Here is a 57,671-nt window from a genome sequence, read left to right as displayed (position 1 = left end):
GTGGTGCCGACAGACTATTTGGGGATGCAGGCGAGGACTCACTATTTGGTGAAGCTGGCAATGACACCCTTTATGGTGGCACGAACGCTGATGACATCTTAGATGGCAAAGACTTCATCGATGGTGGTGCTGGTGCTGACTGGGTCTATGGTGGTTTTGAGGATACTGCACAGGGCGGTGCGGGTAATGACACCGTAATTGGTAGCTTCTCTAATGACGCGCTGTATGGCGATGACACAGAAGGTACTATTCCGGGTGGTGCTGACTACATTGATGGTGCAGAGGGTAATGACACTCTTTATGGTGAAGGTGACAGTTTGGCTTCCGGCGGTGCTGATACCCTCATTGGTGGCGCTGGTGATGACAGCCTTTACGGCTATGCCGGTAATGACTCCCTCGTGGGTGGAGACGGTATTGACTACCTTGATGGAGGCAATGGCAATGACATTCTTGATGGTGGAGAAGGTTCTAGCACCCTTTTGGGCGGTGCTGGCTTAGAAACCATCAGAGGTGGCGTTGATGGTGACTACATCGATGGTGGTGAGGGAGCTGACAACCTTAATGGTTTGGGTGGCAATGACACCATCTATGGCGATCTCGGTGTCGATGAAACCCTGGCTGGTAATGATGTGATTAATGGCGGTGCTGGCGATGACTTCATCGATGGCGGCGCAGGTGTTGACCGCGTGATTGGTGGTGCTGGCGTTGACCTTCTCTTTGGCGGAGAAGACTCAGAAACCCAAACCGCACGCGATACGCTAACCGGCGGGGCTGATACTGATTTCTTCCAATTGCTATTCACAGACTTTGTACCAGAGCCACCCCAGCCAGGAGAGCCAATCATATCTCCTCCTGCTGGCGACTGGATCACCGACTTCCAAAATGGTACTGACTTCTTCTTCGTTGAGGGTGTTGAATTTGAGGATTTAGGATTCCAGAACGCCACTATTAATGGAGTGAGTGGTACTCGAATCTACGTTCTGACAGAAGGCGTGAGTCCTGCTCTATCGGAAAACTTAGCCTTTGTAGAAGGGGTGAACCGTGGAGTCTTCGATGTCTCAGATTTCGTTGTTGAGCCTATCTAAGAAATGGGCAACCAGGTGGTGTATTTGGAAAACAGCCAAATAGCACACACCTGAGCCTAAGGAGATTTCCTAGCTTAAGAGATGGGTAACTACAGGATTTTACTTGGTAACAACCTAGCACGCGCCTGATAAATTGCCCTTAGACCGGAGAGTAGCAGCGTCGTCAGAATTCGCTTTTGCTACTCTTCGGAACCACATTCAGTAGGTGGACAGAAATATTTACAGCCATTCAGCGTAAAGCCTTCGGCATAGGTTCTCTTGCCTGGAGCGTCTTTGCAATCTCAAAGTGCAAGGGAATTGCGTCATTCCGCTTCATTAGCTGCGGACTTTGTGTAATTAATTCTGTCCGACTAGTTATTTTAATCTCCAGTTTTTCCTAAATGGAAGAATTCGAGAAGAAACTTTGCAATATTCCACCTCGCATCTATCTATCATGCAAATATTATTTTTACATCCTAATTTTCCGGCTCAATTTCGTCATGTAGCCGCAGCTTTAGCCAAAGACAGTAGTAACCAGGTTTTTTTTGGTAGTACTCGTCATGAAGGAAGTTTACCTGGTGTTAACAAGGTTTTTTATAAGCCGAAACGGGAAGCTCGACCGGAAACCCATCACTATGTTAGACCTTTGGAAAATGCTGTTCTTCAGGGTCAGGCTGTTTTTCGGATGGCAGAACAGCTAAAGGCTAAGGGATTTGTACCTGATGTAGTTTATGGTCATTCGGGTTGGGGACCAACGTTATTTATTAAAGATATTTTCCCCGAAGCTAAATTTTTATGTTATTTCGAGTGGTTTTATCACGCTCATGGTTCCGATGCTGATTTTGACCCCAATGATCCCCTGAGTTATGACGATGAAGCTCGGATTCGCATCAAAAATGCCCCAATTTTGCAAGACTTATATAGTTGCGATCGCGGTCTTTCTCCAACTTATTGGCAGCGTCAGCAGTTCCCTTCTGAATATCAACGTAAAATTAGTGTTCTGCATGACGGCATTGATACTGAGTTTTTCCGTCCCAAATCAGGAGCAAAGTTAGTCATAGCGAGCAAAAATATCGACCTTTCTCATGTAGACGAAATAGTTACTTATGCTACTAGAGGAATGGAGCCTTATCGGGGCTTTCCGCAGTTTATAGAAGCAGTGTCTTTACTCCAGCAGCGACGACCAAATTGTCATGTGGTGGTTGTGGGAGAAAACCGGGTAGCTTACGGCAAAAAACTAGCTGATGGTAAAACCTATAAAGATGTGATGCTGGATAAATTCCCCATCGACCAAAGTCGAATCCATTTTACAGGTTGGCTACCTTACGAAGAATATCTGCAAGTTCTCCAAGCTTCCTCAGTTCATGTTTATTTAACTCGTCCCTTTGTTTTATCTTGGTCTTTACTCGAATCCCTTTGTACAGGTTGTTTGGTAGTGGGTTCGAGAACCCCTCCTGTCATGGAAGTCATTCAAGATGGGGTAAATGGCTTGTTAGCAGACTTTTTCTCACCGCAGGAAATATGCGATCGCATCGAGGAAGCACTAAATCACCCCGATAAAATGGCACAAATTCGCGCAAAAGCCAGAGAAACTGTGGAAAAATCCTATAATTTATCAGTTTTATTACCCAAACACCTCCAATGGTTACAACAGCAGCAAGAGAATACTACATTAGTCTTCCCAAGTAGTGCAGTTCAAATCGAGTCTAAAGTATCCTCAATTACAGAAAACAGTTTAGGCAGTAAGTACCAGCACATAGAAATAATAAAAAGTCCATCGACTGAAGTATTGCAGGTAAATAATCGCAAGGTGACTGCCCAAGAAATAGTCCCCTTGTTGATTCAATATCAAATGCTACCTAAACTCAAACAAGAACTAGTAATAGAGGAGGCGATCGCATCCTTTACCTGTACTCCTGAAGAGGAAGCCAAATGTCACGAGGAATTTTGCCAACAACATCAATTAACATCCGAAATAAAACGTCAAAGTTGGTTGCAAGAACAAGGATTAACGGAAGCACAATTTATCGAATTAACAACTCGCAAATTTAGAGTTGAGAAGTTCCAAAAAGCGACTTGGGGTAGTTGTTTAGAATCATACTTCCGTCAACGCAAACAACAACTTGACCAAGTTATCTACTCCCTGATTCGTCTTAAAGATGCAGATTTGGCACGAGAAATTTATTTTCGTCTTTTAGAAGACGAACAACCTTTTGCAGAACTAGCAAGACAATATTCTCAAGGTACAGAAGTTTCTACTGGTGGTTTAATTGGTCCAGTTCCGTTTTCATCACCCCATCCAAAATTAGCTCAAATTCTTACCATCAGTCAACTCGGTCAGTTATCACCCCCAACCCGTATCGGTGAATGGTGGATAATTGTCCGCTTAGAAAAACTTTTACCAGCCAAATTAGACGAAGCAATGAAAGAGAAATTGCTCAATGAACTATTTACAACTTGGTTACAAGAACAACTTGAACCTGTAACAGCTAAACAACAGCCATTAGAAATCAAACAATCAGCCTAGCTAGTGCAACAAGGCAAACTTATCCCTAGTATCGATGGGCAAAAGTCAAGAGTTAAAAAGCTTATAATTCCGGCTTTTCAACGATTTAAAATCGATACTAGGACTTACGCCGTGTAGCCCTATTTTCTAGTTGGGATAAAGCCCTACAAAAGTGTTGAAATAAGAGGTTGTTTGAAAAGTTGTTAGCTGTGATTTTAGGCACTTATTGAACCGAACAAAATACATACCTTGTCGAATGAAACAGCCCTGCCTTAAAAAGGGGGGAACCGGAATCAAAGTCCCCCTTTTCAAGGGGGATTTAGGGGGATCTAGAAGGTTTTGATACTGACAAGAGGACTTTTCAAACATCCTCTAAGAACGCTATGCCTAGCGCAACCACAAACATCTCTACGATTTCAACCAATATCCCACGCCAAAAGTTTCCCACTTATTCAATCAATCTAAGGAACTCTATACTATGTCATCTCAAGACTTTAGCAATCAAAACCTGGTTGGAAATAATTTTAACGGTCAAAACCTGAATGGCTCAACTTTTTTCAAAGCCAGCCTTACAAATGTCCAATTAGTTGGTACGCAACTCAGAAGCACTAACTTCTCAGAAGCAGTTCTAATCAATGTTAATGCATCAAATGCGATCTTTGCTCCTAATGCCACCTTTGCCACACCAGCTAATTTTTCTCTAGCAACATTGCAGAATGTCAATCTCAGAGGTGCAAATTTAAGAGGGGCAAATCTATTTAAAATCAACACATCAGATATTAACCTGTCAAATGCCAACCTAACGGATGCTATTTTGCGGGAAGCTAATCTGAGTGGTGAACAATCTGAGCGTCCCAATCTTACTGGTGCTAACTTTACTCGCGCTGACCTGTCTTTAGCGAATTTTAAAGCAGCTGACTTTACAGGTGCTAATTTTACAAATGCGAACTTCCAAGGAGCAGCTCTAGAAGCAACTCTCTTCGTCAACGTCAATGCAACAGGTGCAGACTTCCGGGAAACAAATTTCACAGATATAACCCTGCAAAACGCGATTTTTGACCTAGCTAATTTTAGTGGTGTCTCTTTGAGTGATGCTCCACTCGAACCAGGTCAAACGGCTAATGTCAAGTTTCGTGGGGCTAATTTAAGTGGTTTCCTTGTAGATGATGCTGTTCTAACTGGTGCTGATTTTAGCCCCTCTGGTAGCACAGTTACTAACCTGACTAATGCCAAGTTTGAGAATACCAATTTGAGTGGAGCAAATTTCAGCCAAGCCAATGCCCAAGGTGTCTTGATTAATGGACTTGCGGTTGAGGCAAATTTCACCAATGCTAATTTGACTAACGCTGACTTGTCAAAAGGTGACTTTACAAATGCTACCTTTTTTGGAGCTAATCTCACAGGTGCGATCGCCGTTGATGCGATCGGTTTAATCGTTGGAAATGCTGAAAATAACATCCTCAACGGTACAGGTAGCAAGGATAACATCTTTGGTAATGCTGGCAATGATGATATCAATGGTGATGCTGGAAATGATTATCTCGATGGTGGTGGTGGTGCTGACACCCTGATTGGTGGTGGTGGTGCTGACACCCTAATTGGTGGTGGTGGTGCTGACACCCTGAATGGGGGAGGTGGTAACGATATCCTGATTGGTGGTGCTGGTAACGATATCATGAATGGTGATGCTGGTAATGACACCTTTATTTTTGCATCGGGCTTTGGTAGCGATCGCATTAACAATTTCGCTAATGATGCAGACAAAATTGACCTCAAGGCATTCGCAACCAGTTTTGGAGCTTTGACCGTTACTCAAAATGCTGCAAACACCCTGATTTCTGGTTCGATTTTCGGTACAAATACCATTACCCTGGCAAACTTCACTTCTACCAATCTTGATGCTAGCGACTTTATCTTCTAACTTTGTCAACTAGTGGATGACCACATTAATTTCGATAGGCTAACATATCCCCAACATTTTGAAAAGGTTTAGGAGGTACATACGTAAAACCCAAAACCCTATAGAGACGTAGCAATGCTACGTCTCTACATGTATTTCATAACAACGCAATCTGCTGTATAACGCTGCGGGGAGTATAAAAACTGCACATAATTTATAATCTTGTAAGGTAAGAAAATGCGGATACTTTTTACCATAGCTCATTTTTTTCGACCCGATAGCCAAGGAAAACACGCTTCCCAAAGGAAAGATCACCAAGCCCGCATACATGCTTTAACTCAAAGCATTAGTAACTTACATCAGCTATTTGGCAAGTCTCAAAGTATTATTAATATCGGTCAAAGATTAGCTTTTCCGGCAAACCAATCTCAAGGTAGTAAACTCGATATTATGATTTGTACTACTCAAGATTGTCATCTTGTTACTGAACTACCTTTATCATCCCATTTTTATCAACATTATCCAACTGAAGCCGAACCAATCTTGTTAGGTTTTCAATGTCAAGCGTTGCTAAGAGACAATTTAGGCAAGTATGATTATTACTGTTTTTTGGAAGATGATTTAATTATTCACGATCCTTTGTTTTTTGTGAAATTAAATTGGTTTACTCAACAAGCTGGTGATTTAAGTCTACTGCAACCCAACCGCTACGAAGTTTCCATTAATAATTTTACCGATAAAGCCTATGTTGATGGCGATCTGCTTCCACGAGTAACCGCACCCTTTCAAAATATACAAGAAAAGCCGGAACTCCAAGGAAAAATAATGGGGATACCAATCACGTTTAAGCGAGCTTTAAATCCCCATTCTGGTTGTTATTTTTTGAATGCTAATCAAATGGCTTATTGGGCAAAGCAAGCGCATTTTCTTGACCAAGATACACGCTTTATTAGTCCTTTAGAAAGTGCTGCTACTTTGGGTATTATGAAGACATTTAGAATTTACAAAACAGCACCAGAACAGGCTAATTTTATAGAAATTCAACATTTTGGTACAGCATTTTTAAGGCTAATTGGCAAGCAGATTATGATAAATTCACAACGCTGATGGTTTGCAAACCTAGTGATAAGTGGTTGTGCAAAATTATATATATATTGTCCCAAGCGTTCGCGCAACGCGTCTCGTAGAGAGGAACGTTCGCGGAGCGTTTCGTAGAGAAGCAATTGGCTTGCAGTTTGGGGTTGTCGCAATGTATAACCATTTTTATTTAGGGAGATCCAAAAAATAAAATATCCATCTCCGAAAATGAACTATGCGTTGTCTACAACCCTTGTAGAGACGCGAAATTGAACTTCGTCCCGCTTCGCTAACGCGTCTCTACATTGTTTTCTGGAGATGTCTAATATCCAGCCGTGTATTGAAATAATTGGTTGGGTATCGTGGATCTAGGTTATGCCGGGATGATATTTTATTACTTGTAAGTGCCTTATACCAATTTAATATGAAGACGCATAGAAAGAACCCCACCCTAACCCTCCCCGCAAGCGGGGAGGGAACCGGATTTTCCCCTAAGAGCTTGCGAGGTGGGGTCTAATTCTATGCAGCTTCACAAATAATTGGTATTACCCGCTTATTATGTTCGCTTAATTACTTATTAAACCCGGAGAACCCCACCCCGCCCTGTGCTTTGACATATGCGAAAATGATGCAGAGTGGTAGGATTGTTTTACAGTCAATCCGTCCTTTTAGGACGGGGTTTTTATCCAAAAATTTCGATGAAAAAACCAGTTATCGAAAGCGATACCCCAGAAGAGGCAAAGCTGGAGAAAACAGCAGCTAACAGATTTCGCGACTTATTCAAATTCTTTGGTGAAGCTCGCACCCAAATTTTGCTGTGGTATTTGCTCCTGATGGTTTTTTTTATAACGATCGCAATTCCGACCATTCGTGACCGTTTGTATGCACGAGTAGAAGCGCGAGTGGTGGAAGCTTTATTGGATGAAATCGCCGATTTTCAGCAAGTGATCGATAAAGGTTTTAAGGGTGAGGATGAGCGAGATATCGAACAACTACGAAGCTTAGGAAATCATCACATATTTTGGGACTCACCCACAAACCACGAAGAATTGAAAAAGATATTTGATATTTACTTCGCGCATGAATTACCAGAAGATGATGTTTTTTTTATTGCAGTGATTAATGGTGAGTTTTACAAATCGAGTCCGGAAGCATTACCTAATATTATCAACCGCAATTCTGTTTTAATGCAAGGTTGGCAAAAGCTGACAAAGCGATCGCAAGCAGAAATCGAAGTCAAAGACCCAAAAATCGACAGTATTCTTTATATTGCCCAACCTGTACAAATTAACAAGCAGCTTACCGGAGTGTTTGTGGTTGCTCACACCACCGCAGGGGAACGTAATGAAGCGTTAGAAGCTTTAGAAGTCGTCATTGAAGTTAAAGCTATAAGTCTCTTCATTGCTTTATTGTTTGCTTGGTTAGCTGCTGGTAAGGTATTAGCACCATTACACAAATTAATGCAGACAACGCAACTAATCAGCGAATCAGATTTATCTCAACGTATTCCCGTAGAAAGAGAAAGTGGGGAAATCGCTGAACTTGCCAAAACTTTCAATACCATGATGGATAGATTAGAGTCATCTTTTAGAATTCAGCGCAACTTGATTAACGACGCAGGACACGAACTCCGGACTCCGATCACAATTATTCGCGGACATTTGGAATTAATGGGGGATGATCCGGAGGAACAACGGGAAACCATCGCTTTAGTGATGGATGAACTTGATCGCATGAATCGGTTTGTCGAAGATTTGCTGTTGTTGGCTAATGCAGAACGTCCAGATTTTTTATTATTCCAGATGGTCGAACTTAGGGGATTTACAGAAGAATTATTTACCAAGGCTACAGCGCTAGCTGATCGAAAATGGAAACTAGGTGAGGTTGGTAAAGGTAATGTGATTATTGACCGTCAAAGAGTGACGCAGGCAGTTATGAATCTGGCACAAAATGCTACACAACACACTCGTGAAAGCGATACTATTATCATCGGTTCGAGCATTTGCAAAGAAAAAGTCCGATTTTGGGTTAGCGACACCGGAGAAGGAATTGCCACCAGTGACCAAAAGTGGATTTTTGAACGTTTTGCCCGTGCTGGTGCCAGTCGTCGTCGTTCGGATGGTGCTGGATTAGGTTTATCAATTGTCCAGGTAATTACTGAGGCACACCAAGGTCAAATTTACCTGAAAAGTAAATTGGGAACTGGTTCCACCTTCACCATTGTTTTACCAGTAGAACCATCGTCAGAGGTTAGATTAAATGAATCGAATTCTCATTGCCGAAGATGAACTCCGTATTGCCGCTTTTATCAAAAAAGGATTGCGATCGCACGGTTTTATGCCGACTGTAGCCAATGATGGTACCACTGTTAGTAATATAGCTGTGAGTAATCAATTTGACTTACTAATTTTAGATTTGGGGTTGCCTGGTAAACACGGGATAGAGATTTTAGAGGAAATACGCGGTCAAGGTGCAGATATACCAATAATTATTTTGACTGCCCGTCATGATATTCAAGATAAAATTGCGGGGTTTGAAGCTGGTGCAGATGATTATTTAACTAAGCCATTTCGGTTTGAAGAATTATTAATGCGGGTCAAAGCCAGATTACGCAATAATATCAGTACCCAGCTAAAAGAAGAAACAGTGCTAAAGGCTGGAGAAGTACTTTTATATTTGCGATCGCGTAAAGTCAAAGTCAACGGAGAAAGCATCGAATTACCCGCACGGGAATTTACCCTCGCAGAAACTTTTTTTCGTCATCCCGGACAAGTACTCAGTCGAGAGCAGCTATTAGATCGAGTTTGGGGTTATGATTATGACCCAGGTTCCAATATTGTTGATGTTTATGTTGGCTATTTGCGGAAAAAAATAGGTAACAATTTAATTGAAGCAGTGCGGGGAATCGGTTATCGTCTGCGAACATGACTTCTTTGACCGAAACAGGGTTTGGGGTCCCTTGCTCCTTGCTTCAGCAACGATTGCAGAGATTAAAAAACTCATTTTAGAACTAACTCTTTAACGGAATTTGAATCACAAATTCTGTCCCATTCCCCACAGATGAAATACATTGTAATGTTCCGCCGTGCTTCTCGGTGATAATTTGGTTGCTAATAGAAAGTCCTAATCCACTACCTTTACCTTCTGGTTTAGTTGTGAAGAAAGGTTGAAAAATCTGGCTTTGCACTGACTCTGATATCCCCATTCCGTTGTCGGAAATTTGAATTGTTACTTGCTTTTTATCGATAGTGGTACAAATGCGAATTAGTCCAATGCGAGAAGCCGTAGAAAACGTGTCTACGTCTTTTATAGATTCCTCAATCGCATCAATCGCATTCGAGAGTAAATTCATAAACACCTGATTAATTTGTACTGGGTAGCATTTGATTTTGGGCAAATTGCCATATTCTTTGATGACATTAATAGCGGGACGTTTGGGTAAAGCTTTCAAACGGTGCTGCAAAATCATTAAACTAGTTTCTAGTCCTTCATGAATATCAACAGCCTTTTTCTCTTCTCCATCCAGTCGGGAAAAATTTCGCAGCGATTGCATAATTCCTTGAATGCGTTCAGTACCAAGTTTCATTGAAGATAGGACTTTAGGCAAATCTTCCAGTACATGCTCTAAATCCATCGCCTTAATGTTATCTTCAATTTGGTACCCAGGTGTGGGAAACTCTTTTTGGTAGAGCTTCACTAAGTTAATTAAATCTTGGATGTAGTTGGAAGCGTAATATAAGTTAGTAGAAATAAAGCCTACGGGATTGCTAACTTCATGAGCCACACCAGTAACTAGTTGCCCTAAAAAGGAAATCTTTTCACTTTGGACTAACTGTAATTGAGTTTTTTTGAGTTCTTCTAAAGCTTGAGAAAGTTCAGCAGTACGTTCTTTAACTCTTTGCTCTAATTGCTGTTTTTGTTCGTCTAACTCTAAGTTGAGTTGTCGCATTTTTAAGTGTAATTTAATTCTGGCTATAACTTCTTTTTGATTAAATGGCTTCGTAATGTAATCTACTGCTCCTAAACTTAGTCCTTTAACTTTTTCTACGGAATCAGAAAGAGCAGTAATAAAAATGATGGGAATTTCTTTAGTAGATGGATTTGCCTGCAATTTTCGACAAGTTTCAAAACCATCTATTCCAGGCATCATTACATCTAACAATATCAAATCAGGCGGATTATTTTTTACTTGCTCAATTCCACTGTTTCCGTCCATTTCAACTATAACTTCATAGCCAGCATTCTCTAAAGTAGCGTGAAGAACTTGTAAATTAGTTGGGCTGTCATCAATAACTAATATTGTCTCCAAGTTGTTGATAGTGTTATTTGTGCTTTCAGTTAATAAATCGTTTTTTTGATTGTCTAAATTAATCATTGTAGTTTTTAATTTAATTGTTTATTTTGATATTAATTTATATGATTTTCTAGAAACTGACGTATTTTCTTGATGTTCAAGCTTTTCACAAGCTGATTTAAGTGGTTAACAAAAGGTTTATAGTCTTCATTCATTTTGTAAATTTTTTCCAATTCTTTTTGAATTCCTTTGATTTGTCCTTTCTTTGCATATTCTATGAGCTTTGCCAAATCGTCAACTGGTGGGACAACAATTTCACCTGTTGTTATTTCTGGTTTAAGCGATACCCCCGGAGAAAGTGGCTGATGCACTTTTTCTTTTTGCGATTCTGCGTAAATCCAATTCAATTTTAAGTGCTTTGACAAAAGGCGATATATTTCCGCTGCTTGCACCGGTTTTGCCAAAAAATCATCACTTCCTGCTAGTTTATTTTGTTGTCGGTTTCTATCAAAAATACTAGCGTAATAAGCAATAAATATTGTATATTGAAAATTTTTGTTTGTTCGCAACTGCCGAAGCATTTCCCACCCATCGATTAGAGGCATTTCTAAATCAGAGATAATCAAATCTGGATAATAAAGACTTGCTTTTTCTAAGCCTTCTTCACCGTTAGCAGCTTCAATTATAGTAAAACCCAAGGGTTTTAAAAGATTGACAATTACTGAGCGATTTTCCCAATTGTCATCGACAATCATAATTTTTCTTCTGCAACCAGAGTAACCAGTGATTCTCCCGCCATTTGTGATAGTATTACTCTCTGTCCAATTATCAGGTATTAAAAATTCTATTTCAAACTCAAATATACTACCTACACCAAACTTACTTTTTACTTGAATGGAACTACCCATAATTTCGACAATTTTCTGGCTAATAGCTAGTCCTAATCCTGTGCCTTCTGTTTGATGTGTGTTATCTCCTAGCTGCTCAAAGGGTAAGAAAATCTTCTCTATTTGTGTAGGACTCATGCCAACCCCTGTATCTTGAATTTTAAATCTTATTTTTTTCATTTCTTGTTTGTTAGCAATTCTAGAATTTGTCATTAAATCTACTTTAAAAATTACTCTTCCATTGTCGGTAAATTTTATGGCATTACCAATCAAATTAATTAATATTTGTCGCAGTCGCTTATCGTCACCAGTGACACCTGTTGGTAAATTGGCAGCAGGTTGGTAAATAAAATCGATGTTTTTTTCTTCAGCTTTAAAGCGACAAATTTCTACAACACCTTGTAAAAAAGAGGGTAGATAAAAATCTGTTGGTCGCAGTTCCATTTTGTGAGCTTCTATTTTGGAAATGTCTAGAATATCATTTATTAATGTTAATAAATTTAAGCCACATGAGTGAATAATGCTGACGCCATGTTTTTCTTCTTCTGTTAGAGTTTTGGAGTTTTCTAGGATTTGAGCGTAGCCTAAAATCCCGTTAAGTGGGGTTCTCAGCTCATGGCTCATGTTTGCTAAAAATTCACTCTTGGCATTATTGGCAATATCAACTGCTATTTGGGCTTCTTTTTGCTTAGTTAAAAGGGTTGTTACTTGGTGGATCAGTTGATTGAGAGAAGCTGTTAATAATCCTACTTCGTCAGTTTTGCTAATAGGTGCTTCCACATTTAATTCTGGGGTTGCTTTTTGAGCAACATCAGTTAATACTTTTATCGGATAAGCGATCGCCTTACTTATATACATAATAAAATAAGTCGCGATCGCTATCGATATCATAATACTTGTAAAAATAATTACTCTTTGTATAATTTCTGCTTGAGCAAAAATAATTTCAGCTTCCTCCTCTTTTTTATCGGCAGTTTTTATGATAATTGCTACTTCATGCAAAATTTTAGTTTGTTTTACATATGTATTGCTATCTGTCAACTCTACTAGCAATTTATTTGCTTTCCAACCATCTTCATACTCTATATTTTTGGGATCAATTTTATCTAACGTAGCTTGTAAATCTTGGGCAAATTTTTCAAATGTGCCGTTATACTTCACAAGCAGCTGTTTTAGGGATGTTATCGAAGAAGTTGACGCCGAGGAATTGAGAGAAAATAGCAATATTTTAACTTGAGCAATACGCTGAATCGCTGTTGTTTTTGCTTTCTGAAACTCTTTTGGTTTTCGCAAATAAGGAGCAAACTCTTTAACTGGTTCAAATTCTAAACCAGCGGAGTGCAAATTATACAAAAGCTTACGCTCTTTGCGAATACTCATCCTCTGCTTGTTAGCTGCCTGCTGGTAATAATTGCCGATAGTTAAGCCGCTAAGAGTGGAAGCAACGACAATGGTAAGAGCGATCGCATACCCAATGCTAATCTTATTACTGATACTCAGGCTACTAATTACCTGACGCATCCCAGGCAAAAAGTTAAATAAAGCTACTTGCTTTCTTTGATCGGGATTGATAATCTGATGATCTAATTGAGTTGAGTCATTAATTTTGGGAGGTCGCATGTACGTATATAATCAACAGCGGATGCAATAAGTGCATTTTTTGAGGATGTTAACTATATAGTTCCCAAATGGAAGTTAAGAATTTACATTGTCCTAGAGACGTTCCGACGCAACGTCTCTACAATACGATCCAATCCATCTATCCTATAAGTAGAATTGAACATTTGGGATAAAAACATGAGAGTTTGGCTTGCCTGCTTTTTCGTGCTGTTTGCCCTAGCAAAATTGTTTGACTGGGTGCAAGGACTTTCCCTACCGCTACCAATGTATATTTTGGGTGGGGCTTTTTTAGCTGTTGCTTCTAACTACGATAAAATTGTCGGCTCTTACTTCAGCGATGCTATTAGTGAAGCCCAACCTGAACAATCTCAGTTAGATGCATCTTCTGTCGAAAAAGTCAATTCATCGGTATGAAAATATAAATAACGTAGTAAGCACGGAGAGTGCTTAACTACTTATGAGCGGTAAACCGCTTACTACGAACTAGGGGTACATTTTACTATTTAGTCATGAGTAACTCAACACTGGGTCGTTTGGTCGAAGTTGCCACACTGTTTTTCAAGTTGGGTATCATCGGTTTCGGGGGTCCGGTTGCTCATATAGCCATGATTGAAGATGAAGTAGTCAAGCGGCGTCAGTGGATGACACGAGAGCATTTTCTTGACTTAATTGGAGCAACTAATCTGATTCCGGGTCCGAATTCTACAGAAATGGCGATTCATGTAGGATATGTGTATGCGGGATGGTTGGGGCTGATTGTTGCGGGTGTTTGCTTTATTTTACCTGCGGTGTTAATTACAGGTGTATTTGCCTGGATTTATGTTAACTATGGCAATTTGCCTCAAGTCGCTCCTTTATTGTATGGAATTAAGCCTGCTGTTTTAGCAGTGATTTTGGATGCGCTTTGGCGTTTGGGGAAAAAGGCGGTAAAAAGTCGTGAATATTTGGCGATCGCCTTGGGTGTAATAGTCTTATTATTGCTGTTGAAACTTAATGAAGTGATTGCCCTGTTAATTGGGGGTATCTTAGGTATGATTTGGTTGCGTAGTGGCGATCGCGGCAAAACCCCACCAAACATAGCAAACTTTCTCATCGCTAATTTAACTTATTGTGCGGCTTTTAAAACAACAGCAGTTACTGCGGCAACTACTGCACATACAATATCAAACGTCTCTTTATGGAAATTAGGTTTATTTTTCCTCAAAGTCGGTAGCGTATTGTTTGGCGGTGGTTTTGTCTTGGTAGCGTTTCTCGAAGGTGGATTAGTTCAAGAATACGGCTGGTTAACGCAACAACAGTTACTCGATGCGATCGCGATCGGTCAATTTACCCCAGGACCGATTCTTTCTACCGCTACCTTTATCGGTTATGTAATTGCAGGTGTTCAAGGTGCAATTGTTGCCACGGTGGGAATTTTTCTTCCGTCGTTTTTTTTCACAGCTATTCTTAATCCCCTTGTTCCTCGCTTACGTGCATCGAAATGGACAAGTTCCTTTCTCGATGCGGTGAATGTCAGTGCTGTGGCGTTGATGGTTGTTGTAACCTTGGAATTAGCAGCAGCGACTTTAATACCAAAAGCTGCGTATAAAGTGGACTTTTTAGCTGTAGCGATCGCGATCGTCTCAGCCATTTTAGTAATTCGTTTCCGCATCAATGCTGCATGGCTAATTTTCGGTGGTGCTTTCATCGGATGGCTAGCTTTTCTTTTAGGTTACATTCGTTGACCCCCACAGCGAATACGAACAGATAAAACTGTTTAATTGAAGCGTGAATCTCCATCCTTTAAGGACAAAGAAAATGTCAACTATTTTAGTTACGCTTAAACAATTGTAAGTAATTTACCGGACATGATATGATAAATCTGAGATTACAAGTTAGTTAAGTGACAAGCCGGGGAATGCGATCGCACAAGGATTAAGACGATATAGCGGTTCTCACTCCCATGAGCTAGACAAAAACCCTTATCTAACAATAGCTTTAGTTCCGAAAACTGCACTTTCCCAGAGCAGGAAATGCGGTAGTATATTAACTAGCACATCAATATCCTGCCATCTGCCCTGTGTCTTTCTTGGTAAAGTCAAAAACCTTAAGTAAAAATATTAAATCAATTGTCAACTAAAATGAATAATTTCTCAAACTTTCAAAATATCATCGCAGAGGTTCCGCAGTATTTGCGTTCAATCCCGCTTCCGAGTCCTTGGAAGACATTAGTAATCAATGCAATTGTAATTCTTGTATCCTATATTTTTATCTTTTACATTCTTCGCATCTGGTTTCGTCGATTCCGCTCAGATGCAGCGATTATGACGCTGAATGTCTCTAAAATCCCCGCCTTAATTATTAGTATTCTTCTAAGCCTGAAACTCTTTTTAGTATCACTAGGAACAAGTACATTCCTGACAACAGTTCAGAAAAGTTTCTCTGCAATCATCATCATTACACTAACTTTCTGGCTAGTTAGTTTTCTGACCGAAGTAGTTGTTTACTATCTAGTGGAATTTGCCGAAAAAAGTGAGGCGCAGTGGGATGATGTCTTAGTACCACTGCTGCAAAATGTCTTGCCAGTGATTGTCTACCTAACTGGAGGTTTATTATCTCTTCAAGCTTTTGGTCTAGATTTGACTGGATTGTGGGTTGCTGTGGGAGGAGCAGCCTTTATTCTCGGTTTTGCCTTAAAAGATATCTTGGGGAATTTTTTTGCTGGTGTAGTGTTATTGATTGATTCTCCCTTCCGCTTTGGTGATGTCGTAACTCTAGAGGATGGAAAACCAGCAATCATCAAAAAAGTTGGGTTACGGTTGACTACTTTGTATGTAATTGATCAACACTGCGATTTATATGTACCCAACAATTCAATTCAAAGTCAATCGATTCTTAACTTAAGTCGTCCCACAGCCCATTACTACTACACCCTTTCCTTTCCTGTAAAGAGTGATGCCGATCCAGCTCGTGTGATTGAACTGATGCAGTCAGTCATTCTTGCTCATCCGGATACATTAGGCAATGTGGATCGCAAGCTTAAAATGCTGAATGAATATTTTGGAATGTCAGAGGAACCAACTAAAGCACTTCAGAAGCGTGAGGCTGGGCAATTGCGATTATTGGCTGAGAAGCAGGTCAATGCTCTGTTAGCAAAGGTGGAACAAGCATTTGATGATCTTTCAGATAAAATTAGTCGCATGGAAGATGGAGGTTTAGATAAAGAAGAGATTAGAAACCTTCAACGCGTTTTTATGGATATTTGTCAAATGATTGGGATGGAGGTTTTGTCTGACCGCTTAGTTAGAAGCAAACGTGTGTGGTTGGAGGAATCCCCCGAAGCAGTTGCTGCCGAGGGAGCGTTAATTGGTTTCATCCGCTGTTGGTATAAATCTTGGTTAAAAGATCCGGATTTGCTCCATGAGGATCGAATTCAGCTACCAAAGTATTGGGAGCAAAAGATTAATCTGCTGAAGATCAAGATGAACAAACTCTTTGTGAAAGTGAGTAAGACTTCATCAGACGATACTCGCTTAGATGATGCCATGTCATCTCTACGGATGTGGATGCAGGAAAATTTCAAAACTACCCGCAACGAATGGCAGGAACCTAAAATTTGGGTTAGCGAAATTCAGCAATCAGAACGAAATTTTAGCGTAAAGTTCTACGTAGACGATATTACCTTAGAACACTGCGAACGGGGGGTGCGAATTAAGAGTGAAGTCAATCGAGAACTGACCTGGCAATTGAGACGATCTTACCTTTCTATATAGGGTCAACCAGAGCGTTCATACTGAATCAGATCATGTCTGGTTAATTAGTTATTATGGGGGTACATCTGTGCAAAAAGTTGAAAACGCTCTCTCTTTGCACTATGAAGCCCCCCAAGCTCCTGTCTTAATATATAAGTCTTTAACCAAAAGTGATTTTGAGGAAAATTATGTCATTAGCAGATTTTTATAATTTGTACGAGTTGCAACCAGCAAAATTGTGAATAAACAGAATAATATATTTAGCCATATAGTGATGACCGCAAAACAGGAATTACCACAACTGCAACTTTCCCAAACCTCAAATTTGATCGGAACTGTCTCATTATTTGTCGCGCTGATTCCTATATCATTGGCACCAGTCTTGGTCAAATTATGCGAACGCGAAATTGGAGCAAATGCTGTAGCATTTCATCGCGCTTGGATCGCCACAATCGTTTTCGGATTTTTGAGCGGATTTGAAGCTTTTCGGTCTCAAAAGAGTGATGAGCAACCGATAGAACAGAAGCCTTTGACCAGACGAGAACTGGCGCTATTGTTCTTGATGGGAACTGCCGGAGCTACATACTCAATCCTGTGGGCTTGGTCGGTGACTCAAACTAGTATTCCCAACGTGACTTTACTGTCTAATATGAACTCCTTATTCGTTGGCTTGGCGGGGTATTTTTTATTCGGTCGGCGCTTCGATAACAGATTCATTATTGGTATGCTTATAGCGGTATGTGGAGCGATCGCCTTGGAACTCAATGAGGTGCAATTTGACACTTACCAAATACTTGGTGATGCGCTCGCTTTACTAACTGCGGTTTTTATCGCCACGTATCTGATGTTGGTAGAACGCTTAAGAAACCGATTTAGCACTGCCACAATTATGCTGTGGCGTTGCGGAATTACAACCGCGTTTTTGTTACCCGTCCTACCCCTAGTAGAAAATAGATTGTTTCCTTATACTGGGATGGGGTGGTTTTTCATAATTTTCCAAGCCCTTTTCTGCCAGGTGTTTGGTCAAGCACTTGTGGCTTACAGCCTCAGTAAATTATCCTCAGGAATTGTTGCCGTGACGCTGCTCCTAGAGCCAGTTATTGCCTCTTTTTTTGCTTGGCTCATTTTCAATGAAAAGGTCAGTTCTTTTGACCAAATGACTTTTGTGGTCATTTTATTAGGTATATATTTAGCCCAGTCCAGTCAATCTGCCATTAAACCAACAAATTAAAAAAGTTGATAATATGATGATTTGTTTTACAACTCAACTGGGTATTGAATATCTTGGTAATGTTATTTAATTCTTATAGTAAGTCAGCGATCGCCCTGACGAGCTGTTTCATCGGTGTGTTCGCGATTTCCTTTGGTTCTATTTTTGCTAAACTTTGTAGTCCCGAACTGACTCCTCAAGGAATTGCCTTTGGTCGCTTGCTGGTGGCAGCGATCGCCTTTAGTCTCTGGACAGGGAGTAAAACAGCCTATCAACGCGTGCAATCCAAGCCTGTTGAAAATACGCCCCATCATCCCATGACTCTGCTGCTGTTACCTTTGGCAGGAATGCTTTGGGTGATGACCTTAGCCACTATGTATTGGGCGTTGGATCAAACCAGTGTTGCCATTACAACGGCACTGCATAATCTGGCACCAATTTTTACTAGTTTGGGCGCTTGGTGGCTGTGGGGACAAAAGTTTGATCGCCGATTTGTGTTGGGTTTGAGTTTAGCGATCGCTGGAGTATTCATATTGGAGTTGGGAGAGATGCAAATTTCCGCCAGTCGGGTGCAAGGTGATGGCTTTGCCATTCTCTCTGCTGTTTTCTTAGCTGCGTACTTGCTGATTTTGGAACATCTCCGCACTAAATTTGCTTCTACCACAATCCAACTGTGGGTCTGTAGCGCAGGCGCATTAACTAGCCTACCACTCATATTATTAAACCACGAACCAGTTTTTCCCCAGTCCTCCCAAGCTTGGTTCGCTATCCTATCCTTGGCGATGGTTTGTCAGTTTTTCGGACATGGACTGTTAACATTCAGCCTCACCTATCTATCATCTGTAACGGTTTCTCTGGTTCATCTCCTAGAACCGGTCTTCAGTGTATTGCTTGCTTGGGTGATTTTTTGGGAATATCTAAGTTTTTGGACTTGGGTTGGCTTTCTGGTGGTACTAGCCGGGTTATATCTTACGGTTTTAGGCGAAATGCCCAGAGATACCCTAGAATCGGATCTAGAGCGTGGATAAGCTCATGACAACAATGCCCTTTTCAAGGGAGACTTTCACAAATTTTACTCTCGGCGCGAGTGGGCGCGGATCAACCATACTAAGTACAGTACAGCATTTCATTCAGGACTTACGCACGAACTATGTATTTCCGTCCCTATCGACGCTTCGGTTGCACCTATCTAAGTCTTGTTTTCTGGTAATGAGTGCGTAAGTCCTATCATTAATTCATAGCAAATTAAATTTCGCAACACCCTGCAATGCGATCGCATCCCCAGACATTGGACATAGGCGTGAAAATGAACTATGCGTTGTCCACAACCCTTGTAGAGACGCGATCAGACGAAGTTTCTACATTGTTTTCTGGAGATGTCTATTGGACATAGGCGTGAAAATGAATGTAGAGACTATTCTGTGCTACGTCTGTTGGCTTTGTGGTAACGCATCATAAGCATAGCGGTCGATGTCTATTTAAATACGCTTTTACGCAAAACTGTACTAAGGCTTTAGGGGAGCGCGATCGCTCTTAATTATACTCCCACGAGAGTGACATTTATAGGATTAAATTCAGTGAATGTCTATTGCATTGATACTTACCGGACTTCTAGTCGGGAGATTCCTAAATAGAGTCATTTGGTTTTATTACTACCGTAAAGATTAAGTAAAACTTTTATATTTTCTTTGTTAACTTATGCATAAAAGATTTTTTTTTAAACACAAGAAAGCCATCATCTAATTTGATAATATATATACCTCCTGTACCGGATCGAAAATATGCCAGTGGATTACGCAGGCAACAGTCTAGATAAAGCTAGAAAACTTGATATTAATAGTAATGCTCAAAGTTTTACAGATAGAGTCGATAATCTCGACCTAAATGATTTCTACAGCTTCAACCTCAACAGTCGTAGCAGTTTTCATCTTCAGCTTGATAGGTTAAAAGCAGATGCTGATGTGCAGCTGATTCGCGATGCGAACAATAATGGTCAATTTGACCAAGGAGAGGTATTAAGTGCTTCCACTCATAGTGGTAAGCAAGCAGAATCAATTAATGAAATCTTGGGTACAGGCAGTTATTACATACGGGTTTATCCCGAAGGTAATGCAAAAACCAACTATAAATTAACTGTCTGGGCAACACCCTTTGATGATGCTACCAGCACCATTATTTCTACTTCTGCTGGTTTACCAATAAATCCGACTTCTGTTAATGTTAACGCTGCGATTATCGCACCCACATCTTCTGCTAACAACACAAACATTGTTGCTGGAACACTCCGGGCAAATACCTTTAATTATCAATCTGGCTTCAACCGAACAATTTACATTGGCAATGGCAACGTTGACTACGGTAGTGGAGCGCTAGACTTGCTCAATTTATCGCAGTTTGCTTCTACTTCAGTCACAACCAACTATGCAGATAGTTTAAAAGGCGGTGTAGTTTACAACACAGGTAATGGTAATCGTTTATATGATGCTATAACACTTAGCGATGGTAGCGAAATTTTGTTTCAGGGTATCGGAAGGATTCAATTTCAAGACGAAACCGTTAACTTATCTGTAACACCCAATGATCGTTTGTTTGATCAACAGTGGAACCTGCATATAACAGGTGTAAATGATGCGTGGCGTTTCACTCAAGGAAATGATCGAGTTGCAATTGGCATTGCAGATACAGGGTTGGGAGCCAATAGTACTGGTATTCACCCCGATTTACGCTCTACCACCTTCGTGGCTAACAACTACTTCGATGAATCGGCAACTTTCTCCCACGGTACTCGTGTGGAAGGAACCATTGCTGCTGCTAGCAACAATGGTGTAGGGATAGCTGGTATTAACTGGAATTCTCCTGTTCAGATGATAGATGTAGTAGGTGGTGATTCAGGAGATTACGATTTAGTTCAAGCTACACAGACACTTATTAATGGGGCTGGAGATCGCAAGTTGGTTATAAACCTTAGCTTGTCTGGTGGTAGCTCACCTGCATTTGAGAAACTGATTGCTGATAACAAAGATAAAGTCTTATTTGTGATTGCAGCTGGCAATCAAGACTTAAGTACAATTGCTAGTCCCGCATCATTAGCGCAAACTAACAACAACGTCGTTGCAGTAGGTTCTTCTTGGGGAACTAAAGATTGGTATGGCAATCTAATAACACCAGGACAGCGCGTCTCCTATGCAGGTTGGTGGGGTTCTAACACTGGACTTGGTTTAACTTTAACGGCTCCATCTGAATTTGTTGCCACATCTGCGACTCGTGCTAATTCATCTGCAACCTATGAGTTCGGCTACTATGACCATTTTAATGGAACATCAGCATCAACAGCCGTTGTTACAGGGATAGCTTCTTTGGTGTGGAGTGTTAATCCAAATCTCACTGCTGGACAAATCAAGTCTATTCTATCAGAAACAGCCTATGATTTGGGTGCAGCCGGCTATGACACGGTTTATGGCTCCGGACTAGTTAATGCCGATGCTGCTGTGCGACGAGCAGAAGCTCTTGACAGAGGTTTTGCTTAACTCCTTCTCTACCTTTAAGGAAGTCGTTTTTAGCTTAGGTGCGTCTACATTTTCCCATCTAAATGCCTTGCTATATGCTCTGCCTTAATCTTCACTCTTCGGCAGAGTTTTTTAGTAGTTCGCATCACTATGGAGTGCGATCGCAACTCCTCATCGAATCAAAACTACCTGTGAAATCTCACTTCAATAGACACGCGAAAGTGAAAAAGAATGTAGAGACTATTCTGTGCTACGTCTCTAAAGGTTCTGAACAACGCATATTTAATTTTTACCAGATATCTAATATCATGTCCGTTTAATTACAGCAAATTTAAGGTTTGGGAGGTACATACGTAAAACTCAAAACCCTATAGAGACGTAGCACTTGGTAGTCTCTACATGTATTTCATAATAACGCAATCTGCTGTAATAGTAATAAAAACTTACCTACCGTCCTAGAGATGTTCCGGCGGAACGTCTCTACAATATACGTGATTTATCAGACAACTCATGTAATAAATTCACATAGAATAATTTAATTATTGTTTAAGTATTTTCTAGTAAATATTTTTTTAATCGTATTTAAAAATACGTAAATTTATCATAGCTGTTTTGGTAGATAAAGCAGCAGTATAGAACTACGCATATTAACTTAGTTTTGAGACGAAGCTATAAAAGCTTTACAAAGTAAAGACTTCAGGGTGTGTCTTGTAAATTTATCAAAGAGCATAGGACACAGAAATATTTATGCCAGTTGATTCTGTCGGCAATAATTTAAGTACAGCAAATAGTTTAAAGATTACTTCTATCAAAACTATAAGTTCTGAGTGGGTGGGTAAAAGCGATCCAAACGATTATTACACTTTTAACCTAAGTGGTCGTAGTAGCTTTAATCTTGCTCTTAATGATCTATCTGCAAATGCAGATGTGCAGTTGCTAGACAAAAATGGAACCGTAGTTACAGGTTCTTATAGTGATAGCCGCAATTCTGAATCTATCAGCACAACTCTAGAAACGGGTAATTACTACATCCGAGTGTACCAAGTAGGTTGTGCGAATACTAGCTACAAACTGAGCGTTTCTGGCAACGAAGCACCGCAATTATTACAATTTGGCACCGATAAAAGCAGCTATCAAGTAGGGGAAACTGTCAAACTTACTAACGCTACAGTATTTGATGGCAATGGTGTCAGTGACTTAGCGCAAGTAGATTTCCGATTGCAAAAAGATGGTGGAAACTGGGACATCATCAGCAATGTAAAGCAGTTCAGCGCTGACAGCAACATCAACCGTGCTAGCTTTAACTACAGTTTAAGTAATCTAACTGCTGGCAAATATCAGTTATGGGGGAAAAGCTACGATCAATCCGGTGCTACTAGCAACACTTATCAAACAAGCTTTAGCATTTTGCAACCGACTCCTGTAGTTGCTAAGGAAATAGGGGATTGGTTTGACCAGAATATTCAAGATACTGGTATGCGTGCAGCGACAAGGTTGCGTTTTGCAGATAACGTGTTAGATCGCAACGATATTATTAGCATTTTGCGTGAAGCTAAAGATAACAGTGTAGTTGATGCTACAGAAGTGAAAGACCTTCGCACTTTAGTTAGCAATGCCTCTTACTTAAAAATTCCCGAATATGTCCGCGTTTTGACTAACAAAGTTGTTAACGGTGACGTTGCTAATCAAAAGTATCAGAGTAATACACTGGGTAACTTGGATGCTGGTAGTAGTGACGTGCAGTTGGAGAACTTAATTAGTAAGTGGTTTTATGGTAGCGATCGCCCAACAACACCCTACACTTATCAATATACTAGTGGTTCTCTGTTCCAAAATGGCATCAGTTATCAAGACATCAAACAAGGTGTGATTAATGACTGCTTCTTATTAGCAGGTTTAGCCGAAACAGCTTTCCGTTCACCTAGCACAATTGAAAATATGTTTATTGATAACGGTGATAATACTTTCACCGTGCGTTTTTGGCAAAATGGGGTGGCTGACTATGTAACCGTAGACAGATATTTACCAACCACTGATACGGGGTATTTAGCTTATGCAAATAAAGGGAGTTACTATAATAATTCTACGAATGAATTATGGGTAACTCTTGCTGAAAAAGCTTATGCCCAAATCAATGAATCTGGATGGATTTATCAAGATAATACCAATTCTTACAAAGGTATTAGTCATGGTGGATATACGAGTGATGCTTTTTCCCAAATTACCGGACGTAACGTTTCTAGTTTTAATGCTCTTGACTTTAACTCAATAGTCAATGCGTTTAATTCTGGTCAATTAATTGGGCTAGCGACTTTAGGAACTGGAGTTGCATCAAATATCGTCCCCGATCATGCTTATGTACTGGTAGGTTACAATTCCTCTACTCAAAAGTTTACTCTTTTCAACCCTTGGGGAATCGATAACGGCTCTTTAAAACCGGGCATTTTAGAATTAGCTTGGAATGAAATAGCAAGCAACTTTAGTTATTGGGATTATACAAAAACTATTTCAACTTAGCCCTCAGCATAAAATGCTGGGGCTATACGAACAAAGCCTACCTTCGTAGGCTTTTAGATATTAACCCAAGTTGCGGGTTATCAAATTCTTGGTAAAAACCAACCGTCGATTCATGCGATCGCCTATGACTTGTTGACGGTTGCGCGTAGCGCAACCGCAACATTGACTCAACCAAACACTCAAATACTGAATTATTTAAAAGTATTAAAATCTACTCATTCTAGAAAAGCCTGTCGAATGGTAAATGCCAAAATAAATGCTTCTAGTTTAAGTAAAAACCCTTCATATGTACAAGCATGAATTGACTTAGGGAAAACACGAGTGATACTACTAAACACAGTTTCAATGTAATGTCGGGTATGTTGTTTAATATACTGATTCCACGGTGCATCTTGACGCTTGGAATTTTTTTTCCGCATCACTTTCAAGGATATTTGGCTTGTTTGTTCTAGATCGTCCTCAGCAGTGTAATCGGTATATGCCGAATCGCTATACACTTCACTACCTGGTGGTAGATTTAACGGCAAAGCATTTAATGCACGCACGTCATTAGCGCTACCGGGCATGAACACAAATTCAACAGGGATACCACTTTTGGTCGTTAATAACTGAATTTTCACGCCGTAGAAGTAGCGTTTTTTAGAAGCAGTGTAGCCCCTGTATTCTTTCGACTTTATTAAGTTTACATTAAAAATACGTATGTTGTCGCAAATTGGTACTGGAAAAGAGTCTAAAAGATATTCCGTACAATTACCAACTTCTTTTAGTATCATTCCTATTTGATGAAACAAATCGTTAATTAGCATTGAGATACCGTGTAATCGCCGATTAAATCGTGATTTTTCTAACATATGTGGGATCAAATTGTGGTCTTTCAGATAGCAGCAAGCCTTATTATGGTTACCATGAAAGAACATTGCTGCACAGACAGCCGTTGTTATAATTTCTGCATCACTCATCTGTCTTCGACAATCTTCATCATGAGCGATCGCCTTCAACAGGTCATCAATGATAGCATAGACAGTAATTATTTCATTTAGCATATACCCCTCCTAATTTTCTCACTGAGGGGATTTTATTACTTAAGTGACCCGAAGTAATCGCTTGACAGCATAACTAGCAACTTGGGTTATTAAGTCCGCGCAGGCGGACTTTGTTTTTGTAGCCGCGACTTTAGTAATTAATTTTGTATCTATCTAATTTATTAGTTTCTAAATATACAAATAAAGACTTTATTAAAATATTTTTTCACTGACAATTATTACTAACATTTTCTTCTTTGTAAGCAAAGTGGCATTTTCACATTTAAATTCATAGTAATTATTGGGAAAGGGAAGCAATTTCTTTTTTAAAATCTTGGCAAAAAGATTTTAACAGCTTGGACTGTCAAAAAGACTTGATTCATATCAGGAAATAAGACTTATGGAAATTGATTCTAATTATTATGATAAAAAGCTCAATTTCACTCCTATATCCTCACTAGACTCCTTTAATCAAAAGGAAGATTATAACTTTAGTTTTGGCAGTCACAGCAGCTTCAATGCAGCGACAAATGACGTGCAGATGCTCGATTCCTCTACTACTGCTAAGAGTGAAAACTATAACTATACTGATGGTTATGGTTTAATTAATGCCGCAGATGCAGTGAGTAAAGCTGCTGGTCAAAAGACTTTTGCTGATGTTCCTAACCTTGGTGGAAATAATTGGGGTGCTGACTTGGTGAAAGCTCCAGAAGCGTGGGCAAAAGGATACACTGGTAAGGGTGTTGTGGTTGCAGTTGTAGATACTGGAGTTGACCGCAACCATGACGACTTAAAGAATAATATCTGGACTAATACCAAAGAAATTGCTGGTAACGGCATAGATGATGATGGCAATGGCTATATTGATGATGTCAACGGTTGGAATTTTGACGGCAACGACAACAACACTTTGGATGTAGCTGGTCATGGCACTCATGTTTCTGGTACTATTGCGGGAGAGAAAAACGACTTTGGTGTGACTGGTATTGCTTATGATGCTTATATTATGCCAGTCAAAGTTTTGAATGACTCTGGTAGTGGTTCTTATGATGCGATCGCACAGGGTATTCGTTATGCTGCTGACAATGGAGCCAATGTCATCAACCTCAGTTTAGGTGGCAGTTATCCTAATAGCGTTCTAGAATCAGCTTTGAAATATGCTAGCAGCAAAGGAGCGATCGTTGTCATGGCTGCGGGTAACGATAGTGGGTTACAACCAGGATACCCTGCCCGCTACGCAGACCAAACCGGAATTGCTGTTGGTGCAGTCGATAAGAATAATCAGTTAGCTAGCTTCTCTAATCTAGCCGGATTTAACCCACTCACCTACGTTACAGCTCCAGGAGTCGATGTTTACTCGACACTTCCGGGTAATAAATATGCTTCTTATAGTGGCACATCGATGGCAACTCCTCACGTTGCTGGTGTAGTTGCGTTGATGTTGAGTGCTAACCCTAATTTAACAGATACTCAAGTGCGTCAAATTCTCGCAGACACTTCTGGAAATAGTACACAAGCGACAAATTCTAACTTCAGCTTAAGTTCTACAACTCAGAGTCAGCAACTTGCGGCAAATATATTTAGCACCTCACTCCAATCTTCCCCCGAAATAGCCAACGATTTTTTGCAAAGCTTTAACAGTCGAATTGAAAGTAATTCTAGAAATGTTTTCCCAAGTTATAAACCGGCAACTTTCAGCTTCACGGATAGTTCTATTCAAGATAATCAAATCTTGATACCACAAGTTGGGTTACAATCTCAATATTCTCAGGACATTTTCGGCATCAATAGCTTTGACAGCGATGCTGTTGTTGAAAACATATTAAATCAACCAAAAACACAAATTGAGGAGTATCGCGATTGGTTGTTTAATATAGCGATCCGGAATCACTTATGAGAAAATTTATGTTTTTTTCTCATCGAATCATGAGACTTTACTTATATTAGAGATAGGTAAAAATGATTTTGGCAGCTATTTTAATGTTTATAAAGATGACTCAATAGCTGCCAAATTATCAGGACTTACGCAACTGGCACAAAAGTCTCGTTGCGGCACAGCCGCAACATTGATCATAGAAAACTGTAAAACCCTTTCCTCATCTAACTTTGAATCACACTCTTCGTGAATAAAGTTATGTCTTAGTCAATTTTTATACTTGCAATCCCTGTGACTGGTAAAATTGGTCTCAGTGCCGCAAAGCCACACCTTCGGTATCAACCAAGTTGTCAATATTTAAAACGCAAATCTTAACTACAAATATCATAAGTAATAAAAATATTATTATACTAGCTAAGGTGTGATAATAATAAACATCTAATAAGTGCTGCTTGATAATTTTATATGAGATTTACGAAACTAGATTATTGTCAATATCTACTTAGTAGTCAGATTAACTATACAATTACTAATTTAGCAGAACACTTAGAAGATGTTAGTCATGATAGAATTAATTATTATTTAAGGAATGAAAAGTTAACTCCTCGTCTACTTTGGGATAACGTGAAAAATCTGATTGTGACTGATGAGGATGCTTATATTATATTTGATGACACAGTTGTAGATAAAAGATTTTCTGAAGAAATAGAAATAGTACGAAGACAATATAGTGGGAATGAACATGGCATTCTCAGAGGAATCGGAATAGTTAGTTGTATATACGTAAATCCTAAAACTCTCAATTTTTGGGTAATCGATTATCGTATTTTTAACCCTGAGAATGACGGTTTGACTAAGATTGACCACGTTAAAAATATGCTGATAGGTCTTGTATATCAAAAGCTTCTGCCTTTTGAGACAGTTTTAATGGACACGTGGTATGCAGTTAATAATTTAATGCTTTATATCGATAGCCTAGATAAAATTTATTATTGTCCTTTAAAGACTAATCGTTTAGTTGATGATACTTTTGGTAAAGAAAAATATAAAAATATTGAATTATTACAATGGAGTAATGAGGAATTAGAATGTGGTAAAATCATAAAAATTAAAGCATTCCCCTCCGAGAAAAAAGTGAAACTATTCCGGGTTACTGTCTCTACCGATAGAACGGATTATGTCGCAACTAATGATTTGTCTCAAAGTTCTACGGATGTTGTACAAAAGGTGTGTAAAATCCGTTGGAAAATAGAGGAGTTTCACAGAGAAATAAAACAACTAACTGGCATTGAATCATGTCAATGTCGTAAAGCTCGTCTTCAGCGAAATCATATTGCTTGTGCTATGTTGGTTTGGTTAAGATTGAAGAATTTAGCTTATCAAACAGGTCAAACTATTTATAAAATCAAGCACAACTTACTTTCTAATTATCTAATTCAGCAGCTAAAACGTCCAGACGTTTATATGTGTTTGGTCTGATTTAAATTACCGCGTGGTGGGGCGAAGCCCCGCCCGCATTTTGTGCCAGTTGCGTAAGTCCTGATTATGACAAAGCTATGTTTTGCTAACAGCTATAATGATGACAGCTCCCGTAAAAAGGATCGATCGGTTGAACGGTTGGTGCAGGAGAGGACTCAGGTTCTGGCTGAAGGTTGCGCTCGGTCATGTCCGGATTCGGCATTTGTTGGCTTAGATCAGCTTGTTGTTGAGTTTCTTCATCGCAACCGAAGATCGCGATTGCAAATTAAGCGAGAGTTAATAACTCTCAAAAAATTTTGCTTGAGCGTTATTATACCAGACCAACTGATAAATTATCTGAACCCGTAATTAGTCTATTTCTCCCACATCCCGTAGCACTGCATCAATGAGGCTAGGTCGGATATAAATTCCATTGGTGCGTAATTGCTCAATGTATACTTTAATCTCAACAATCAAGCCCGCTTTTTTCGCTTTACGCAAAATGCCAAGAGTACCTATCCGGCGAATTCCCAAGCGTTCTGCAACCCGTCGTGCTTGAGCATCATCCAAAAGTACCGTACTATCTGGGGTGGACTGAGCCAAGGCAATAGCTTCAGCTTCTCCACGATCAACTAGTATTGATAATGGTTCTAATATCAGGGGTTCAGGAGTTTGAATTTCTAGCCAAGTTAATTGACTGACGGCTTCTGCACCAGGTAAACCTACACCCTGGACTGTTACTTCGTCCCATACGGCAGGGGGAATTAATATTTGCTGATACAGTTGGGGTAGAAGTTCCAGTTGCGCGATAATTGACAAGGAAATGAGAGGGCTGCTATCGGCAACAATGACAGAGTTAATCATCGCGCAACTCGTCGGCGATTTGGTCATCATCTAAATTTATAACCGGGATTTGCAAACGCCCTAGTTCGTACATGAATTGGGGTTTGTTCATGCTGCAAAAAGCGGCGGCTTTACCAAGCGATAGTCGGTGTAGCTCGAATAGTTTGACTGCGAGCAAAAATGTCAGTTCTGCTTCTAATGCTTGGGGTGATTTGCCGGAGGTAATGAGTAAATCATCGGGATAATGAAGGGATAGGATGTGCATGATTCGTCTCTGTGTTCCTGATTCCTAATTCTTTCTTGATTATGGCTTACACCAGACCAACTAAAATAGCGATCGCACCTAATACCGAGTGGCTGATGATGATACTATATAAATTCCGATACTTTGCGTAGTGAAAGCCCCAGAACATACCCAGGAGAAATGTAGACAGCAGCGTGGGTACATCTTGATAGATGAGATGAACGAAACTGTAAAGTAACGTTGAGAGAAGAATCTGTACCCAAATCGCTAACTTTGCTCTCGAAAAAATACCGAATAAAAAGCCGCGATACAAAAACTCTTGTACAGGAGAAGACACACCAACAAAGAAAAGATAGAAAGTCCATTTGTATGCAGAGTTGTCGATGCGTTGCCCTTGCATAATAAAGAGGCAGGTTTAGCTGACAACTCCTTGATTGCCGTTAATTTAAGTGATGCAAGTTTTGAAGGAGCATATATGGAAGATGATGACCACAGGTGTTGTTTTGATGGTGCAATCTTTTGTAGAACTATCATGCCAGATGGAAGTACTCGAAATAACGAATGTTAATAGTGGGACTTAGACAAAAATTAAACCCAAATATAGCCGACCCCCAACCCCTCCACGAAGAGCGGGCAGGGGAGCGTTTGCTTTATTCAAATGCGGGGTAGGGTTCTTTATTTTTGATTTATGCAAGAGGTCTATTAAATAACATCTATTTATGCGGAATTAATTACGTATAAATAGATGTTTGTCTACAATAGGACTTACGCAAAATCATCGAAAAACGAAGCACGTTCGCGCAGCCTCTCCGACAGGAGAAGGTATAAGAGGAGCGAGAGAGTTTTTGCGTAAGTCCTGTCCTATACACAAAAGCTGCGCGTCGTTACACCCAAATCTACCTCACAGAGAAAGCCTCGCTAAATCTGCGAGTTACCGGCTCAATGATGAAAGTCAAAATCGACTTCTTACGAGTGACAATTTCACCATTAGCAGTCATCCCTGGTGTGAATGCAACTTCTTGACCCCGGACAATTACAGAGTGTTTATTCAGCTTAATTCTTGTCGGAAAAACTAAGCCCAAATCTTTATCAACGATCGCATTCGGACTGACTTGCACTACCTCACCGTTAACAGTGCCAAATTCCTGAAAAGGAAAGGTTGCCATTTTCACTTTGGCTCTCATTCCCTCACGAATAAATCCAATATCCCGATTTAAAACTTTCACCTCTAGCAATAAATCCTCGCCTTCTGGTAAAATAGATAGTAACTCTTCACCTGATTGTACTGGTCCTTTGGTTACTTTGATTCGGTAGATAGTTCCGGCAACCGGAGCTTTGATGGTTTCGTTATCTTGTTGCTTTCTTGCTTGTTCTAACTGACCTGCAACGTTAGCCATTTCTTCTTTGCGCTTGTTGAGTCCAGTTAAGATTTCACTTTGACGCTCTGATGCGACACGCTGCGCTTGATTGCGGGCGCCTTGATAAGCTGCTTCGATAGAGCGAATTTCTTGCTTCTGCCCAGCGATATCTTTTTCTAAAGACGAAACTTTGTCTTGCTCTTCGTTAATTTTGGTTTGGGCATTAACTATTTCATCTTTTGCTCTGGTTATTTGTGCATTTGCTTGGTTGTATGATTCTTGCGCTTGCAAGTATTGTAATTTCGCTACTCCACCGCTCTTCAATAAAGATCCAAGTCTATCTACTCTTTCTTGAGCTATCTTTAGATTGGGTAATGTTTGCTCGCGGACTTGTTTGGCATTTTCCAGATTATTTCTAATATTGGCAAGATTACTTCTGGCATTGTCTAAATTATCTTCCAAACGGGTGAGGCGTACTTTTGATTGGTCAATTAATGCTAATTGGCGGTTAGCATCAGCTTCAGCAACTGCTTGACGTGCTTTGAAATCTTGCAGACGAGAGTTTAAAAGTTCATCTTGGATTTGGGTTCCAGCTGTTGTACCACCAATACGTTCTGCATCCAAACGCCGCATGTCTTCTTGAATCAATTTTACAGATTTGCTGAGGCGAGCAACATCAGTTTTTTGGGTATCTGGGTCACGTTGCAGCAAAACTTGGTCTTTAGCAACGCGATCGCCTTCTTTAACGTTAACTGCGATAATTGACCCACCACCCAGCGATGTCACCGGTCGTACCTGTGTGGAAGCAATCAATTCCCCTGGTGCTGTTGCTACTTCATCTATTTGCGAAAAATGTGCCCAGGCGATCGTACCAAATATCACCGCACTAATTGTTCCTGCTAAAATTCTCGTGTATAGCGGTGGTAATTCCTGTACCGCTTTACCTAATTCATAAGATAATTGATCTTCTGGTTTAGCGAATCTTTCTCTTGTCTGACGTGCTTGAGCAGCATTGGCAACTATGGAAGTTTTCATATTTGGTTAATGGTTAGTGGTTAGTTGTTGGTTGATAGTTGTTAGTGGTTAGTTGTTAGTTGATAGTTGATAGTTGGTGGTTATACCATTTTTGTATGAAGATGCACCTAATTTAGCCCACGCAGGTGGGCTTTGTTAGTATAGCCCCAGGCTTCTAGCCTGTTCGCGCAGCGTGCGCTCGGCGCAGGGCATAACGTGTAGCCTCACATAAAATTGGTATTAGTTGTTAGTTGTTCAACCATCAACTATCCACTATCCACTAACAACCATCAACTATCCAGCTAAACTGCTAAATAACGCTTGATGAAACTTTCCAAGCTTTCTAGCTTAAAATTATAAATCGCCTCTAAATTGGCAATTTCCTCAGTTGTAGAGAAAAATTCATTCGCTAGCAATGTCCGGAAGGTTCCCAAAGCTTTTTGTCCTTCAGAATTAAACAAACCTAATGCATCCCGTAACCCATCAATTAGCAAAAGTGGTGCGTTAATCAATATAGGCTCTTTGTTGAAAATGCGACTAAAAATCAGAGGAATATCTCCTCGCAATAAAATCTCCGGTCCTCCGACTGGTAAAATTTTGTTACGAGCAGCTGAAACTGTCACAGAATCTACTACCATTCTTGCTAAATCATCTGTACTCACAATTGAAGTACGGTTTTTCGGGTTGCCAATAAGCAAATAAAGTCCCGTTTCCCGAAACCGTTCTGCTAATGGCAGCAAATTTGATGCTAATCCAGATGGGCGTAAAATAGTGTAATTTAAACCACTGGCTTGTAAATAGCGCTCTACTGCTCGTTTTGCTTTGAAAACCGGAGCATCTTCATACCCTCGGTCAACACCTAGTACGGAAATAAAGACAAAATGCTCTACTTTATTGGCTTTTGCTTGATCGATTAATTCAATATTCGCTCGGTAGTCCAGGGATAAGGCATTGCTCCCAGAACCGTGGGCGCTGATAATATACTGTACGCCCTGACAAGCTTTCTGGATATCTTTTTGTTCTTCCAAATCACCGATAAAGATGTCAGATCCTCGGTGTTCTAACTCGCTGTAACGTGATGACAAACGCACAAATGACCTCACGGACATCTCTTGTGTACGTAGTAGTCGCACGACTCTGCGACCAATATCTCCTGTTGCTCCTGTTATCAAAAACATATAAATTTAAATTATGTGTTGGGTGTTGGGTGTTGGGTGTTAGTTGATAGTTGTTGGTTGATAGTTGTTGGTTGATAGTTGACGGTTAACAGTCAAGAGTTATCGACCATCCACTAACCACTATCCACCATCCACTATCCACCATCCACATCCTAAAATCTAAAATTCAACAATGACGGGTGTATGGTCGCTGGGTTGAGGTAATTTTCTCGGTGCGACATCAATGGTGCAGCTGACTGCACGCTCATACAAGGGAGCTGTGAGATAATGATGGTCAATTCGCCAACCTAAGTTACGGCGAAAAGCGGCAGCGCGATAGTCCCACCAGCTATAATGTCCGCCTTCTGTGGTAAATTTACGAAAGCCATCGGCAAATCCTAAGGTGAGAATATTTCTTAAGGCTTGGCGTTCAAGTTGAGATGCCATAATATGATTTTCCGCAATTACCCCTTCATGAATGTCTTCAGGCTCTAAGGCTATATTAAAGTCGCCACACATGCAGATTGCTGGTTGTGATAATAAGAGCGATCGCAAATACTCATAGAGCAATTTTAACCATTCGAGCTTATATTGATATTTTTCGCTTCCCACTGCTGAACCATTGGGTACGTAAAGATTAACGATGCGAATGCCATTATTTACACCTGTAATCACCCGCTTCGACTCATCCCAAGTTGGCTCTATATCACCCAAAATCGAGGTAAAACCAGTACTTACATCCGTAAGCGGTTCGCGACTAATCAAAGCTACACCGTTGTAAGCTTTCTGCCCGGATGTATATAAGTGATAGCCTAATTCTTCAAAAGGCGATCGCGGAAAGTTACTATCTACAACTTTGGTTTCTTGTAAACAAAGCACATCAACCGGATTTTCACTCAACCAATTAACAACGTGTTCTAAACGAGTACGAATTGAGTTGACATTCCAAGTAGCTATTTTCATTCTTTTAAATTATCAGTAAGTTAGTTGTTATTTATCAAGATTTATTAAGTGAGTTTGAATTAATAAAATTTATTTCAAACAAAAATTTAGTATTTTCAGCTACAAAATATCTAGTTAATATATGATCCCCAAGATAGATGAAAGTATTTAAGATTACGGTGTAAGATAAATATTAAGATTGCCTGATACCTGTGTGGTAAAAGTATTTAATTAGTTAATTGTATTTTCATGGTACGGTTAACCGATATTTTGGTCTGGGGAGTAAATAAGGTTAATTTAAATTGCAAACACTTAAGTAAAAATGCTCTAACGTCATAATATTTAAGTGTATGGTCTGAGGACTTTTTTACCAGAACAAGCAAAGCAAAGAAATGAAAATCGCTCAAGTAGCCCCCTTATGGGAACAAGTTCCACCTCCGAGTTATGGAGGAATTGAGTTGGTAGTGAGTCGATTGACTGATGAACTAGTGCGTCGAGGTCATGATGTAACTTTGTTCGCTTCTGGCGATTCACAAACCTTAGCTGATTTAAAAGCAGTTTATCCGCGTGCATTGCGCTTAGACCCGAATGTCAAAGATTATGGCGTGTATGAAACACTCGAACTCAGCCAAGTTTACCAAAATGCAGCGGAATTTGACATAATCCATTCCCATGTAGGGATTTCGGCATTACCTTTAGCGAGTTTGGTGTCCACACCGACAGTTCATACTTTGCATAGTAGATTTACGAACGACAACCGTAACGTATTTTCTTACCACCAAAAGCAAGCATACGTCAGCATTAGTAACGCGCAACGTCAAATCGAACTCAACTACGTCAGCACAGTATACAACGGAATTAATCCGGCAGATTATCCTTTTGTCGCCAAACCTCAAGAACCGCCATATTTAGCATTCTTAGGACGCTTTTCACCAGAAAAGGGACCCCAACATGCGATCGCCATTGCGAAAAAAACAGGTTGGCGCCTGAAAATGGCTGGAAAAGTCGATTTAGTAGATTCTCAGTTTTTTGAACAAGAAATAGCTACACAAATCGATGGTCAGCAAATTGAATACCTCGGTGAAATCAACCACGCAGAGAAAGCTGAACTTCTCGGCAATGCTACTATTACGCTTTTTCCCATTACCTGGAGCGAACCTTTTGGTTTAGTAATGATTGAATCAATGGCTACTGGAACACCAGTAATTGCCCTGAACTTAGGCTCAGTACCGGAGGTGATCGCCCAAGGTGTTACAGGTATGGTTTGCCAAAGTTATGATGAAATGGCGGCAATGATTAAATCTGCTTTAGAATTAAATCGTCAAACTTGCCGAGAATACGTAGAAAACAACTTTAGTGTTAGCCAAATGGTTAACGGCTACGAAACGGTTTATGAAAAAATAATTCAAGACCGTATTGATTATAACGGGCGCGTTCGTGTCGGCAAAATCAGCTTTTAATTAACGCTTTTTTTCTACTTCAAACAAACAACAATTTTTATGGAGGACATTCGTATGAGTATGAAAGCCAACACCTGTCCGTGTTGCGGTGCTTCCCTGCTACGTCATGTCCGTCACGCTGAATTATACTGGTTTTGTCAATCTTGTCGCCAAGAAGTTCCACAGTTAACAGTTTGTCGCTTGACTAACCCAGAAACCAGAACCACGGGAGTACTTACCCCTCCAGTAGTGAATTCCTTAATCACGCAGACTGGTTCTCAAAGTTGAAAGTTCCCAGGTTGCTAAAATTCGAGATTAATTAGCTAAACAAGGCATTAACACCTTGGAAAGGTGTTGCTATACGAACAAAGCCCACCTGCGTGGGCTAAGAATTTTTAGCCCACGCAGGTGGGCTTTGTTTTGATAGCCCCAGGCTTACAGCCTGCGGGCATTTTGCACACATTCAGGATACTGTTTAATTAACCTTTGATCAAGTTGTCGGCTTCACCTGGTAAAATCAGGTGGAGCTAATTAATGGGTTTTGGCTGTGTTAGCAGCATTGCTTTATGGTCAGGAAGATTTACGGCTAGAGTCAGTTGCCAATCCTACTCCTGGTGAGGGTGAAGTCGTCATCCAAGTAGGATGTGCCACAACTTGTGGTACAGATTTGAAAGTTTGGCGGCGCGGCGGTCATGCTAAAATGCTGAAGCTTCCAACTATGTTTGGTCATGAGGGAGCTGGGCGAATTGTCGAATTAGGTGCAGGTGTTACGGGTTGGAAAGTAGGCGATCGCGTAGTGGCAAATAACTCTGCCCCATGCATGAAATGCTTTTTTTGTCAACGACAAGAATATTCGCTTTGCCCGAATATAACTTGGAATAATGGCACTTTTGCGGAGTACTTGAAAATTCCGGCAGCGATCGTACAGCATAATTTATTGCCGATTCCCGATGACTTGCCCGATGAATTGGCAGCGATGACGGAACCTTTAGCTTGTGTGTTGCACGGTGTAGCGCGTTCTAACGTCAAAGCTGGGGATAAAGTAGTCGTATTGGGAGATGGAGCGATCGGCTTGATGTTTGTCGCCAAGTTAGCGTATGATTGCGGTGCTGAGGTGTTTCTATTGGGTGGTAACGATACTCGGCTAGAAATTGGGACAAAGCTGGGTGCAGCAAAGACTTTTAATTATCGTCAGATAGCAGATATTCCCAGTTTAGTGAAACAACTAACCGATGGGTGGGGTGCAGATGTGGTGATAGAAGCGACAGGTGTACCAAGTGTTTGGGAAAGTGCGATCGCCTGCGCTCGTCCTGGTGCTACAGTCAATTTATTCGGTGGTTGTCCGCGAGATACGACAATTACTGTAAATACAGAACAGCTACATTACAGCGAGCTTACACTAAAAGGTGTATTTCACAATACTCCTAAGTTTGTACGGGAAGCTTTATCACTCATCGCTAGTCGGAGAATTCCCTTTGAGTTACTTATTAGCGAACACCGTCCCTTGAAAGATTTAGAACAGGTATTTTCTGATATGAAGGCACGTAAAGTAATTAAAGTAGCGATGATTCCGTAAACTATAGCGCGATCGCACCTTCTGTCCAATACAGACCTAACCCCCAACTTCTAAAACTGTGTCACAAGGTTGTTCCGGATTGATTCTTGCTTTATAGTTCCAAAACGCATAGTCAAACAACGCCCCGTGGGGGAGAGGAATGGAAGCGGGGTTCTTTAAATGCGTCGAACTCAGGTTAAATTTATGAAAGGCGATCGCCGAAAATATTAAGATTCATAATAAATAAGTTAAAAACAAACTACCCAACAAACTACAAAAGCGTTGGGTAGATCAACCTTCACCCTAATAAATCTCTACTATCGGTCTTATGGTCAGGCACCATAGCGATTTTGATAGTAAGCCAAAATTTCCTTGACACGTTGCCGACTTTCTGCATTAGAATTTTGCATCCACGAGATCGATAAGCCGGCGATTTGGCTTTGATTGTAATCAAACTGTGGAGACGACTGAGAAATTAAGCTTACTTCTACACCTTCGACTTGATGTAAATGAGCAGCTATTTCTTGATAGACTGCTAAAGGCAATCCAAGAAATTCAATTTTTTCCTTCGTCTCCATTTTTATCAAGCTCCGGTACTAGTAGGATTTTGGGGTGGTGTTGTCACTGACACAGGATTTTCAGGTGTTGTAGTTGGTGAGGCTACGTTAATAGGCGATTCCCCTACATTTCTAGCAACTTCGATACCGTATTGTTCAAAAATCACAACTGGATTAGAGCCTTGATTCATTTCAATACGTTTTACAAGTACACCATTTGCCAATCGTTGTCCTGCTTGTACATAACGACTAGTTGGTTCATTTGGTACTTTGATAATTGCCTGGGGTTCTTGACCAATTATAACTACACCTGTGACAAGAACTGCTCTTGCTAATTCAGGTTGTACTGGCGGTGGTAATACAGATACTAGAGTAGGATTGGGGACAACTAGAGGCAAAACCTTGGGTACGACTGGAGTAAAACCAGGGCTAGGTTTTGGTATTTTTGCAGAAGCGATCGCTCCTTTGTTTATTTTATTCTTTTGTGGGTTCCTCGATATTCTAGTTTTGGCTGATATTACCGCCCTGGTGGGTGGGGGAAGTTTTCTTGAGGTAATTATTGCACCCTTAGCGGCTGGTAGGGGAGGTAACACCGGAACCGATCTGCCAAATGTAGGCGTCGTGTTTGTGTTCGTGTTCGATGCATAAGTCGGCGAGAAAAGTTGTCCAAACGGGTCAGTGCGACCTTTTGACACCACTTTTACCCGCTCTGGGGCATTAGTTGATTGAATTAAGTTAGGAGTTGTAGAACCAACTGAAGGAGCCTGTTTAGCAGGTACAACTGGATTTTTAAAAGATTGAATCGCCGATGGTGGCTGAGTTTGTGCGCTGTTGGGAGTTGGCGTAGGATTACTAGCTTGATCGCCTTCTGAAGCACAAGAGGCGATCGCTAAAGCCAAAATAGCTGCCACTGCAATTTTTAAATTTCTGCCCATTAATCGTTCTCAAAAGCTATAGGAAAATTTGTTAATTGAAATCTACCTTGTGAAATTTATATCAAAGGCGAATTCTGTTCCTTTTATAACCTACTTTTTTGTTGTTTAAATGCGGACTTAAATAGTGCTAGTACAGTGAAAATACGGTTGAAAAATTACCGATATTATTTAAATTTAATCTTCTGCCACAGTCATTAGATGTTTCAATAAGTCCAGACCTTTTTTAACTCTTCGAGAAACTGTTACTACACTAATTCCTAAATGTTCTGCAACTTGTTTTTGTGTTAAGTCCTGTAAAAATACGCATTCTAAAACTTCGCGGGTGCGTTTTTCTAGCTGAAAGAGTGCTTGTTGCAGGCGAATTTGGTCTTCTTGCGCTAGTTGAAAGCTGCGGTAACGGTTATCTGGAACCAATTCTCCCAAGTTAGTAGAATTTTCTTCTCCGTCATGTACAGGCACATCTAGGCTCAATGGAGCGCGATTGACCCATGCTAATTTAATTTCTTGCCATTCGCTGGCAGAAATTAAGAGCGCTGCTGCTAATTCCGAGTCAGTTGGCTGACGATTGTATTTTTCGCGCAAAGAACGCGAAACTCCGATTGACTGCTGTTGGAGCGCTAACCAGCGTCGCGGAATCCGCACAGTCACACCTTTGTCTCGGAGGTAGTGTTGAATTTCACCCCGAATGTAGGGAATGGCAAAGGAACTGAAAGCATGACCTTTGGAAATTTCAAATCTTTCAATAGCTCGAATTAAACCTAAACAGCCTACCTGGAGCAAGTCTTCATGGTTTTCCTGACATTGGTTAATCCAGTAGTGAGCTTCTTTTCTCACCAGTCCAAAATTAAGTTTTACCAGTTGATTGCGAACAGTTGCCGAGGGTGATTGCTGATATTCTCGCAACAACTGCCAAATTTCATGCTTTAGTTCGTAAGTGACAGTGGTTGGCATAGCACCGCTTTTATGAGTCAAATAGACAATGAAAAAGAGGAGTAAAGGGGAATTTGAGTATTTTTTATTTAGCTATGGGTCATCCCAAAGCTTTAAAAAAGTACCTAGACTAAAAATATAAAATTTGTTACTAAATTATCAAACAGAAATTGTACTTAATTTTCTTTATTAATCATCCGGTTTTAGTCTAGAAATAAACCGAGGTGAAAAAGTATTTATATAGATATGAGCAATTTTTTCAGCAAAATTACTGAACTTAAAAAAAGTTATTCATGACATCTTTAAAGTTCTCAATCAAAATTGAACTATTGGATTTTGGACAAATAACTAACGCGAACAACTCTATTTTGTCCAAAGTCCAAATATTTTAGGGAGTCGAAAGTAGCGAGTCATTTTATTGCAATTAAGACTTTGGACTAAGATTACAAACGTAGTTATCTAAATTTGTCTACTCTTACAGCACTTCCGGCAGCTATGAGGTACATCCTCAAAGCTGAAAGCTATGCTAGGAGAGGGGCAAGGAGAAAAACTGTATTGCATAATAGCGGGAAGCGCTGTAGGTAGTCTTGTCTACATTTCTATGAGCGGTTCAACAAAGGAATAAAGCAACAAACACTACAACCTCTAGAATAAAAGCGTAGGTTGCCATTTAATTGCGATGCCCTCCCCTTTCCCTGGCATGGACCCATACCTCGAAGCTGGACTGTGGCCCGACGTGCATAACGCGCTCTCCGCTAAAGTTCGCGCCTTCCTCGCACCGCAGTTGCGTCCTAAATATGCAGCACGGTTAGAAATATACGTGGTGGAAGATACATCTCCTGAAAGCGAAATCGGCATCCTCTACCCTGATGTTGAAGTGTTGCAAATACGACAACGTACCTTAACACCAGAACTTGCCACTCGCCAATCAAATATTGCAATAACACCTGCACAACTTACACTTCCAGTCATTCAACCAGTTGAAATTCGCGTCCCCACCGTTGAAATTCGAGATACCACCAACAACGTACTTGTATCTTGTATTGAAATTCTCTCACCTGCAAATAAGCGCGAACCGAATATCACCGACTACCGTAAAAAACGCCAGCGTCTCTATAATGCCAACGTCCATCTCATTGAAATAGATTTTTTGCGTAGAGGAACCCGCCCATTTAATCACCCACGCCTACCAGATGTGCCATACTTGGTTACACTTACCCGTGCAGGATCTGGGGTTATGGACGTGTGGTCTGTGACATTACAAGATACCCTTCCCACAATTCCCGTACCCCTGCGAGAACCTGACCCCGACGCAGTTCTGGATTTGCAAGCGGCTATGAATGCAATCTACGACGAAGCGGGGTATGATTTGTCAATTGATTATACCCAAACTCCACCACCACCAGCTTTTAGCAAAGCAGATATTGAGTGGATGCACTTGAAGTTGGCAAATTATTGAAGGTGAAATTTTATGGGGAAACTTCTTCCCAATCCTCAGTACTTATAAAAAAAGGGCTATGTAGCCCATGAATGGATTTCAATTGATTGTGATGATGCCAGGTAAGTTAAAACTAGCGGCATCAGCACAGGAAAAGCCTCAGTTCCCTAACATTTCTCAGATGGAATATGAAAGGGTGAGAAAGTGCGATGCAAAGTACCGCAACCTTACGGAACGCACTTTCTTTTCGTGACATCCTCCTATTTGAGAACCATTTATTTAAGCCTTCGGTTCAACCCGACCATAAAACAGACCGCGAATTTTAACTTCTTTAGGTTCGCCGGCGCCTAAATCAGTATCAGATGGCTGTTCGCTCTCGAATGTACCAGCAATTTCGCCAGTAGCACTATCTACTTTGGCAATGGACATAGAAATTTTCCCTTTAAGAACTTCCGCACGCTTAACGTTAGTTCGGGTAAGGTCTTTCTTGTCTGCTTGTGCCGGAAGAGCCACTGCATTATCATAGCCACTGACGACACCGCGACCTTTAGGATCTAAAAAGGCAGCACCGCGATAAGAAGGAACTTTGAATTCGCCTTGAAAATCTGTGGAAGTATTAATACTGGTCAAACCAGGTTGTGATTTTGCAACCAAGTTTTTGATGGTGAACAGAAAAGGTACTCGTTCACCGCCAGGTAGTTGTACAGTGGTGGCTTGGAAGTCAAAACCATCTTTTTCCACAAAAGTCAAGCTATTATCTGGGTTGACTATTATATCACCTTGCACCTGTTCAATGGTGGAAGTGTATCTGGTCAACAATTTGCCTGCAATAAATTCAGCTTCTTGACGTTTGTTAGCAGGTTCTTCTTTGATAAAGAAATTAGTCGGTTCCAAACACAGTTCTTTGAGTACGTAAGACTGGCTAGAATCAATGGGAATGGAACCACGGCTTGTTTCTGTTAATTGGGGGCATTTGTTAGCCAAGCCAGTGCCTCGAATTTGTTCGTAAGTGAGTAGATCCCTACCATTAGCTGCGGGAGGAGCATCACTACAAGCTGTTATTAGCCCCAGGCATAAAGCCAAGAATGCAACAATTAAAGCGCGATACCTCATGGTCAACCTCAATGTCAAAAATTAATATCTCAGTTGTAAAACTGGGTAGGGTCAAGGAAAATATGGCTATTCTTCTTGTCCCATCCGGAGCAGTGGACGATTTGTACCGCACACAGCTACAATCATGCGTTTTTACCCTTTTGTCATTATCAGGCTTCAGGTTGCCATCAGTAACAGTTTTTTCGTTATAGCGATCGCATCCATAGCGTAGACAATCATTCGTTGGTTGTTAAGTAGATGTCGGCACTACATACAGCCAATTGTCTTATGGAATTAAACTAAGCCAGATCATACGATTTTTTGGAAGTAAAAATCGCATCTGTTTGATTTCAGGTCAGAAAATAGCGATCGCGCTCATAATCTTGTTGCCTAACTGCAAAACGACAACATTCCGGCGATCGCGTGTGTTCCCAGATATTTATACTAGAAGCGCGATCGCGCTTTGAGTTTCGTATACATAAATTTATACATTTCCCTAACTGAGGTAGTCAACAGCCCCAAAACTATAAGTCTTTTTTTACACTGAGGTTTGCTAGCAAACACATGAAAGCAAAAAATCTCCGGTAAATTTGAGTAGACCTCCTAAACAGATATACAGTGGCATGAACAACGAGATTAATGTTGAACAAGAGAAGTTGTCTTTTAAATTGCAAGCGATCGCAACTGCCGTAGATGATGCATCTGTGAATTGTCAAGGGGATATTATCGCGCTTTTGGCGTTGCTACGGCAGTTAGAACAGTTACACCGAGAGATCCGAGATGGGGTATTTCAACAAAATTTGCCTGATAACCGTCAGGCACTCTACGCACTACTAAAAGACATTGAGTCTGAGGGAGGATGGCCCTATATTGAGCGCATGAGGCTACAAGCCTATATAGCAAATATGCAGCAAGAAGCTCCTTCAGAAAGCGAGGAACTCAAAGATAAGCCATCAGAACCTTGATTGGGTAATGGGCATGGGGCATGGGGCATGGGGCATGGGGCATGGGGCATGGAAAGAATCGTATTTATTCACGCACTTGCTTTACTTCTTTAATTCTCACTCCGAGCGTGCCCATTGCCCATTGCCCATTGCCCAATTAGCGCTTTAGGGTAATATCATCACACATATGGCGATCGCGCTCTTCAACATTGTGGTTATGCTTGAGGTAATCACTCATCCAGCTACAACCACGAAGCAGCAGGTCGTCTAAATCTAAATTCCACAAAATTATCATGTTGTCACCACTAGCCGATGCGAGTGTTTGACCATCGGGGCTAAAGCTGACACTTAATACTGGACCTTGATGTCCGTTGAGGGTTTTGATCAATTTGCCTTCATGACTCCAGAGTTTGACAGTGCTGTCCCAACTAGCAGAGGCTAGAAGTTCACCGTTGGGACTAAAAGTGACAGCGTTAACACTATCGCTGTACCCCTTTAACAAGGTTTTCAACAAGGTGCCATCCCGGCGCCACAGCTTAACTGTGTTATCCCAACTGGCAGAAGCTAGCAGGCGATCGGTAGGGCTAAAACTCACACCTAAAACCCAACTTTCATGGGGTAAAAAACTTTTTAACAAAGTACCATCCCGACGCCAAAGTTTGACTGTTTGGTCATCACTGGCAGAGGCTATAACTTGACCATCAGGACTGAAATTCACGCTATTTACCCAGCCCTGATGTCCTTTCAAGGTTTTTAGCAAACTCCCCTCATGATTCCAAAGTTTAATTGTCTTATCTTTAGAAGCTGATGCTAGTAACTGACCATCGGGACTGAAACTGACGCTCATCACACTATTACTATGCCCTTGGAGAGTATGAAGTAAGGAGCCATCGCGCTGCCAAAGCTTCACAGTTTTGTCATAGCTTGCTGATGCTAGTACTTGACCTGTTGGGTCAAAACTGACACTACTAACTTTATCAGTATGTCCCAAGAGAGTTTTATAAAGTTGAGTGACAACGCCTTTATTAGTAATTTCTCGTTGCCAGAGTTTTACAGTGCGATCGCGGCTGCCTGAAGCTAACATTTTGCCATCGGCACTCCAAGCAACGCTCAAAACGCGATCCTTATGTCCAGTCAGGATGGGCAGTCTGGGAGGATTTAAGCTCCATAATTTCACGCTTTTGTCATAACTTGCTGATGCCAAAATTTTGTTATCTGGGCTGAAAGCGACACCGGCGATCGCATCGCTATGTCCCTTCAAGGTTTTGAGTAACGTACCGCTAACACTCCAAAGGTTGATGGTATTGTCATCACTTCCTGAAGCTAGCTGTTGACCATTGGAACTGAAATTGAGGCTCCAAACTGTACTTGTATGCTGCCGTAAAATTCTATAAGGATGAAACTTGAGGACATCTTGAGTACTCTTGTCACGTCGCCAAAGCATCACTTTTTTATCTCGACCTGCTGATGCTAATAGTTGACCGTCGGGGCTGAAATTGACTACAGTCACTCCCTTTTCATGTCCTAACAAAGTTGTGACTAAACTACCGTCTCGGCGCCAGATTTTCACTGTTTTGTCGTCACTTGCCGAAGCGATGAACTGACCATCGGGACTGAAAGTTACCCAATTAACTGCTACTTTATGTCCCCTGAGTATTTTTACTAAACTACCGTCGCGCCGCCAAAGTTTAATGGTTGCGTCTTTACTGCCAGTAGCTAACAACTCACCGTCAGGACTGAAATTAACGCTGTAAACCCAGTCACCATGTCCTTTTAAGGTTTTGTATGGTTGGGGGTCAAATTCGCCATTGGTAGGGTTTCTGTGCCAAAGAAGCACTGTTTTGTCAATGCTGGTGGAAGCGAGAGTTTGACCATCGGGGCTGAAACTAATGCTGCTAACAGCATCGCTATGACCTTTAAGGGTTTGGAATAAGGAGCCGTCAGGATGCCACAGTTTGACTGTTTTGTCGCGGCTACCTGATGCTAGTAACTGACCATCGGGGCTGAAAGTTATACCCCACACAATATCACCATGCCCTTCCAAGCGGTTTACCTCGGTTACTCCATAAACTGCCTGCTGGAGTGCTGTCACTACCCGCATCCGAGTATCTGGTTGGATTTTATCTGACTGTTTGAGTCGTCGCCAAGCCCGCAAACTTTCTAAAAGGGCATCAAACTCTTTATTTGAGGCAAATAGCGCTTCACTAGTAGCAGTCAGGGCACTAATTTTAAAGTTGTTTTCGCTGCGTTCGGCTCGTAAAGTTTGAAGTACTGCGGCTCTTTTTTGTGAGTCTGCTTGCCACCATAATGTTGCAATTGTGCCTAGCATGATGAAGAGCGATAAGCCTGCTATGCGTGCTTCTCGCAGTCGTCGATGCAAAACTAAATTTAATTGGTCTTGAGAGAGTTTTTGGGCTACTTCTGCTCTAGTTTTTTCAAAGCGAACTTTTTCTAGTTCGGCTACCATTCCATAATCGGTTTTTTGGCGAATTGGTTCAACTAAATAATCGTGAACTAGCTGGTAGCGATCGCCTGATTCTTCCCATACTCGCAATACTAAGCCTGAACCCACCAAAATCTCTAAAATCAATTCCAGAGTCGAGACACTTATTGGCGTAATTTCTTCTTTTATATTGTCTTTATCGTCTTCTTCTATCTCTACAAAAAATTCCTCTTCATTGTATTTTAGAGATAATTCGTTGTCTCCTATTACCAAAGCAGTCACCAAATCAGCTTTTGTTTTGAATGGTCTTGTGCCTTTTTCATCAGTTAACTCAAACAATAATTTCCAACTTAGTTGTTCGTTTTCTCGACCACAATCTTTAATTACTTCCTCAAGCCATCGCTGCACTAGTTTTTTCGACCCGCCACAAAGCTTGTATTGTTCAAGTGTGGTAATATTTTCTGCTTGAAGTTGAGCGCCGACTATTTGTAATTCGATTGGATGTACTTCGTCCAGTTCCCCTGCTAAATCTTTGACTAGTTGCTGAATTAATTCATCGCTCAATTCATAATGTGAACGTTTAGTCAAACTGTGGATAATACTGATTGCATCTTGGCTAGAGAAGTTTCCTAAGTAGTAACGAATATTCTTATCGAGAATATTTTTATTAATTATTCCCAAATCGTATAACCTACCTTGTTTCTTTTGTTGGCTCAAACGTTCAAATTCTAATAAATAATGTAAATAGTCTTCTCGTAAAGAAATAATTATCTTTACAAAAGATATATTTAAACATCCACTAAAAAAATTATAGAATTCTCTTATTTCTGCGGAATTCTTATTAAGAAAAAACAATTCTTCCAGTTGATCGAATATAATAACTACTAGATGATTCCGTTCGGCTAAGAAGCGAACTTTTTCTAGCAGTATGCTGGAAGAATTTTCTTCGATTATGGAATTTTCATTTTGCGTTAATACCTGATTAATACTACGTATTAAAGCTGTAATCCAATCAGTATAAACAGATAAAACAATTGGCAAAGGTCTGCGCTCGCCAATTATTTTTTCCTTTAAAACTGGTACTAAACCAGCTTTGAGAAGTGAACTTTTACCAACACCTGAAGGTCCATGAATTACTGTAAGTTTGCAGTCAGCACGGGTAATTTTTTCAATCAAGCGATTGATATCTTGCTGCCTTCCAGAAGCGGCAATTTCCTGGGCAAGTCCCTCAGGAATAAACGGTCTTTTTTGCGGCTCCAAAACTGGATTAATTCTGTAGCGTTGTGACTGCAATTGACTAGGACCGATAAAAGCGCGAAAGCCGTACTGATGCTCTATTTGAATTTTTTCTTGCTTGAGGCTAAAAGCTTCACTGTAATCGTGGCGCCCAAAAAAGTAGAGCGATCGCAACTGCTCTAAAATCTGCAAATATAGCGATGGCTCATATTGTACTTCACAAACTACTCTCGCCCATTCCAAATTATTGATAGCTTCCTCCCACTCACCCAAATGTCGCTGAGTGCGTGCCAGCAATAAAAGATACCAACTTTCCTGCTGTCGGGAAACATCGGCAGCATTTTCGGAAATAGAAAGTGCTGTATTTGCTAATTCATGAGCTAGTGACCAATTAGACTCATAAGCCGCTACATCTGCTAAAAAAGCATAATCTTGAGCCATTTGTGCCGAAGTACCATAAATTTCATGCAGTCGCAGAGACTTTTCGGCTAATTTCTGCAATTCTTCCCAAGCTTGTAGGCGTTGTAGCATATCAAGCACAGGCAAAATAAACTTAGCAACTAAGTCTTTTCTTTGCGCTGTTTCCAATACCTCAAGACATTGCTTAAACCACAATAAAGCATCTTGCCAGTAGGTTCTGCCCAGAGTTGGGTGTAAATCTCCCATCCGGCGATAACACAGTCCTAAATGAAATAATACTACCGCTTGCCCAAGTTGGGCGGATGGGGGGAGGGGGGGAGATGAGGGAGATGAGGGAGATGAGGAAGTAATAGTGGTCTCTTCCTTGTCCCCCTTGTCCCCCGTGTCCTCCTTGTCCTCCTTGTCCCCCTTGTCCTCCGTGTCCCCCTGTTCCCTTGCCTGCTTCCAAAGTGTTAAACTTTTTTGATAATGAATTAAAGCATTATCTATTTGATCATCGACGTATTCGTCGCGCCCTAATACGAATTCTAAACTGGCTTCTAATTCTGGCTCTAAAGTGACGTTATATAAACGTTGCAAATCATTACGGGCTGACTCAATTTCGCGGCAATGTTGAGTATGAAGAGCTAAATTAAGATCAGCATTAGATAAAAACTTTTCGGCACCAGCTTCTAAAACTTTGGCAATGATAAATTCTGTTTCTTGCTGCACCAAAGTAATTAAATCGTCAGCAGCCATTTCAAATTTAATGGTGGTTGCCGCCCAGCTTTTAAAATCGGGTGCTAACCGAGAAAGGGATGTTGCTACTTCATCTTGTAGCCATAAGACTAATGGAAAAGGAAGACTGGTGGCGTAGATATCTCGTGCTTGGTTGATGTTAGTAAATAGGTCTTCGAGGTGAGTGACTGATTCTAGACCAGAAATCATCACAACTGACGGTAATGAATCTGTGGCAACGATAGGATTATCGAGAAATAGTTCTGATATTATTTTGGTGTGTAAGGTAGTAGTTGATGGTTCAAGAAAAATTTCTCGTAAATTGATATCTTTGGTGAGAAAGCGCAGACGCTCCAACATTGAAGAGCGTAATTGCATATAATTACACCTAACTAAAATCAGGGCAAATTGATTTTTGGAAAGTGCGATCGCCCGAATTAGCCTTAGTAGAGAATGCTGATTTTGGCTTTGTTTGCTTGCATGTGTTAATTGTGATGTCATAATTCAAAACTGGGCTATTAAATAAAGAGAAAAAATGCCACATCAAAAATTCAAGTATGCTGCCAGCATACTTGAATTTTGACGTTCAGGGCAAACGCATCTAAATTCTGTAATTGATGCCCAGCAAGGGTTATAAATTGTAGTCACCAAACTAAACAATGGATAAAACCTTTGCCCAGTAAGGATTAGAAAAATAAGATGCGTTTGATGTATGAATCTGATTTTCTTTAATACCAAAATCTTTTAGTAGAGACGTTTCATGAAACGCCCTACATGCAGATTCATACCTTTATTCAGCAACGCCTGAATTTTTAAGTTCTCAGTTGTTGTATATACAGCTAAGACCAGAGATGCATCGCTTATAGGTGCTTATATTTTTGCCTTATTTTGCTGCCAAGTCACGACTTTTTCTGTTTCTGCCAAGGCAGGACTGATGCCAAACCAGCGTCCGATGCGATCGCGATATTCAAATATCAACATGCTTCGCAGTAATCTTTGGTAATCAGACTCCCCTTGAACGCTTTGCTGGTGTACTACTTCAAATAACAATTCCCATTCTTCTTCCTTAATCGCTAAGAGCAAATCGTCACGGTAATCTTTAATCACCGCTTCTAAACAGTCTCTAGTAAAAGGTGGGTCTTGCCGTTGCAGGCAACTATAAAGCAGTCCTAGTAAGTTACGGATGTGACCTCCACTTACCCGACATAAACGATCTAGTGTTTCTAGATGGTCGAATAATTCGCTTATTAACGAGGGTCTGGTATTCCAAGGAACTTCCGGAAAGGCTCTAGCTAATACTAGCTGGCTTAGTAGTGACATACCTGGTTCGTAGTCAATTCCATCTCTTTGCCGCACCAACACCATTGGCAAGACTTTGGGAGCAATACCTCCCCCCAGGCGATTTTTTAATGTTTCGTACTCGTTGGAGAAAAGTAATGGTAAGGGAATTGTGTAAACTAGATGACATTTAAGCCGACGCAGTTGTTCGCCTCGGTCGATGAAGAGATACTCTGGTTGCGATCGCCCGGATGCTAATGTACGCATATCTACTCGATCTAAGTTATCAACGATGACAACCAGTCCTTTTTGACCCCTCAGTTTTAGCTGTTCTATGCCTTTGTCTAAAACCTCTTCGTTAATCGCTTGCAAAATACTATTAGTCCGCGGTTCCAGATATTGCCTCAGTTGAGTACGCATCTGAGGGCTATCTTTTGCTTTGGCGCTGATTTTGGCAATACCTAAGGAAAACTCTGCCTCAGCTGATAACTGTATGGGTGTTTGTAAAAAATCCCCAATATCTTTAAACAAGTTGGCAAAATAACCTGGTTTGAGTTTGATGTCAATCGCTTCTAAACTGACACTGACTTGACGGGCTACACTTAGCAAAATGTCGCTAATATCTATATCCGCCATATCCAGATCTTGACTGGACTCAAAATAAACGACATGAAATCCCGCTAACTCCAACTCGGCTTTGAGACGCTGCAATTCTGTTGATTTACCGCAACCAATATGACCCGTAAATAACTGGCAAGTCGGCTCATCCGGGGAAATACGCACGATTGTCCGTTGTAACTCTTCAACAATCTTACAACCACGTACATCCGAAAAATCTATGTAATACTGCCGATCCAGCGCATTACTCATATTTAAGGTGTAGCTTGGGTTGCAGGCTTTATAAAAAGTTGACAAATTTAGTGTGGTTTTCATGTAGATGCAATCAACTTGTATGTTTATATACAAACAATCTCTAACTAAAACTGTGGTTGATGATTAACTCACAACTTAGGTCTTAAGAAGAACAGTTCTCGATGCGATAGACGCACTTTAACAGCAACTATTCTACTCAGGCAGAGATTTATTTGTTGTCCCTGATACATTAAGTCTATATGTTATTTTTACAGATACTGTTGCCGTTTTAACAATTTGAAGTTAAACAAATCTTCTGCAAGTGGGTTAATCTGGGATAGAAACCTATTTTTCGGTATAATCTTCGTTGGTATAAATCCCGATCAAGTAGGAAAGGTAGTAATTATAGCAAGATGCGAATAACTTACATCATGCTTAAATAGCATTGTTTGGCATTGACGTCAATAATGCTTAAGTATATATATTATTATACGTCTAAATAAAAACTTACAGTTTTTTCAGAAAAAATTTTCAATAACTTTATGTACCAACTATGACTTCTTCATACAAGTTTGGTTTTCTTTTTTTTCTGGTTGATTCTTTGATCGCGTCCAAATTCAGAGCATTTACATAAAACTTGTTCCTGGTGCAACGGCTATTATTCATCCAGAATAGTAAATTTAAATTACGCTCTATTTTTCAATACCTATGTTGTAGGCTTTGAGCGCAGGTAAAGTGTTACATACATAGGTAAAAAAGTTTGAAAGATAACGGCTAATGACAAAGCTTAAGTGCGTTTACTTAAATTAATTGACGTATCAACGTTCTTATACTTCCATGTGTGAAAGGAGTTTGAATGGCTGGCATGGTATCAGTTTCCCCCACGGATTTGCGAGTGAGGCGTCATAAATTACGTCGGCAACGGCAAATGAAAATTTTTCAGGCTATTTGGCGAACCTTTGCCGTTAGTAGTCTGTTGGGTGGTTTATTATGGGTGGCAAGTCAACCGATGTGGGTGCTAAAAAATCCCAAACAAATTGAGATTAAATCAGGCGATCGCTCACTTTCTCCTGAAGCGATCCAAAAAGTGCTGGTGTTATCCTATCCGCAGTCTTTATGGAGAATTGAACCGTCTTCCATCGCTGACTCTTTGACAAAACAACCAACTATTGCCAAAGCAAGCGTTAAGCGTCGTCTGTTTCCACCTGGATTAATTATTGATATTCAGGAGCGAGTACCTGTGGCGATCGCGCAAAGGCATCAACAAGCAACTCTTACTCCTCGCACAAACATTGCTTCATCAACGGGGTTACTAGATGCAAATGGAATTTGGATGAATCAAGAAAAATACACATTACTTAATCCTACCGTCAAGTTGCCCACTCTCATAGTTATTGGTTCCTTTGAACAATACCGTCCTTACTGGAATCAACTTTATCAATCTGTGAGCCAAAGTTCCGTTAAAGTCACCTTAATTGATTGCCAAGATCCAACAAATATAATTCTGAAAACAGAACTAGGATATGTGCATCTCGGTGCTATGAGTCCCCAAATAAGCGAACAAATCAAAGTTCTCGCCCAAATGAGCCATTTACCTGCACAACTTAATCCTAATCAGATAGAATATATCGACCTGAAAAATCCGGAATCCCCTTTAGTACAAATGAACCAAAAAACAGTCAAGTCTAACTCTCAAACTCGTTAAAAAGATTAAACGGGTGAGAACACTCTAATTTCTCAGAGTCAATAAATAAGTTTTATGCCAAGAAATTTGGTTTTCCCACAACATACACAAAAATCGGCGTTAACTTCGCTCTTACAATAGGAGAAACAATTATAAAATCTTGCCTTAGGGAGTAAAACCCCGCTTATTGTTACCTTAACATAAGCCTGAAGAGGGCAAGAGTGCGAATTAAGTAAATCATTTGTTACCTCCAGTTTAAGAATAAGTAAGTATAAGCTAAATTTTGTGTTCTCAGTTGCAATAATCTGAATGCTCAAACTGATTAACCATATCATTAAGGAAGACAAGACACGTCATGGCGGGTCTTTAGAAGCTACACAATTCACCCGGAATTGCGCTCATCAAATTGTTAGTATAAAAGTTGCGTGTATACTAAATAACTCTGAGTTATCCAGGATAAGTGATTGGGAGAGACTTTCACTTTCACAATGGGAGACGGTTCCTTGCTTACTAGATCCACAGATATCCAGGACTATTTTAGATGTTCGCGCTTTTCTTCTCCTGCCGGAGACGCTCTTGCAACGAAATACTCTGCAAATGCGTCTTTCCTTGGGAAAATGCTCTCCACATTTGTACGCGAAATGTGTAGCGGCAACGAGGGGCAATTGGTGGTATTACTCATGCCATTTCATATTTGACAGCAAATTTCAAGTGGTCGTAGAAACAATTCCTAAGAGTGATAATGGTAAATTTAATCACCAATATAACTTACTAGTAAAAAAAAGGAGAGGTAATTGGGGATACAAAATCAATGGAGAGAAAAATAGGAGTAAAGAAATTAAGGAGAAGTGGAAGTTATACAGAGCTATTTTAGGTAAATATAGGTATATTTCTGTACAATTGGGTGTGCGCTCGCGTAGCGCGTCCTGTTGCCCAGGTTTCCTGAAAGGAACGCTGCCCTATTCCAGAGGAACAGGGAGGGATTACTGCTGGGCAACATCCGGGCGATCGCTTTACGGATTATTTACAACAGGCTTGCTTTGGGCAAGGTTGCCCTGTTTTATAGGAATAGGGAATAAGTCGTCCTGGGGCAACTTAAGAAAGGAACATACGGGCGATCGGGTGCGTTAATGGTCGATCCAAGAGTAAAATTTCGCGTTTCTAATCCTGTTACGGTTGCAATAAGTGAGAACAAGAAAGAACATAGCTATATATTATGGCATCGTCAAATATAGTTGACTCCTAGTGTGAATAACACCTGAAAAATTCGTTTATCTACCCTTTTCAATCCAATGACACTTGATAATAACCAAAAACTTAGTTATATAAACTCCCAGTTACCGGGACAGCCAGGAATCCCACTGGCAGTTAACCCCGCCAATCCCTTTAATCATGCCGGACTGAATTTCGGACAAAATAACGATATTAAACGAATACCCACTGAAGATCCCCGAATTGGCGATATTGTTCCCGGTCGAGTCGCCAACATCAAAGTAATTGGTGTGGGTGGGGGTGGTGGAAATGCTGTAAACCGCATGATTGCCTCTGATGTGAGTGGGATAGAGTTTTGGACAACAAACACCGATGCCCAAGCCTTAACACAAGCACAGGCTTCCAAACGCTTACAAATAGGACAAAAGCTGACGCGAGGTTTAGGCGCCGGTGGCAATCCGGCTATTGGTCAAAAAGCTGCTGAGGAATCGCGGGACGAAATTGCGACAGCTTTAGAAGGTGCCGATTTAGTGTTTATCACTGCCGGCATGGGTGGTGGTACAGGTACGGGTGCAGCGCCAATTGTCGCCGAAATCGCCAAAGAAATGGGCGCTCTGACAGTTGGTGTGGTAACACGTCCATTTTTGTTTGAAGGACGCCGACGCACCAGCCAAGCCGAGCAAGGTATTGAAGCTCTCAAAGGTAGGGTAGATACGCTGATTATCATCCCGAATAACAAGCTGCTGGAAGTAATTCCAGAGCAAACACCGATGCAAGAGGCTTTTCGCTATGCAGATGATGTGCTGCGTCAAGGGGTGCAAGGTATCTCTGATATCATCTTGATCCCCGGTTTGATCAACGTTGACTTTGCCGATGTGCGAGCGGTAATGGCAGATGCTGGATCGGCGTTGATGGGGATCGGTGTTAGTTCCGGGAAGTCAAGGGCAAGAGAAGCTGCGATCGCAGCTATTTCTTCGCCCTTACTAGAATGCTCTATTGAAGGAGCTAGAGGAGTTGTTTTTAATATTACCGGTGGTAGCGACCTCACCTTACATGAAGTAAATGCTGCCGCAGAAACAATCTACGAAGTAGTCGATCCCAACGCCAATATTATTTTTGGTGCGGTGATTGATGACAGGCTGCAAGGTGAAGTCAGACTTACCGTAATTGCCACAGGATTTACAGGTGAAATGCAAGGCACACCACCGCAAAACGTAGCTAATTCCAGGGTAGTAACTCCACCACCAAGACGACAGGCACCCCAGCCACCAGTAAAAGAGCCAACACCAGTTGTAGAACCCAAAGAAAAATCCGGATTGGATATTCCTGAGTTTTTACAACGACGGCGACCCAAGCCTTAAGCTGACAGCATTAGCTAGTAGCGAATGGCGCCTTAATTCCAGTTATCAGGTTTCATCGGGAGCAGGGTTAGGAACTGAACTTTTGCCTTGTAAAGCTTGCTCAACCCATTGAATTACCTGTTGACCAAGATGGGTGTTGTCCAGGCGATCGATTTCGCGAATTCCGGTGGGACTGGTGACGTTGACTTCGGTCAAGTAGCCACCGATAACATCAATACCAACAAAAGTTAAACCGTCTTTACGTAGAGTTTCCGCTAATTGGGTGCAAATTTCATATTCTCTAGGGGTAATTTCGGTTTGAGCAACTGTACCGCCAGTTGCCATGTTATTACGAAAGTCGCTTCCAGATGAAAGGCGATTGAGGGCACCAATTGGTTCCCCGTCAAGCAAGATAATTCGTTTGTCTCCCTGTTTTGCTTGGGGTAGATAGGTTTGCACCATAACTGGAACTCGACCTAAAAGGGTACTGAGTTCGACTATGGAGTTGAAATTGCGATCGCCTGCTTGCAAAAATAAAATCCCTTCTCCAGCTTTGTTTCCCAATGGTTTGAGAATTGCTGCACCTTTTGCTTCCACAAATTCCCGAATAAATTGCTTATCGGCACTGACAATGGTTTCTGGAATTGCTTTGGTAAACTGGAGGGCATACATTTTTTCGTTTGCCGCTCTAATACCATTGGGACTATTAATCACCAGGGTTTTGTTTTGGTCGATGTAGTCCAGAATGTATGTAGCATAAAGATAGGGAACATTAACTGGTGGATCTGTCCGCATAAATACGGCATCCATTGTTTCCAAGTTAGTCAGGGTACGATCGCTTAATTTGTACCAAGGATTCGCCGCTAAATAGCGTCCTTCCACCAACTGCACTGGTACGAGTTCTAGTCGTTCTAACAATGCCCAAGCTTTGCTGTCTACCACACTCAGCAAATTTGCTTGAGTTACCCAAATTTCATGTCCTAAGATTTGTGCTGCTTCCATCAAAGCAACGCTGGTATCATGACACGGGTCAAGAGTAGAGATAGGATCTATTATAAAAGCCAGTTTCACGCTTAATGCCTCAATCGCCAGGAAATTCCGCTGTTATCAATTTAGATTATCCCCTGACGATTTGACCGATGTGCATAGTATCTTGTGAAAAGACATCGCACTCATCTGAGAAACTTAGACATTATTAGTCGCAGCTAGTAACTCATCTAGCTTGCCCTGAGCCTCTAAAGCGTGTATATCATCGCATCCACCTACGTGGCGATCGTTAATAAAAATTTGCGGCACAGAGCGTCGTCCATTTGCCCTTTCAGTCATTTTATCGCGTGCTGCCTCGTCTCCATCAACGCTGTATTCAAGAAATTCAACGCCTTTTCTCGTCAGTAAACTTTTGGCACGGATGCAAAACGGGCAAGTTCTCCAAGTGTAAATTTCTACTTTAGCAGCCATAACGCCCTCAACTTTATTTAATGCTTCTTAATTTTAGAACTTTGTTACTGGCTGTTGTAGCCGCTCTATGCCGTTTTGGGGCGATCCTCTTTTATCTGCTTCCTTAGTCGGTGATGATCTGTAGTTTCTCAATAACCCATGATAATTGCTTTTTCCTTTCTTCTGCTGTCTGACTTGAAAAAACCAGTGCGAGGAGCTTTGAGTCTAATAATAAAGGAGCGGAGCCTTTTCGTCAGACATTGCCTGAGGAAATCAGCTCCGCTATCAAGCTATTAAGTCAATTTTTCGCTTCTTCGGATACACATATGACACGTAAATTGAAAATCCCTTCGTAGTTGACTTTTTACGTATCTCCTTGTTTTTTACACTGAGCGATCGCTTAATGAAAAGCTTAGTTTTTCCTCAAATTAGGTTTATTGCTGTAGTTTTACACCTGATGATCGGTTATTTACTTCTGCACATTTTTAGACTCGCGACGTCGGGCAATGAGCATTCCACCCACAACTAGACCAAGACCTATGGAAGCACTCGGTTCTGGAACTCTAACTTTTGGGGGTTCGGGGGGCTTTACGTAAGAAGCTACAAATAATGAAGCATGAGACAGTTCCTTACCTTTACCTTCTTTACCATTTCCAGCTAGAGCAACGCCAATGGTATTGAAGACTCCTTCTAAACCTGTTTTCGTAAAATCAATGTCTTTGAAGAGATAGGCGCTGTATTCGGTACTGCTCTTGAGGCTAATCACGAATGTACTCGGACCACTGCCAAGTGCTTTACCTAGACCCCATGAGCCAGTATCAGAGCCGTTTTGTGCTTTAAATCCAAAGAGATTGTTTTCGTTCGAGTCCGATTTCCCAGCTAGCGACCAAGTGACGTTAGAACCAAGATCGAATAAATCGTCGTTCAACTCAGTAAGTAAGGGGGTTTCTGCCCCTGTGTCATTACCATTAAAGGGTCCTTTACAAGCAGTAGCATTAGTTTTTCCAATTAAGACATCGGTAACATTACAAGCCAAACTAGAACCAGTGTTTGTGCTGGAAGTAGTGTTGCTGGAAGTGTTAGTTGTGGTGGGAGTTTGATTTTTATTATTACCGCCATCCTTTGTTGCTAAAGCTGAGGGAGCTAATGCTAAACAATAGAGTCCAATTACAGATGTAATTGATAATCCAAAAACTGCTTGGGAAAATTTTCTGGGCATCTTGACTTGGAAATTATCTTTCTTGAAAAAGGAAATAAATCTCTTGTGTGAACTGTTGTAACTCACTTCACAATTATGTTCGGAAAAAAGAATTTTTGACTAGTCATATCGTGCGTTTTATTCATATCTTTATTTGTTTTTTCTAAATGTAAAAGCTTCATATAAATATGAATATAATTTTTTCTTAAAACAATTTATTTTATTTATTTTGTAAAAACACTGAAATTAGCATAGGATATTTATCTATAGATTTACGTATAAATAGCAATTTTATTTTTATATGAAAATCTGTAAATACAAACACTATAAGGTTTGGAAGAATATCTTTGGATATATTGACGAATTTTGAAAATAGATAAAATTAAATATATATGAGAAAAAATACTTAATTAATAATACTGAAAACTAAATAAATATTTGTGGAAGTTATTAGTTAAAGACCGTATTATCCCCAGATAAACATCAATGCGGGATGATTCTTGGAACTTAGTAAAATCAACTGTGTAGACCTATAAACGTGTCTTTAGCAATTGAATACCTATAAACAAATAAAGTCCGCTCAGGCGGACTTAAAAAAGTGTATTTAGGGCTTGCTGAATAAGTCTTTAAAGCGAATCTAGAAGCCACACAGGTTACAAAATGGTTGTTTCGTTGCTCAGTTTCCTTTCTTTACCTAGCGATCGCGCTTTGATTGTGCAAGGGTTTTGAGACTCTAGA

The 57,671-nt window shown here is 40.6% G+C and carries 43 protein-coding genes (1 of these 43 cut by a window edge); 25 read left to right on the top strand and 18 right to left on the bottom strand.

The window, feature by feature from the left end:
* From TOL9009_RS0127800 to TOL9009_RS0127775, 6 genes are all read left to right on the top strand, one after another.
* Positions 1-1,085 carry the 3' portion of a calcium-binding protein gene (locus tag TOL9009_RS0127800; protein WP_029636487.1) on the top strand. It extends 157 nt beyond the left edge of the window, so 1,085 of the gene's 1,242 nt are visible here — the last part of the coding sequence; its start codon lies off the left edge, out of view; the stop codon is at positions 1,083-1,085.
* Positions 1,086-1,518: 433 nt separating this feature from the next.
* Positions 1,519-3,591, top strand: coding sequence for a glycosyltransferase (locus TOL9009_RS0127795; RefSeq protein WP_029636485.1), 2,073 nt, complete (start codon positions 1,519-1,521; stop codon positions 3,589-3,591).
* 457 nt (positions 3,592-4,048) lie between these two features.
* On the top strand, positions 4,049-5,491 hold the full coding sequence (locus tag TOL9009_RS0127790; RefSeq protein ID WP_029636484.1) for a pentapeptide repeat-containing protein: 1,443 nt from the start codon (positions 4,049-4,051) through the stop codon (positions 5,489-5,491).
* Positions 5,492-5,707: 216 nt separating this feature from the next.
* Positions 5,708-6,577, top strand: coding sequence for a hypothetical protein (locus tag TOL9009_RS0127785; protein ID WP_029636483.1), 870 nt, complete (start codon positions 5,708-5,710; stop codon positions 6,575-6,577).
* Positions 6,578-7,245: 668 nt separating this feature from the next.
* Positions 7,246-8,835: a sensor histidine kinase gene (locus TOL9009_RS0127780; RefSeq protein ID WP_051503139.1), complete on the top strand. Its 1,590-nt coding sequence runs from the start codon at positions 7,246-7,248 to the stop codon at positions 8,833-8,835.
* Positions 8,807-9,475, top strand: a complete 669-nt coding sequence (locus TOL9009_RS0127775) for a response regulator transcription factor (RefSeq protein ID WP_029636479.1) — start codon at positions 8,807-8,809, stop codon at positions 9,473-9,475. The genes TOL9009_RS0127780 and TOL9009_RS0127775 overlap by 29 nt, the downstream gene beginning before the upstream one ends.
* Positions 9,476-9,557: 82 nt before the next feature.
* Here TOL9009_RS0127775 and TOL9009_RS0127770 read toward each other — a convergent pair whose 3' ends face one another.
* Positions 9,558-10,922 carry a hybrid sensor histidine kinase/response regulator gene (locus TOL9009_RS0127770; protein WP_084763322.1) on the bottom strand — a complete coding sequence of 455 codons (1,365 nt, stop codon included), beginning with the start codon at positions 10,920-10,922 and terminating at the stop codon, positions 9,558-9,560.
* A gap of 32 nt (positions 10,923-10,954) precedes the next feature.
* Entirely contained in the window at positions 10,955-13,348 is a 2,394-nt protein-coding gene (locus TOL9009_RS40720) for an ATP-binding protein (protein ID WP_051503049.1), read from the bottom strand.
* 177 nt (positions 13,349-13,525) lie between these two features.
* Between TOL9009_RS40720 and TOL9009_RS0127760 the strand changes: the two genes are divergently transcribed.
* From TOL9009_RS0127760 to TOL9009_RS0127730, 7 genes are all read left to right on the top strand, one after another.
* On the top strand, positions 13,526-13,762 hold the full coding sequence (locus TOL9009_RS0127760) for a hypothetical protein (protein ID WP_029636475.1): 237 nt from the start codon (positions 13,526-13,528) through the stop codon (positions 13,760-13,762).
* A gap of 95 nt (positions 13,763-13,857) precedes the next feature.
* Positions 13,858-15,072, top strand: a complete 1,215-nt coding sequence (gene chrA / locus TOL9009_RS0127755) for a chromate efflux transporter (RefSeq protein WP_029636473.1) — start codon at positions 13,858-13,860, stop codon at positions 15,070-15,072.
* Between the two features lie 396 nt (positions 15,073-15,468).
* A complete protein-coding gene (locus TOL9009_RS0127750) occupies positions 15,469-17,100 on the top strand; it encodes a mechanosensitive ion channel family protein (protein WP_084763321.1) in 1,632 nt (543 codons plus the stop codon).
* A 217-nt stretch (positions 17,101-17,317) separates the two neighbouring features.
* The gene (locus TOL9009_RS0127745; protein ID WP_199341620.1) at positions 17,318-18,310 is read left to right on the top strand and encodes a DMT family transporter; all 993 of its coding nucleotides are present in this window, start codon (positions 17,318-17,320) and stop codon (positions 18,308-18,310) included.
* Positions 18,311-18,369: 59 nt separating this feature from the next.
* Positions 18,370-19,317, top strand: coding sequence for a DMT family transporter (locus TOL9009_RS0127740; RefSeq protein ID WP_029636467.1), 948 nt, complete (start codon positions 18,370-18,372; stop codon positions 19,315-19,317).
* A 753-nt stretch (positions 19,318-20,070) separates the two neighbouring features.
* A complete protein-coding gene (locus TOL9009_RS0127735; protein WP_029636466.1) occupies positions 20,071-21,816 on the top strand; it encodes a S8 family serine peptidase in 1,746 nt (581 codons plus the stop codon).
* Positions 21,817-22,542: 726 nt separating this feature from the next.
* A complete protein-coding gene (locus TOL9009_RS0127730; RefSeq protein WP_029636465.1) occupies positions 22,543-24,312 on the top strand; it encodes a C2 family cysteine protease in 1,770 nt (589 codons plus the stop codon).
* 215 nt (positions 24,313-24,527) lie between these two features.
* Here TOL9009_RS0127730 and TOL9009_RS0127725 read toward each other — a convergent pair whose 3' ends face one another.
* A complete protein-coding gene (locus TOL9009_RS0127725) occupies positions 24,528-25,355 on the bottom strand; it encodes an IS982 family transposase (RefSeq protein WP_029636463.1) in 828 nt (275 codons plus the stop codon).
* A gap of 379 nt (positions 25,356-25,734) precedes the next feature.
* Between TOL9009_RS0127725 and TOL9009_RS40715 the strand changes: the two genes are divergently transcribed.
* The 3 genes from TOL9009_RS40715 (at position 25,735) to TOL9009_RS46280 (ending at position 29,037) form a co-directional block, all read left to right on the top strand.
* Positions 25,735-27,231 (top strand): S8 family peptidase, encoded by a 1,497-nt coding sequence (locus TOL9009_RS40715; protein ID WP_084763319.1) that lies wholly within the window; start codon positions 25,735-25,737, stop codon positions 27,229-27,231.
* A gap of 444 nt (positions 27,232-27,675) precedes the next feature.
* Positions 27,676-28,689 carry an IS701 family transposase gene (locus tag TOL9009_RS0127715; RefSeq protein ID WP_029636461.1) on the top strand — a complete coding sequence of 338 codons (1,014 nt, stop codon included), beginning with the start codon at positions 27,676-27,678 and terminating at the stop codon, positions 28,687-28,689.
* 66 nt (positions 28,690-28,755) lie between these two features.
* Entirely contained in the window at positions 28,756-29,037 is a 282-nt protein-coding gene (locus TOL9009_RS46280; RefSeq protein ID WP_144238355.1) for a hypothetical protein, read from the top strand.
* On the opposite strand, the gene TOL9009_RS0127710 is transcribed toward TOL9009_RS46280, so the two are convergent.
* The 6 genes from TOL9009_RS0127710 to xth form a co-directional block, all read right to left on the bottom strand.
* Positions 29,038-29,532, bottom strand: coding sequence for a DUF3368 domain-containing protein (locus TOL9009_RS0127710; RefSeq protein WP_029636459.1), 495 nt, complete (start codon positions 29,530-29,532; stop codon positions 29,038-29,040).
* Positions 29,525-29,776, bottom strand: coding sequence for a UPF0175 family protein (locus TOL9009_RS0127705; protein WP_029636457.1), 252 nt, complete (start codon positions 29,774-29,776; stop codon positions 29,525-29,527). The genes TOL9009_RS0127710 and TOL9009_RS0127705 overlap by 8 nt, the downstream gene beginning before the upstream one ends.
* Before the next feature lie 46 nt (positions 29,777-29,822).
* Positions 29,823-30,155 carry a CPBP family intramembrane glutamic endopeptidase gene (locus TOL9009_RS40710; protein WP_242055740.1) on the bottom strand — a complete coding sequence of 111 codons (333 nt, stop codon included), beginning with the start codon at positions 30,153-30,155 and terminating at the stop codon, positions 29,823-29,825.
* Between the two features lie 496 nt (positions 30,156-30,651).
* On the bottom strand, positions 30,652-32,148 hold the full coding sequence (locus tag TOL9009_RS0127690; RefSeq protein WP_029636455.1) for an HlyD family efflux transporter periplasmic adaptor subunit: 1,497 nt from the start codon (positions 32,146-32,148) through the stop codon (positions 30,652-30,654).
* Between the two features lie 281 nt (positions 32,149-32,429).
* Positions 32,430-33,305 (bottom strand): SDR family oxidoreductase, encoded by an 876-nt coding sequence (locus TOL9009_RS0127685; protein WP_029636453.1) that lies wholly within the window; start codon positions 33,303-33,305, stop codon positions 32,430-32,432.
* A 159-nt stretch (positions 33,306-33,464) separates the two neighbouring features.
* Positions 33,465-34,247, bottom strand: a complete 783-nt coding sequence (xth, locus tag TOL9009_RS0127680) for an exodeoxyribonuclease III (RefSeq protein WP_029636451.1) — start codon at positions 34,245-34,247, stop codon at positions 33,465-33,467.
* A 371-nt stretch (positions 34,248-34,618) separates the two neighbouring features.
* Here xth and TOL9009_RS0127675 point away from each other — a divergent pair, with 371 nt between their 5' ends.
* The 3 genes from TOL9009_RS0127675 to TOL9009_RS0127670 all read left to right on the top strand — a co-directional run bounded on the left by TOL9009_RS0127675 (position 34,619) and on the right by TOL9009_RS0127670 (position 37,241).
* Positions 34,619-35,686 (top strand): glycosyltransferase family 4 protein, encoded by a 1,068-nt coding sequence (locus TOL9009_RS0127675; protein ID WP_029636449.1) that lies wholly within the window; start codon positions 34,619-34,621, stop codon positions 35,684-35,686.
* Positions 35,687-35,740: 54 nt separating this feature from the next.
* Complete coding sequence (locus TOL9009_RS43920; RefSeq protein ID WP_072022172.1) at positions 35,741-35,953, top strand: hypothetical protein; 213 nt, start codon at positions 35,741-35,743, stop codon at positions 35,951-35,953.
* A 259-nt stretch (positions 35,954-36,212) separates the two neighbouring features.
* The gene (locus tag TOL9009_RS0127670; RefSeq protein ID WP_029636447.1) at positions 36,213-37,241 is read left to right on the top strand and encodes a zinc-dependent alcohol dehydrogenase; all 1,029 of its coding nucleotides are present in this window, start codon (positions 36,213-36,215) and stop codon (positions 37,239-37,241) included.
* Between the two features lie 311 nt (positions 37,242-37,552).
* Here TOL9009_RS0127670 and TOL9009_RS0127665 read toward each other — a convergent pair whose 3' ends face one another.
* The 3 genes from TOL9009_RS0127665 to TOL9009_RS0127655 form a co-directional block, all read right to left on the bottom strand.
* Positions 37,553-37,798, bottom strand: coding sequence for a hypothetical protein (locus TOL9009_RS0127665; RefSeq protein WP_029636445.1), 246 nt, complete (start codon positions 37,796-37,798; stop codon positions 37,553-37,555).
* 5 nt (positions 37,799-37,803) lie between these two features.
* Positions 37,804-38,712, bottom strand: a complete 909-nt coding sequence (locus TOL9009_RS0127660) for a hypothetical protein (protein WP_029636443.1) — start codon at positions 38,710-38,712, stop codon at positions 37,804-37,806.
* A gap of 174 nt (positions 38,713-38,886) precedes the next feature.
* Positions 38,887-39,663 (bottom strand): RNA polymerase sigma factor SigF, encoded by a 777-nt coding sequence (locus tag TOL9009_RS0127655; protein WP_029636442.1) that lies wholly within the window; start codon positions 39,661-39,663, stop codon positions 38,887-38,889.
* Positions 39,664-40,321: 658 nt separating this feature from the next.
* Between TOL9009_RS0127655 and TOL9009_RS0127650 the strand changes: the two genes are divergently transcribed.
* Together TOL9009_RS0127650 and TOL9009_RS47855 are read left to right on the top strand one after the other, a co-directional pair.
* Positions 40,322-41,101, top strand: a complete 780-nt coding sequence (locus TOL9009_RS0127650) for a DUF4058 family protein (RefSeq protein WP_029636440.1) — start codon at positions 40,322-40,324, stop codon at positions 41,099-41,101.
* Between the two features lie 67 nt (positions 41,102-41,168).
* Entirely contained in the window at positions 41,169-41,333 is a 165-nt protein-coding gene (locus tag TOL9009_RS47855) for a hypothetical protein (protein WP_186227663.1), read from the top strand.
* A 26-nt stretch (positions 41,334-41,359) separates the two neighbouring features.
* On the opposite strand, the gene psbO is transcribed toward TOL9009_RS47855, so the two are convergent.
* Positions 41,360-42,193 carry a photosystem II manganese-stabilizing polypeptide gene (psbO, locus tag TOL9009_RS0127640; protein WP_029636438.1) on the bottom strand — a complete coding sequence of 278 codons (834 nt, stop codon included), beginning with the start codon at positions 42,191-42,193 and terminating at the stop codon, positions 41,360-41,362.
* Between the two features lie 323 nt (positions 42,194-42,516).
* Between psbO and TOL9009_RS49735 the strand changes: the two genes are divergently transcribed.
* A complete protein-coding gene (locus tag TOL9009_RS49735) occupies positions 42,517-42,639 on the top strand; it encodes a hypothetical protein (RefSeq protein ID WP_260675953.1) in 123 nt (40 codons plus the stop codon).
* 156 nt (positions 42,640-42,795) lie between these two features.
* Complete coding sequence (locus TOL9009_RS0127635; RefSeq protein WP_029636435.1) at positions 42,796-43,137, top strand: hypothetical protein; 342 nt, start codon at positions 42,796-42,798, stop codon at positions 43,135-43,137.
* 136 nt (positions 43,138-43,273) lie between these two features.
* Here TOL9009_RS0127635 and TOL9009_RS0127630 read toward each other — a convergent pair whose 3' ends face one another.
* Both TOL9009_RS0127630 and TOL9009_RS0127625 read right to left on the bottom strand, forming a co-directional pair.
* A complete protein-coding gene (locus tag TOL9009_RS0127630) occupies positions 43,274-48,433 on the bottom strand; it encodes a WD40 domain-containing protein (RefSeq protein ID WP_029636433.1) in 5,160 nt (1,719 codons plus the stop codon).
* 369 nt (positions 48,434-48,802) lie between these two features.
* The gene (locus TOL9009_RS0127625; RefSeq protein WP_029636431.1) at positions 48,803-50,143 is read right to left on the bottom strand and encodes an ATP-binding protein; all 1,341 of its coding nucleotides are present in this window, start codon (positions 50,141-50,143) and stop codon (positions 48,803-48,805) included.
* 775 nt (positions 50,144-50,918) lie between these two features.
* On the opposite strand from TOL9009_RS0127625, the gene TOL9009_RS0127620 reads away from it, so the two are divergent.
* Positions 50,919-51,767 carry a cell division protein FtsQ/DivIB gene (locus TOL9009_RS0127620; RefSeq protein ID WP_029636429.1) on the top strand — a complete coding sequence of 283 codons (849 nt, stop codon included), beginning with the start codon at positions 50,919-50,921 and terminating at the stop codon, positions 51,765-51,767.
* A 1,271-nt stretch (positions 51,768-53,038) separates the two neighbouring features.
* Positions 53,039-54,319, top strand: a complete 1,281-nt coding sequence (ftsZ, locus tag TOL9009_RS0127610) for a cell division protein FtsZ (RefSeq protein WP_029636425.1) — start codon at positions 53,039-53,041, stop codon at positions 54,317-54,319.
* A gap of 45 nt (positions 54,320-54,364) precedes the next feature.
* Here ftsZ and gshB read toward each other — a convergent pair whose 3' ends face one another.
* The 3 genes from gshB to TOL9009_RS0127595 form a co-directional block, all read right to left on the bottom strand.
* On the bottom strand, positions 54,365-55,369 hold the full coding sequence (gene gshB / locus TOL9009_RS0127605) for a glutathione synthase (RefSeq protein ID WP_029636423.1): 1,005 nt from the start codon (positions 55,367-55,369) through the stop codon (positions 54,365-54,367).
* Between the two features lie 114 nt (positions 55,370-55,483).
* On the bottom strand, positions 55,484-55,756 hold the full coding sequence (gene grxC, locus TOL9009_RS0127600; protein WP_029636421.1) for a glutaredoxin 3: 273 nt from the start codon (positions 55,754-55,756) through the stop codon (positions 55,484-55,486).
* Between the two features lie 448 nt (positions 55,757-56,204).
* A complete protein-coding gene (locus tag TOL9009_RS0127595; RefSeq protein WP_029636419.1) occupies positions 56,205-56,954 on the bottom strand; it encodes a PEP-CTERM sorting domain-containing protein in 750 nt (249 codons plus the stop codon).
* Positions 56,955-57,671: the final 717 nt, after the last annotated feature.

Origin of the sequence: [Scytonema hofmanni] UTEX 2349 (assembly GCF_000582685.1) — a bacterium.
Lineage (GTDB): Bacteria > Cyanobacteriota > Cyanobacteriia > Cyanobacteriales > Nostocaceae > Hassallia > Hassallia hofmanni.
This window is presented reverse-complemented; position numbering and strand designations above follow the sequence as displayed.

Bases quoted from the DNA above. Each gene is read 5' to 3' on its own strand.
- TOL9009_RS0127795 (WP_029636485.1), top strand. From the start codon at position 1,519: ATGCAAATATTATTTTTACATCCTAATTTTCCGGCTCAATTTCGTCAT.
- TOL9009_RS0127790 (WP_029636484.1), top strand. From the start codon at position 4,049: ATGTCATCTCAAGACTTTAGCAATCAAAACCTGGTTGGAAATAATTTT.
- TOL9009_RS0127785 (WP_029636483.1), top strand. From the start codon at position 5,708: ATGCGGATACTTTTTACCATAGCTCATTTTTTTCGACCCGATAGCCAA.
- TOL9009_RS0127780 (WP_051503139.1), top strand. From the start codon at position 7,246: ATGAAAAAACCAGTTATCGAAAGCGATACCCCAGAAGAGGCAAAGCTG.
- TOL9009_RS0127775 (WP_029636479.1), top strand. From the start codon at position 8,807: ATGAATCGAATTCTCATTGCCGAAGATGAACTCCGTATTGCCGCTTTT.
- TOL9009_RS0127770 (WP_084763322.1), bottom strand. From the start codon at position 10,922: ATGATTAATTTAGACAATCAAAAAAACGATTTATTAACTGAAAGCACA.
- TOL9009_RS40720 (WP_051503049.1), bottom strand. From the start codon at position 13,348: ATGCGACCTCCCAAAATTAATGACTCAACTCAATTAGATCATCAGATT.
- TOL9009_RS0127760 (WP_029636475.1), top strand. From the start codon at position 13,526: ATGAGAGTTTGGCTTGCCTGCTTTTTCGTGCTGTTTGCCCTAGCAAAA.
- chrA (WP_029636473.1), top strand. From the start codon at position 13,858: ATGAGTAACTCAACACTGGGTCGTTTGGTCGAAGTTGCCACACTGTTT.
- TOL9009_RS0127750 (WP_084763321.1), top strand. From the start codon at position 15,469: ATGAATAATTTCTCAAACTTTCAAAATATCATCGCAGAGGTTCCGCAG.
- TOL9009_RS0127740 (WP_029636467.1), top strand. From the start codon at position 18,370: ATGTTATTTAATTCTTATAGTAAGTCAGCGATCGCCCTGACGAGCTGT.
- TOL9009_RS0127735 (WP_029636466.1), top strand. From the start codon at position 20,071: ATGCCAGTGGATTACGCAGGCAACAGTCTAGATAAAGCTAGAAAACTT.
- TOL9009_RS0127730 (WP_029636465.1), top strand. From the start codon at position 22,543: ATGCCAGTTGATTCTGTCGGCAATAATTTAAGTACAGCAAATAGTTTA.
- TOL9009_RS0127725 (WP_029636463.1), bottom strand. From the start codon at position 25,355: ATGCTAAATGAAATAATTACTGTCTATGCTATCATTGATGACCTGTTG.
- TOL9009_RS40715 (WP_084763319.1), top strand. From the start codon at position 25,735: ATGGAAATTGATTCTAATTATTATGATAAAAAGCTCAATTTCACTCCT.
- TOL9009_RS0127715 (WP_029636461.1), top strand. From the start codon at position 27,676: ATGAGATTTACGAAACTAGATTATTGTCAATATCTACTTAGTAGTCAG.
- TOL9009_RS46280 (WP_144238355.1), top strand. From the start codon at position 28,756: ATGACAAAGCTATGTTTTGCTAACAGCTATAATGATGACAGCTCCCGT.
- TOL9009_RS0127710 (WP_029636459.1), bottom strand. From the start codon at position 29,532: ATGATTAACTCTGTCATTGTTGCCGATAGCAGCCCTCTCATTTCCTTG.
- TOL9009_RS0127705 (WP_029636457.1), bottom strand. From the start codon at position 29,776: ATGCACATCCTATCCCTTCATTATCCCGATGATTTACTCATTACCTCC.
- TOL9009_RS40710 (WP_242055740.1), bottom strand. From the start codon at position 30,155: ATGCAAGGGCAACGCATCGACAACTCTGCATACAAATGGACTTTCTAT.
- TOL9009_RS0127690 (WP_029636455.1), bottom strand. From the start codon at position 32,148: ATGAAAACTTCCATAGTTGCCAATGCTGCTCAAGCACGTCAGACAAGA.
- TOL9009_RS0127685 (WP_029636453.1), bottom strand. From the start codon at position 33,305: ATGTTTTTGATAACAGGAGCAACAGGAGATATTGGTCGCAGAGTCGTG.
- xth (WP_029636451.1), bottom strand. From the start codon at position 34,247: ATGAAAATAGCTACTTGGAATGTCAACTCAATTCGTACTCGTTTAGAA.
- TOL9009_RS0127675 (WP_029636449.1), top strand. From the start codon at position 34,619: ATGAAAATCGCTCAAGTAGCCCCCTTATGGGAACAAGTTCCACCTCCG.
- TOL9009_RS43920 (WP_072022172.1), top strand. From the start codon at position 35,741: ATGAGTATGAAAGCCAACACCTGTCCGTGTTGCGGTGCTTCCCTGCTA.
- TOL9009_RS0127665 (WP_029636445.1), bottom strand. From the start codon at position 37,798: ATGGAGACGAAGGAAAAAATTGAATTTCTTGGATTGCCTTTAGCAGTC.
- TOL9009_RS0127660 (WP_029636443.1), bottom strand. From the start codon at position 38,712: ATGGGCAGAAATTTAAAAATTGCAGTGGCAGCTATTTTGGCTTTAGCG.
- TOL9009_RS0127655 (WP_029636442.1), bottom strand. From the start codon at position 39,663: ATGCCAACCACTGTCACTTACGAACTAAAGCATGAAATTTGGCAGTTG.
- TOL9009_RS0127650 (WP_029636440.1), top strand. From the start codon at position 40,322: ATGCCCTCCCCTTTCCCTGGCATGGACCCATACCTCGAAGCTGGACTG.
- TOL9009_RS47855 (WP_186227663.1), top strand. From the start codon at position 41,169: ATGAATGGATTTCAATTGATTGTGATGATGCCAGGTAAGTTAAAACTA.
- psbO (WP_029636438.1), bottom strand. From the start codon at position 42,193: ATGAGGTATCGCGCTTTAATTGTTGCATTCTTGGCTTTATGCCTGGGG.
- TOL9009_RS0127635 (WP_029636435.1), top strand. From the start codon at position 42,796: ATGAACAACGAGATTAATGTTGAACAAGAGAAGTTGTCTTTTAAATTG.
- TOL9009_RS0127630 (WP_029636433.1), bottom strand. From the start codon at position 48,433: ATGACATCACAATTAACACATGCAAGCAAACAAAGCCAAAATCAGCAT.
- TOL9009_RS0127625 (WP_029636431.1), bottom strand. From the start codon at position 50,143: ATGAAAACCACACTAAATTTGTCAACTTTTTATAAAGCCTGCAACCCA.
- TOL9009_RS0127620 (WP_029636429.1), top strand. From the start codon at position 50,919: ATGGCTGGCATGGTATCAGTTTCCCCCACGGATTTGCGAGTGAGGCGT.
- ftsZ (WP_029636425.1), top strand. From the start codon at position 53,039: ATGACACTTGATAATAACCAAAAACTTAGTTATATAAACTCCCAGTTA.
- grxC (WP_029636421.1), bottom strand. From the start codon at position 55,756: ATGGCTGCTAAAGTAGAAATTTACACTTGGAGAACTTGCCCGTTTTGC.
- TOL9009_RS0127595 (WP_029636419.1), bottom strand. From the start codon at position 56,954: ATGCCCAGAAAATTTTCCCAAGCAGTTTTTGGATTATCAATTACATCT.